Source organism: Vibrio sp. B172a (assembly GCF_030248355.1).
GTDB lineage: Bacteria > Pseudomonadota > Gammaproteobacteria > Enterobacterales > Vibrionaceae > Vibrio > Vibrio owensii.
Genome location: NZ_JAHGAC010000008.1, coordinates 1 through 56436, shown reverse-complemented (window position 1 = coordinate 56436; position 56436 = coordinate 1). Strand labels below are relative to the sequence as shown.

Annotated in this window: 59 protein-coding genes, 1 pseudogene and 1 riboswitch (1 of these 61 only partly in view); of the genes and pseudogenes, 24 read left to right on the top strand and 36 right to left on the bottom strand. The window is 46.7% G+C overall.

Going from position 1 to position 56436, the window contains the following annotated elements:
* A protein-coding gene (locus KIT90_RS10140; RefSeq protein ID WP_005434843.1) for an MDR family MFS transporter crosses the window boundary here: on the top strand, window positions 1-78 show its 3' end. Its footprint begins 1410 nt before the window's first position; the window shows 78 of its 1488 coding nt (coding positions 1411-1488); its start codon lies beyond the left edge, outside the window; its stop codon occupies window positions 76-78.
* 86 nt (window positions 79-164) lie between these two features.
* Here the strand turns inward: KIT90_RS10140 and KIT90_RS10135 are convergent, their stop codons facing one another.
* Complete coding sequence (locus KIT90_RS10135) at window positions 165-410, bottom strand: Rho-binding antiterminator (protein WP_005434844.1); 246 nt, start codon at window positions 408-410, stop codon at window positions 165-167.
* A gap of 157 nt (window positions 411-567) precedes the next feature.
* Between KIT90_RS10135 and KIT90_RS10130 the strand changes: the two genes are divergently transcribed.
* From KIT90_RS10130 to KIT90_RS10115, 4 genes are all read left to right on the top strand, one after another.
* Window positions 568-1701 (top strand): MBL fold metallo-hydrolase, encoded by a 1134-nt coding sequence (locus KIT90_RS10130; protein ID WP_285376538.1) that lies wholly within the window; start codon window positions 568-570, stop codon window positions 1699-1701.
* Between the two features lie 456 nt (window positions 1702-2157).
* Window positions 2158-2925 (top strand): transcriptional regulator, encoded by a 768-nt coding sequence (locus KIT90_RS10125; protein WP_032802841.1) that lies wholly within the window; start codon window positions 2158-2160, stop codon window positions 2923-2925.
* A 260-nt stretch (window positions 2926-3185) separates the two neighbouring features.
* Complete coding sequence (ygjK, locus tag KIT90_RS10120; RefSeq protein WP_182052963.1) at window positions 3186-5876, top strand: alpha-glucosidase; 2691 nt, start codon at window positions 3186-3188, stop codon at window positions 5874-5876.
* A 520-nt stretch (window positions 5877-6396) separates the two neighbouring features.
* The gene (locus KIT90_RS10115) at window positions 6397-7116 is read left to right on the top strand and encodes a hypothetical protein (RefSeq protein ID WP_009706801.1); all 720 of its coding nucleotides are present in this window, start codon (window positions 6397-6399) and stop codon (window positions 7114-7116) included.
* 37 nt (window positions 7117-7153) lie between these two features.
* Here the strand turns inward: KIT90_RS10115 and KIT90_RS10110 are convergent, their stop codons facing one another.
* The 4 genes from KIT90_RS10110 to KIT90_RS10095 all read right to left on the bottom strand — a co-directional run bounded on the left by KIT90_RS10110 (window position 7154) and on the right by KIT90_RS10095 (window position 10052).
* Window positions 7154-7405, bottom strand: a complete 252-nt coding sequence (locus KIT90_RS10110) for a TIGR03643 family protein (RefSeq protein WP_005428362.1) — start codon at window positions 7403-7405, stop codon at window positions 7154-7156.
* Window positions 7406-7534: 129 nt separating this feature from the next.
* Window positions 7535-7954: a VOC family protein gene (locus KIT90_RS10105; protein WP_285376536.1), complete on the bottom strand. Its 420-nt coding sequence runs from the start codon at window positions 7952-7954 to the stop codon at window positions 7535-7537.
* Window positions 7955-7993: 39 nt separating this feature from the next.
* A complete protein-coding gene (locus KIT90_RS10100; protein WP_005434851.1) occupies window positions 7994-8590 on the bottom strand; it encodes a LysE/ArgO family amino acid transporter in 597 nt (198 codons plus the stop codon).
* 154 nt (window positions 8591-8744) lie between these two features.
* Window positions 8745-10052, bottom strand: a complete 1308-nt coding sequence (locus KIT90_RS10095; RefSeq protein WP_285376535.1) for a DUF1254 domain-containing protein — start codon at window positions 10050-10052, stop codon at window positions 8745-8747.
* Between the two features lie 139 nt (window positions 10053-10191).
* On the opposite strand from KIT90_RS10095, the gene KIT90_RS10090 reads away from it, so the two are divergent.
* The 3 genes from KIT90_RS10090 (at window position 10192) to KIT90_RS10080 (ending at window position 11988) form a co-directional block, all read left to right on the top strand.
* Window positions 10192-11109, top strand: coding sequence for a LysR family transcriptional regulator (locus KIT90_RS10090; protein WP_041059541.1), 918 nt, complete (start codon window positions 10192-10194; stop codon window positions 11107-11109).
* A gap of 112 nt (window positions 11110-11221) precedes the next feature.
* A complete protein-coding gene (locus KIT90_RS10085) occupies window positions 11222-11683 on the top strand; it encodes an ecotin family protein (protein ID WP_038880282.1) in 462 nt (153 codons plus the stop codon).
* Window positions 11680-11988 carry an MliC family protein gene (locus KIT90_RS10080; protein ID WP_041059544.1) on the top strand — a complete coding sequence of 103 codons (309 nt, stop codon included), beginning with the start codon at window positions 11680-11682 and terminating at the stop codon, window positions 11986-11988. Before KIT90_RS10085 ends, KIT90_RS10080 begins: the two co-directional genes overlap by 4 nt.
* A gap of 414 nt (window positions 11989-12402) precedes the next feature.
* On the opposite strand, the gene KIT90_RS10075 is transcribed toward KIT90_RS10080, so the two are convergent.
* The gene (locus KIT90_RS10075) at window positions 12403-12894 is read right to left on the bottom strand and encodes a VOC family protein (protein WP_285376532.1); all 492 of its coding nucleotides are present in this window, start codon (window positions 12892-12894) and stop codon (window positions 12403-12405) included.
* Between the two features lie 363 nt (window positions 12895-13257).
* On the opposite strand from KIT90_RS10075, the gene KIT90_RS10070 reads away from it, so the two are divergent.
* Window positions 13258-13704 carry a hypothetical protein gene (locus KIT90_RS10070; RefSeq protein WP_033005077.1) on the top strand — a complete coding sequence of 149 codons (447 nt, stop codon included), beginning with the start codon at window positions 13258-13260 and terminating at the stop codon, window positions 13702-13704.
* 35 nt (window positions 13705-13739) lie between these two features.
* On the opposite strand, the gene KIT90_RS10065 is transcribed toward KIT90_RS10070, so the two are convergent.
* The 8 genes from KIT90_RS10065 to KIT90_RS10030 form a co-directional block, all read right to left on the bottom strand.
* Window positions 13740-14678 carry a LysR family transcriptional regulator gene (locus KIT90_RS10065; RefSeq protein ID WP_020195128.1) on the bottom strand — a complete coding sequence of 313 codons (939 nt, stop codon included), beginning with the start codon at window positions 14676-14678 and terminating at the stop codon, window positions 13740-13742.
* A gap of 94 nt (window positions 14679-14772) precedes the next feature.
* On the bottom strand, window positions 14773-16023 hold the full coding sequence (locus KIT90_RS10060; protein WP_285376529.1) for a hypothetical protein: 1251 nt from the start codon (window positions 16021-16023) through the stop codon (window positions 14773-14775).
* Between the two features lie 152 nt (window positions 16024-16175).
* Window positions 16176-17384 (bottom strand): NupC/NupG family nucleoside CNT transporter, encoded by a 1209-nt coding sequence (locus tag KIT90_RS10055; protein ID WP_285376527.1) that lies wholly within the window; start codon window positions 17382-17384, stop codon window positions 16176-16178.
* A gap of 314 nt (window positions 17385-17698) precedes the next feature.
* Entirely contained in the window at window positions 17699-18016 is a 318-nt protein-coding gene (locus tag KIT90_RS10050) for a DUF4144 family protein (protein ID WP_009706812.1), read from the bottom strand.
* Between the two features lie 171 nt (window positions 18017-18187).
* Window positions 18188-18898 carry an HAD family hydrolase gene (locus tag KIT90_RS10045; RefSeq protein WP_285376525.1) on the bottom strand — a complete coding sequence of 237 codons (711 nt, stop codon included), beginning with the start codon at window positions 18896-18898 and terminating at the stop codon, window positions 18188-18190.
* 213 nt (window positions 18899-19111) lie between these two features.
* The gene (locus tag KIT90_RS10040; RefSeq protein ID WP_005435368.1) at window positions 19112-19402 is read right to left on the bottom strand and encodes a putative quinol monooxygenase; all 291 of its coding nucleotides are present in this window, start codon (window positions 19400-19402) and stop codon (window positions 19112-19114) included.
* Window positions 19403-19545: 143 nt separating this feature from the next.
* Window positions 19546-20082 carry a DUF924 family protein gene (locus tag KIT90_RS10035; RefSeq protein ID WP_105067614.1) on the bottom strand — a complete coding sequence of 179 codons (537 nt, stop codon included), beginning with the start codon at window positions 20080-20082 and terminating at the stop codon, window positions 19546-19548.
* A 62-nt stretch (window positions 20083-20144) separates the two neighbouring features.
* Complete coding sequence (locus KIT90_RS10030) at window positions 20145-21992, bottom strand: M3 family metallopeptidase (protein WP_285376523.1); 1848 nt, start codon at window positions 21990-21992, stop codon at window positions 20145-20147.
* A gap of 242 nt (window positions 21993-22234) precedes the next feature.
* Between KIT90_RS10030 and KIT90_RS10025 the strand changes: the two genes are divergently transcribed.
* Window positions 22235-22606: a hypothetical protein gene (locus tag KIT90_RS10025; protein ID WP_033005074.1), complete on the top strand. Its 372-nt coding sequence runs from the start codon at window positions 22235-22237 to the stop codon at window positions 22604-22606.
* Between the two features lie 10 nt (window positions 22607-22616).
* On the opposite strand, the gene KIT90_RS10020 is transcribed toward KIT90_RS10025, so the two are convergent.
* Window positions 22617-22751 carry a hypothetical protein gene (locus KIT90_RS10020; RefSeq protein ID WP_258070912.1) on the bottom strand — a complete coding sequence of 45 codons (135 nt, stop codon included), beginning with the start codon at window positions 22749-22751 and terminating at the stop codon, window positions 22617-22619.
* 130 nt (window positions 22752-22881) lie between these two features.
* Between KIT90_RS10020 and KIT90_RS10015 the strand changes: the two genes are divergently transcribed.
* Window positions 22882-24570, top strand: a complete 1689-nt coding sequence (locus KIT90_RS10015; protein WP_285376522.1) for an amidohydrolase — start codon at window positions 22882-22884, stop codon at window positions 24568-24570.
* Window positions 24571-24628: 58 nt separating this feature from the next.
* On the opposite strand, the gene KIT90_RS10010 is transcribed toward KIT90_RS10015, so the two are convergent.
* On the bottom strand, window positions 24629-24802 hold the full coding sequence (locus KIT90_RS10010; protein WP_009706819.1) for a hypothetical protein: 174 nt from the start codon (window positions 24800-24802) through the stop codon (window positions 24629-24631).
* Window positions 24803-25039: 237 nt separating this feature from the next.
* On the opposite strand from KIT90_RS10010, the gene KIT90_RS10005 reads away from it, so the two are divergent.
* Window positions 25040-26170: a sugar diacid recognition domain-containing protein gene (locus KIT90_RS10005; RefSeq protein ID WP_285376520.1), complete on the top strand. Its 1131-nt coding sequence runs from the start codon at window positions 25040-25042 to the stop codon at window positions 26168-26170.
* Window positions 26171-26318: 148 nt separating this feature from the next.
* Window positions 26319-27452 carry a glycerate kinase gene (locus KIT90_RS10000; RefSeq protein WP_285376519.1) on the top strand — a complete coding sequence of 378 codons (1134 nt, stop codon included), beginning with the start codon at window positions 26319-26321 and terminating at the stop codon, window positions 27450-27452.
* A gap of 126 nt (window positions 27453-27578) precedes the next feature.
* Here KIT90_RS10000 and KIT90_RS09995 read toward each other — a convergent pair whose 3' ends face one another.
* Window positions 27579-29015 carry a PLP-dependent aminotransferase family protein gene (locus KIT90_RS09995; protein WP_285376517.1) on the bottom strand — a complete coding sequence of 479 codons (1437 nt, stop codon included), beginning with the start codon at window positions 29013-29015 and terminating at the stop codon, window positions 27579-27581.
* 109 nt (window positions 29016-29124) lie between these two features.
* On the opposite strand from KIT90_RS09995, the gene KIT90_RS09990 reads away from it, so the two are divergent.
* The 4 genes from KIT90_RS09990 to KIT90_RS09975 all read left to right on the top strand — a co-directional run bounded on the left by KIT90_RS09990 (window position 29125) and on the right by KIT90_RS09975 (window position 31637).
* Window positions 29125-30042: a DMT family transporter gene (locus KIT90_RS09990; protein ID WP_285376516.1), complete on the top strand. Its 918-nt coding sequence runs from the start codon at window positions 29125-29127 to the stop codon at window positions 30040-30042.
* Window positions 30043-30104: 62 nt separating this feature from the next.
* Entirely contained in the window at window positions 30105-30392 is a 288-nt protein-coding gene (locus KIT90_RS09985) for a hypothetical protein (RefSeq protein ID WP_009706824.1), read from the top strand.
* Window positions 30393-30459: 67 nt separating this feature from the next.
* Window positions 30460-30831, top strand: coding sequence for a cytochrome c (locus tag KIT90_RS09980; protein ID WP_285376514.1), 372 nt, complete (start codon window positions 30460-30462; stop codon window positions 30829-30831).
* 278 nt (window positions 30832-31109) lie between these two features.
* On the top strand, window positions 31110-31637 hold the full coding sequence (locus tag KIT90_RS09975) for a hypothetical protein (RefSeq protein ID WP_306310033.1): 528 nt from the start codon (window positions 31110-31112) through the stop codon (window positions 31635-31637).
* 96 nt (window positions 31638-31733) lie between these two features.
* Here KIT90_RS09975 and KIT90_RS09970 read toward each other — a convergent pair whose 3' ends face one another.
* Both KIT90_RS09970 and KIT90_RS09965 read right to left on the bottom strand, forming a co-directional pair.
* Window positions 31734-32162 carry a MarR family winged helix-turn-helix transcriptional regulator gene (locus KIT90_RS09970; RefSeq protein WP_005435347.1) on the bottom strand — a complete coding sequence of 143 codons (429 nt, stop codon included), beginning with the start codon at window positions 32160-32162 and terminating at the stop codon, window positions 31734-31736.
* Window positions 32163-32172: 10 nt separating this feature from the next.
* Window positions 32173-32814, bottom strand: coding sequence for a cytochrome b/b6 domain-containing protein (locus KIT90_RS09965; protein ID WP_285376511.1), 642 nt, complete (start codon window positions 32812-32814; stop codon window positions 32173-32175).
* A gap of 132 nt (window positions 32815-32946) precedes the next feature.
* Here KIT90_RS09965 and KIT90_RS09960 point away from each other — a divergent pair, with 132 nt between their 5' ends.
* Window positions 32947-33390 carry a cytochrome c gene (locus KIT90_RS09960; RefSeq protein ID WP_285376509.1) on the top strand — a complete coding sequence of 148 codons (444 nt, stop codon included), beginning with the start codon at window positions 32947-32949 and terminating at the stop codon, window positions 33388-33390.
* 68 nt (window positions 33391-33458) lie between these two features.
* Window positions 33459-34118 (top strand): hypothetical protein, encoded by a 660-nt coding sequence (locus tag KIT90_RS09955; protein WP_285376508.1) that lies wholly within the window; start codon window positions 33459-33461, stop codon window positions 34116-34118.
* Window positions 34119-34132: 14 nt separating this feature from the next.
* Here the strand turns inward: KIT90_RS09955 and KIT90_RS09950 are convergent, their stop codons facing one another.
* The 6 genes from KIT90_RS09950 to KIT90_RS09925 form a co-directional block, all read right to left on the bottom strand.
* Window positions 34133-34582: a GNAT family N-acetyltransferase gene (locus KIT90_RS09950; protein WP_032802845.1), complete on the bottom strand. Its 450-nt coding sequence runs from the start codon at window positions 34580-34582 to the stop codon at window positions 34133-34135.
* Window positions 34583-34656: 74 nt separating this feature from the next.
* On the bottom strand, window positions 34657-35157 hold the full coding sequence (locus KIT90_RS09945) for a GNAT family N-acetyltransferase (protein WP_038883601.1): 501 nt from the start codon (window positions 35155-35157) through the stop codon (window positions 34657-34659).
* A 60-nt stretch (window positions 35158-35217) separates the two neighbouring features.
* Complete coding sequence (locus KIT90_RS09940; protein ID WP_285376506.1) at window positions 35218-35688, bottom strand: HAD family hydrolase; 471 nt, start codon at window positions 35686-35688, stop codon at window positions 35218-35220.
* A gap of 169 nt (window positions 35689-35857) precedes the next feature.
* On the bottom strand, window positions 35858-36322 hold the full coding sequence (locus tag KIT90_RS09935) for a GNAT family N-acetyltransferase (RefSeq protein WP_045484694.1): 465 nt from the start codon (window positions 36320-36322) through the stop codon (window positions 35858-35860).
* Between the two features lie 9 nt (window positions 36323-36331).
* Window positions 36332-37063, bottom strand: a complete 732-nt coding sequence (locus KIT90_RS09930; RefSeq protein WP_285376503.1) for an SDR family oxidoreductase — start codon at window positions 37061-37063, stop codon at window positions 36332-36334.
* 28 nt (window positions 37064-37091) lie between these two features.
* Window positions 37092-37643, bottom strand: a complete 552-nt coding sequence (locus KIT90_RS09925; protein ID WP_285376502.1) for a GNAT family N-acetyltransferase — start codon at window positions 37641-37643, stop codon at window positions 37092-37094.
* 231 nt (window positions 37644-37874) lie between these two features.
* Between KIT90_RS09925 and KIT90_RS09920 the strand changes: the two genes are divergently transcribed.
* Both KIT90_RS09920 and KIT90_RS09915 read left to right on the top strand, forming a co-directional pair.
* Window positions 37875-38969: a NapC/NirT family cytochrome c gene (locus KIT90_RS09920; RefSeq protein ID WP_009706835.1), complete on the top strand. Its 1095-nt coding sequence runs from the start codon at window positions 37875-37877 to the stop codon at window positions 38967-38969.
* A gap of 23 nt (window positions 38970-38992) precedes the next feature.
* Complete coding sequence (locus KIT90_RS09915; RefSeq protein WP_005435330.1) at window positions 38993-41440, top strand: molybdopterin guanine dinucleotide-containing S/N-oxide reductase; 2448 nt, start codon at window positions 38993-38995, stop codon at window positions 41438-41440.
* 77 nt (window positions 41441-41517) lie between these two features.
* Here the strand turns inward: KIT90_RS09915 and KIT90_RS09910 are convergent, their stop codons facing one another.
* The 10 genes and pseudogenes from KIT90_RS09910 to thiD all read right to left on the bottom strand — a co-directional run bounded on the left by KIT90_RS09910 (window position 41518) and on the right by thiD (window position 51417).
* Window positions 41518-42243, bottom strand: a complete 726-nt coding sequence (locus KIT90_RS09910) for a phosphatase PAP2 family protein (RefSeq protein ID WP_285376500.1) — start codon at window positions 42241-42243, stop codon at window positions 41518-41520.
* A gap of 62 nt (window positions 42244-42305) precedes the next feature.
* Complete coding sequence (locus KIT90_RS09905; RefSeq protein WP_285376498.1) at window positions 42306-43334, bottom strand: AraC family transcriptional regulator; 1029 nt, start codon at window positions 43332-43334, stop codon at window positions 42306-42308.
* 69 nt (window positions 43335-43403) lie between these two features.
* Window positions 43404-45542: a glycoside hydrolase family 3 N-terminal domain-containing protein gene (locus KIT90_RS09900; protein WP_285376496.1), complete on the bottom strand. Its 2139-nt coding sequence runs from the start codon at window positions 45540-45542 to the stop codon at window positions 43404-43406.
* Between the two features lie 260 nt (window positions 45543-45802).
* Window positions 45803-46417 (bottom strand): thiamine phosphate synthase, encoded by a 615-nt coding sequence (thiE, locus tag KIT90_RS09895; RefSeq protein WP_256893241.1) that lies wholly within the window; start codon window positions 46415-46417, stop codon window positions 45803-45805.
* A 64-nt stretch (window positions 46418-46481) separates the two neighbouring features.
* Complete coding sequence (thiM, locus tag KIT90_RS09890) at window positions 46482-47273, bottom strand: hydroxyethylthiazole kinase (protein ID WP_074051845.1); 792 nt, start codon at window positions 47271-47273, stop codon at window positions 46482-46484.
* A gap of 12 nt (window positions 47274-47285) precedes the next feature.
* Window positions 47286-47954, bottom strand: coding sequence for a thiaminase II (gene tenA / locus KIT90_RS09885; RefSeq protein ID WP_050923889.1), 669 nt, complete (start codon window positions 47952-47954; stop codon window positions 47286-47288).
* Between the two features lie 54 nt (window positions 47955-48008).
* Complete coding sequence (locus KIT90_RS09880; RefSeq protein ID WP_020195161.1) at window positions 48009-48959, bottom strand: ABC transporter substrate-binding protein; 951 nt, start codon at window positions 48957-48959, stop codon at window positions 48009-48011.
* A gap of 47 nt (window positions 48960-49006) precedes the next feature.
* A pseudogene (locus KIT90_RS09875) lies at window positions 49007-49741 on the bottom strand (ABC transporter permease); the annotation flags it as partial.
* A 58-nt stretch (window positions 49742-49799) separates the two neighbouring features.
* Window positions 49800-50555 (bottom strand): ABC transporter ATP-binding protein, encoded by a 756-nt coding sequence (locus tag KIT90_RS09870; protein WP_285376494.1) that lies wholly within the window; start codon window positions 50553-50555, stop codon window positions 49800-49802.
* Entirely contained in the window at window positions 50545-51417 is an 873-nt protein-coding gene (thiD, locus tag KIT90_RS09865) for a bifunctional hydroxymethylpyrimidine kinase/phosphomethylpyrimidine kinase (RefSeq protein ID WP_285376493.1), read from the bottom strand. The genes KIT90_RS09870 and thiD overlap by 11 nt, the downstream gene beginning before the upstream one ends.
* 104 nt (window positions 51418-51521) lie before the next feature.
* Window positions 51522-51632, bottom strand: a riboswitch (TPP riboswitch).
* A 356-nt stretch (window positions 51633-51988) separates the two neighbouring features.
* On the opposite strand from thiD, the gene KIT90_RS09860 reads away from it, so the two are divergent.
* Both KIT90_RS09860 and KIT90_RS09855 read left to right on the top strand, forming a co-directional pair.
* Window positions 51989-53374, top strand: a complete 1386-nt coding sequence (locus KIT90_RS09860; RefSeq protein ID WP_045485735.1) for a TldD/PmbA family protein — start codon at window positions 51989-51991, stop codon at window positions 53372-53374.
* Window positions 53374-54717, top strand: a complete 1344-nt coding sequence (locus tag KIT90_RS09855; RefSeq protein WP_285376490.1) for a TldD/PmbA family protein — start codon at window positions 53374-53376, stop codon at window positions 54715-54717. The genes KIT90_RS09860 and KIT90_RS09855 overlap by 1 nt, the downstream gene beginning before the upstream one ends.
* Window positions 54718-54794: 77 nt before the next feature.
* Here the strand turns inward: KIT90_RS09855 and trmY are convergent, their stop codons facing one another.
* Window positions 54795-55394, bottom strand: a complete 600-nt coding sequence (gene trmY, locus KIT90_RS09850; RefSeq protein WP_005374282.1) for a tRNA (pseudouridine(54)-N(1))-methyltransferase TrmY — start codon at window positions 55392-55394, stop codon at window positions 54795-54797.
* A 158-nt stretch (window positions 55395-55552) separates the two neighbouring features.
* Here trmY and KIT90_RS09845 point away from each other — a divergent pair, with 158 nt between their 5' ends.
* Entirely contained in the window at window positions 55553-56077 is a 525-nt protein-coding gene (locus KIT90_RS09845; RefSeq protein WP_285376489.1) for a DUF3087 domain-containing protein, read from the top strand.
* Window positions 56078-56436 lie beyond the last annotated feature (359 nt).

Genomic DNA, 56436 nt, shown 5'->3' with positions numbered 1-56436 from the left:
TTTGTGCACACCTTCCAGTTGGTCGGGGTGATGTTCGTTATCATGATGCCGATGTTGATATTTATCCGCTCAAGGTAAACCTCGAAAGCCAAACAAAAGCGCCCTTAACTCAGCCAGTTAAGGGCGCTTTTTTGTCTCTGACGTTTCTATCGGTTCTCGAGCAATTAACCGAAGGTCACTTCACTGAAATGCGGGTTGTCTTTGAGTGCTCTCATCGCAATCAATTGTTCGGTTGGGAACGAAATGTGCTCGCCATCGATATCCAAAAATAAGCACTCTTGCCGTTCAATATCGTAGCCTGTATCAAATGCGCTGCCTTGATGTTTCTCACCGTTTTTGAGGGTGATCTCCACGGGCAGATTAAACATACAGGCGATTTCAATAAAATCGTATTGGCTGCAGGTCACCATAACTTTTCTCCTTCTCTCTTCCTTATCAAGACCGATAAAGGACAGAAATACTTCTCTGAAACCTAATCTTCATCTTACGCCCTATTTTGGTCATGAAAAAGACATACAAGCAGGCTTAACTAAAACCATAGTTTAGTGAACAAGACGTAGATAGGACATGTCTGAAACGACACTTAAAAACACGTACTTGGCTCGTGAGCGCGCAACGCAATCACTGATTACTCCTCACACTTACTACGCGCAGTTGGCGCATCGCATTAACCACTCTCCTCAATTTGAACATGGACGCGTCAAAGACAAGATGCCAAATGTGCCAAGCCCTCAGTCTTTTTGGCAAGTGTGTTGGGCCTACATGGGCGGACGTTCGCCGCTCAGTCCCGATAATCAGTTGCCTTATTCATTGATAGAGCCGACGCGGTTTAAACAGCGACAACAAGCGATGCGAGTCACTTGGCTCGGGCATTCCACTTTGATGATTGAGGCCGACGGCGTGCGCATCCTGACTGACCCTGTATTCGACTACGCGTCGCCGTTGATTGCTAAGGCATGGTTTGAGCGCAATATCCCCAATACAGCCGTACGGGATAGCTTGCCGATTCCGGATGTTATCGTGATCTCTCATGATCATTACGATCACCTCGAAGCTTCGACCATACGTTACTATTCTGATAAATCCGTAACATTTTACGTGCCACTCGGTGTCGGTAAGCATCTGATTCGTTGGGGCGTTAAACCTGATAACGTGGTGGAATTTGATTGGTGGGAGAGTGTTTATTACGCCAACGTTGAGCTGATTTGCACGCCAGCTAATCACAACTCAGGGCGCACTTATCTGGATAAGAATTCGACCTTATGGGCATCTTGGGTGGTTAAAGGGCAACAAGAGACCCTCTATTTCAGCGGTGACAGTGCATACGATAGTCACTTTGCACAAATCGCTCAGCGTTGCGGTCCGATTGATATCGCTTGTTTGGAAGTCGCGGCAGATGTGAAAGGCAACCAAGGTTATCCGGTTGAGAACTGGGGACACATGCAAGCGCATCACACCGTACGCGCATTCAAAGACCTGCAAGCGAAGAAGTTGCTACCTGTGCACTGGGCAACGTATGAGCTGTTTACGCACAAATGGGATGAGCCCATTGAGGACTTGATTGAACATTGCCAAGCTGATCACATTGAGCTGATAACTCCGATGGCGGGAGAGAGTTTTTACGTGGCAAAAGAATATAAAAATAAGCCTTGGTGGCAAGCCAATAAATTATGTGAGCAAGCTAGAAAAATACGGGTATAATATGACGGCGCTTCAATAATACCTCGGTTAATTTAACCAACTTTCTTGCTCCTTATAACAAGATTTTTACTGGTCATCGAATCGATAAATTACCAGTGAGTCACTATTTTTCTGTGATCCCTCACGATAATAAATCTCGGAGTACAACTTTTTGATACTTCTCACCTAATAAAATAACCTTCTGAGAGAAAACTTTTACTAAAAATCTTTGTGAACTTAATTTTACGCATCAAAACAATTATACTCGTCGCCATACTGATAAGGCTTAAAATAGCTGGTCAAAGTGTGAACGCAATGAGTAAAACTTGATCAGTTAACAACAAGTAAAAGTCTCATCATTGAAACCGATTTAATTGATAAAGAGTGCTGGGAATAATTGGAACCAGCATCACAAGAGTAGGATTCTCTTGAATATATCATCAGGGATGCTGAAGAAATTAAAACAGGCATTGTTAGATGAATAATTCTGCAACGTATTTACTTGCTGCTTTACGAGAAAAAATTAAAGAGAAAGGGATTTGTTATTCCGATCTCTCTGCTGGAATGGGGATTCCTCTATCAACTATTAAGAGACAGTTACACAACACGTCTTTAGGGTTGGACAAAATACTCTCGTATGCCACTCATTTAGATACTGACTTAGTCGAATTGTCCATGCGTGGTAAACAGCTGCAACAAGAAAACGAGCAATTTATCACCGACATTAACAGTGAAATATTTCACCAGTATCCGTACCTGTTTGATTTCTTGTATTTATTACGTCGGAAGGAATGGTCTCCGCAAGATATTGCGAGTAAATACCAATTGACCCATACCTCGATAACCCTTTATTTCCGCGCATTGGAAATGATGGATTACATCGAGCTAAAAGGTGATGACCAATACCGCTTTAAAGACCAAGGTCGCTTTATCTTCGAAGAAGGCTCGAAGCTCGATACTTTGTTTGCTAAGCGCTTTCGAGATGAAGTGTTTAGCCATGATGTGCGACCACCGATTTGTATGGGACGCATTGCTATCACTGAAGAGCAGGAAGAGAAACTGGCGAATGAGGTGTACAACAAACTGATAGAGTTTGATGTGCAAAACAAGAGCGGAGAAGGCAGTAAGCGACTGAGAAACGTCTTGATGACTTACACGCCGGGCAATCAGATATTCCTTTCGGATACGATTCCGAATATTGACGGTGAATTATTAAAAGCCATCTCGATGGCGAATGAAAAATAGTGACTATTTAATCACAAAATAAAGAATTTATATTAAGTGGGTGTGTTTGATAATGAATGCATCAAAGACCCACTATTATCCAAAATTAATGACCTGTTATTTAAATAGGTCAAACGAAGAAGAGGCAAATTAACCGATCTCTTCTCAAATCCAAAAGTGAAATAAATAAGGCTGAATCTTCATCATCGAAACTCGGCAGGGCACGTCTCGACCTTTTTTCGCCTGATCAGGACCAAAAGCCAATAAATGAGGGATATAACATGCACTTTAAGACTTCTTTATGTGCGATTGCTGTCGGGGTTGCTCTAACACTTAGCGGATGCAACAGTAGTGATAATGACTCGAATGTGGAAGCGCCACTGAAAGCGGCTGAATTCCACAACACCATTGACCGTGCAGGTGTGCCAGTGGCACTGCGTGATCTACATGGTGGTCACCTTCGCTACATTCCTATGTTCGATAACGGTTCTTGGCATGGTCACACGCTAGATACTCAAGGTGGTGAAATCACCCTAGGTGGTACAGCGTTGCTAACGGAAGAATACGTGTCATTCATGGCTGCACGTTTCGACCGTCTAACACTGATGGTTGACGGTGAAGCGATGCCGCTTGAGCTAACAGACGCTTACTCGCAGCCAGGCGCACTGATTCAAGAGTACACAGGCGATAACGGCATCACTGCCGAACTTGAAATGCGCTTTGTGACCGACCGTACGTCTCTTGTTAAAACCACCATCAAGAACCCGAACAAACTGGCTATTCAAGGCGAATGGGACGGTGAGTTGATGCAAGATTACCGCGCTGACGATGGTGAATTATACAAAAACAGCGACAGCACAGTGCGCAGTGTTGAAGATGCGTACCCTACTTACTCACGTGAAATCGCAGCGACAGAAAACGGCGTAGAAGTGTCTTTTGGTGCGGTTCGCGACTCTTGGTCTCTGCTGACTTCAGGCGACTCTAAGTTTGAAGTAACACGCTCTATCAAGCCAGAAACGTCGACCATCGACGATGATAAGAAAGGCTTTGTCCAAACGGCAGAGCTAGGTAATGGCGAAGAAATCACGCTATACACGGCTTACACGCACGTGCAAAACACTGAAGAGCAAGCGTCTGAGTTTGCCAAGTTAGATGACGTGATGGCCGATCCAAAAGGCTACATGCACGATTCAGCAATGCGTTGGGAAGAGTACCTAGAAAACGGTCTAACCAACGATGCCGCTTCAAAAGAGCATGAATTCGTTGCTGTAAAAGCGATGGAAACACTGAGCGCAAACTGGCGTGGTGCTGCAGGTGCCATTGACCACGACACAGTAACGCCATCGGTAACCGCGCCTTACTTCTCTGGCAACATGACTTGGCCGTGGGATACATGGAAACAAGCGTACGCAATGGCTCACTTCAACCCAGATGTGGCGATGGAAAACATTCGTACTGTATTCCAATATCAAGTTCAGTCTGACGATCCTGTTCGCCCATGGGACGAAGGTTACTTGCTTGACGTAGTCACTTACAACTTACCAGCTGAACGTTGGGAAGGCATGTCTGCGGAATACAAAAAAGTATTCCCACTGGCAACAGACGGTTTGAATTGGAACGAACGCAACACCAAACCATCTCTAGCTGCATGGGCAGTATGGGAAGTGTACACCGCACTGAAAGACGAACATAACCGTCCGGAAGAAGCGAAGCAGTGGCTAGAAGAGATGTATCCGAAGTTGGTGGCATTCCACGATTGGTGGCTACGTGCTCGCGATACAAACAAAAACGGCATCCCTGAATACGGTGCAGCAAAAGACCCAATTCATACTGTGTTTGAAGATGATGTGAATGATGGTTCTTGGGGATCGGATGCGTCTGTAGACGACATGAAGTTCCAGTACAAAGACGAAGCGAATGGCGACAAGTGGATCAAAGAGACGGGCATCGAGAAATACAACCAGTTGCTAACGTCCGGTGATTACACCGCGATGAGCATCCCTGCAAAAGTAGCTGCGGGTTGGGAATCTGGCCGTGATAACGCGGGTGTATTTGGCTTTATCGACACCATCGACAACCTACAAGGTATGTCTGAACTGCCGACACAAGACGAAGCTAAAGTGATCGACCAAATGGGTCGCTATGCACACGATACCAACGGATTCGACAACACCTACGACATGGTTATGGGTGAAGACGGCTCAGTGGTGACTTACCGTGATGATTCGCCAGAGAACATGGACAAACTGGCTCTAGCGAAGAAAGACTGGGAAGTGAAGTTCAACGAGAACACCAACGACGCGAACAAGTTGTCTGGCTACTCGCTGATGCAAGAATCGGTAGACCAAGCGTCTTACTGGTACTCAGATAACCTGTTCCTATCGCAAATTGCAGAAGTACTGGGCAAAGCAGATAAAGCGGCTGAGTTTAAAGAGAAAGCGGAAGACACCAAAGAGTACATCAACCGCTGTATGTTCGATGAATCAACCGGTTTCTACTACGACATTGAAGTGGTACCTGGTGGCTTGAGCAACCAATGTGCTGGTCCAATGTTGGTGAAACGCGGCATGGGTCCAGAAGGTTGGTCTCCACTATTCAACAACGCGGCAACGCAAGAGCACGCGGATAAAGTAGTGAAGAACATGCTTGATACCAGCAAGTTTAACTCACCAATGATCCCACTTGGCACGGCGTCGATGGATAACCCGGCTTACGGCCCAGACATTTACTGGCGTGGTCGTGTGTGGCTCGATCAGTTCTACTTCGGTGTACGTGGTATGGACAACTACGGTTACGGTGTGGAAGCGCGTCAGATGGTGGATAAGCTATTCAAGAACGCACAAGGCTTAACAGAAACAACGCCAATTCAGGAAAACTACAACCCTGAAACGGGTGCAGTGCAGGGCGCAAACAACTTCTCTTGGAGTGCTGCGCACCTATACATGTTGTACAACGGCTTTGTGGGCAAGTAAGGCTCATTCGTCACTAACAACGAGAAGATTTGGGCGTTGCAGATGACCCCCCTAGCATCTGCAACCGCTTCATCCTCTTCAAATTAGGCTCAATAAGATCAAACCGGACGGTGATCTCCGTCCGGTTTTTATAGAGTTAAAACACTATTTTTCGGCACTTTTCTAAAACTTGTAGGCGAGAAAAATTGCGCTACAAAGCCACTTTCCTTTAAAAACCAATAGTTAACCACCCCGCATTTCGTTCTGTCTATTTTCGATACATAACATTTATAAAATGATCGTTTAACTGTTTTGTAACAAAATATATCCTTCATAAATCAATGAGGTCATTAATATTCATTCGAAAGCATTAAGAGTTGTCCTAACCTCGCCGCTGGCCAGCCGCTCCGAGCCGAAATCATTCCCAAACTCTACTCTTCCGCTTGAATCTACCTCATTCTAAGGAGCGTATTGATAAATACCTCACTTTCTTAGTAGTCAGCATGACGTGTTGCGATGCAGCACCATCAAGGAAGGTGACATGAACTGTTTACAGACCAGCCTTTATAACTTGCTAGAAGACAATAACTTTGTGCCGTCTAAAGAGTACAAAGCCTCTATTGCAAGCTATCTACATTCCGATTCCTCACTCACACCTCAAGCGATGGGTAAGCTCACTGGAGAAATATTCCAGAGCAAACAAACCATGGCGTATTACTTGCTGCACAATGCCATCAACGAAGAAGAGGGCGCAGAGCGACTCAAAATGATTGCCAATCGTTATGCGCAAGGGGAAATGAAGCAGCAAATCATGCATCACTGCCAAAACGACAGAAACCACTCAGCCATGTACGCCAGTTTGATCCCATTAACGGGTTACCAAACCGAGGTATATCAAGAAGAAAAGTCGAGTGATTTCAGCAATGTGAGCAACTTTTACGACGACATTAAAATCCATCTTTTCCGAGCTCACTCCGTCGAACTTCGTTCTTGGTGTCTATTGGTTTCTCAATTGAGTTTTATCGACCAATCGGATATCCCGTATCTGAAAGAGATGCGACCGACCATTCAGCAGATTTTAGATGATGAGGTGAGGCAGGTTTCCTACACGGCGCAACACGTTAGCCAGTGGTTGGAAGAAGATCCGTCACTGTGCCAAGCCTTCACGCAATGCATGAGCCACACCTACCGAGAAACGTGGGACTATCTTGCCTCTATGGCGGAGTTCATGCGAGACAGTGCGCCTTACTTTATGGTTTAGGCACATAGCGTTTGAAATTTAAGGCTCTATGAGGGGCTTAACGCTGTTTGTACTGTGTTGGGCAATAGCCTCTGTTCACGTCTGGTGAGCGCAGTTTTAAGTGTTTGGTGTTGCGTCCAGAGACGCGTTGTCGCCAAAGCTTGAAACTGCGGGGTTTGAGGTGGCGACGCATCAGGCTGATAACGCCATTCTCGTTCAGGCCGAACTGATGCTCAATGGCTTCAAACGGGGTTCGGTCTTCCCATGCCATTTCTATGATTCTGGATAGTGCGTCGTCGCTGAGTGTCATGGTGTGTTCCTAATCAGAGTTGCCTATTTAAGCTTAGGAACACACATACGTAATCCACGGCGGAACGGTTTAATTGGAAGTCGTTTTTTGCCGATAAGGTAAGGAAATAAAGTTAAGAATAGCAACGAGTTATTTCTGTGGTTTAAGCTCGACCACATTGCCTTCTGGATCTTCTAAATACACAGAGCGACCAAAACCCTGAGCACCATATCGTTCGGCAAACTCTTCAACGTGGACGTTATGTTGATGGAGATATTCAAGCAACTCAGACTCTCCAAAAGGCGCAATTTGCAGGCAGAAATGGTCGAGGTTTCGTCCATCTTGGCTTGGCGACTTACCGCCTAACTTGCCGAGTTCACTCTTAACCGTCACCAAATCAATGATGGCAGTGCCAGCACGTAACTGCGTCAGTCCTAAGTCGGGCAACTCCCGCTCGATAGGACACCCCAATAGATCTCGATAGAAACGGAGCATCGCATCGAGATTATCCGTTCTTAATACCACATGGTCGAGGGCTTTGATTTCAATGGGGTTGCGCTGGTTTGCCATGACGTGTTCCTTTTTCGAGCATTGAGAAAAGTATACGCACTAAACCAGCAAGCTGATCGCCAGAGCCAGCATGACAAAGCCAATAATGAACTCAAGAACCTGCCAAGAGCGAGCATGCTTAAAGATGGGGATCAGCAATTTAGCGCCATAGCCAAGGCTGAAAAAGAATACGAAGGAAGCCGATACCGCACCCACGGCAAACTGCCATTTGTGTGGTTCATACTGGGTCGAAATCGATCCTAATAGCACAACGGTATCAAGGTAAACATGCGGGTTTAACCAAGTGAATGCCAAGCAGATAAGAGCGGTTTGCCATGCACTTTTGGAGGCATCACCTTCAGGATTCATCACGTGTTTTTGGGTCAATGCCGAGCGTAAACTGCTGAGACCATACCAAGTTAGGAACGCAGCACCAGCGTATCGCGCGATGGTTTCAATCAAGGGAAACTGCTTCACCAAGTAGCCAAATCCCGCCACTCCAAGGGAAATCAAAATCGCATCGGACAATGCACAAATAAAGCACACCAGAAACACATGATGCTGTTTGATGCCTTGTTTCAGCACAAAGGCGTTTTGCGCTCCGATAGCAAGAATCAGTGATATGCCGAGCGTAAAGCCAGCAAGGTAGGTGGTCATTCTCTCTTCCTTGAACGTCGACCAAATAAGGCTTCAAACCATAACCTTGTCATTGGTTTGGAGCAAGTGGCACGTAATGATGTGCTCGAGAAACATGAAACGCTACTCCAAAGAGTAACGTTTCAATCTTTGCTTCACGGATTAATTGCAGAGCTTATTCGACTGGGGCGATCTCCGGCATCTGATATTCGCCACTTTGAATCGCTTCGTCCGCACCGTAGAAGCGCATGATGGCGTAAAACGGTTTCTCTGGTACTGGTAAGTAATTCGGGTCATCCGCATTGCTTTTCGTGTCAGAGCTCATGTGAATGGTATAGTAACCATCCGCGTCTGGCTTCATGCTGCGATCCCCACGGCTGTGTCGATTTAAAGCGTTCTTCGCCATCAAACGGTTATCACTGCCGTAAATGGTTACCGACCAAAACTCGCTGACATTTGGGGCTTTAAAGCGCATCACGTAGTCATGCTTAGAGCCATCCAGCTTTTCCCCTTTGGTATCAAAATCCGTCTTGCGGTAAGACGCTTCAATAGGTGGTAAGCCCCATTGGCCTAGGTACGTGCCCTCAGCAAAGACTTCGCGCGGGGTATCGCCAAGGGTGTCGCGTGTCCCCAGTATCTGGCGGGCATCTGTGACTTTCGGTGCTAGTTCGATAATACGCTGCATGCCTTGTGTTTCTGCTGCTTTGGCGAGCTTCAATTGCTCAGGCGTGAAGTCGGTTTTGCAAGCTTCGACACCGATAGGTTGGTATTTTTCTAACCACTGTTTATCAGCATCCCCCATTGTGCCATCGCAAAGGACGAAGTTAACACGCTCCAGCCAAGTCGAATGTTTTGGATCTGGGTAGGTGCGCTGCACGGGTTTCGGTCCGTTTTGACCTAGGTATTCCGACAAGGTGCGGATAGTCCATTGGTCCATGTAATCGAGCGCGATTTTCGTGTCTTCGCCACCCAGCGCCATGATGCGTCCCATCAGTTTCACTAAGTTACTGTCGACGCGAATTACTTCATCTACGGAATCCGGAACCTCACCTTGCCAATCGTTGGCCGCAAACATGAATTGGCCGCCTTCTGTGCCACGCGTTCGTGAGCTGAATGCCGCGTTGGTGTAGTGCCCCATGTCCATGGTGTGCAGTATCCAGTAGCGTCCTTCATCCATATCTGGAACGCTGACGATAACGGGTTCAGCAGCAACGTCTAACCAACCCATCAAGTGGAGTGTGTCGTTGTTGATGGTCGGGTGCGCGGTATAAGTGTCATCGGCCAAGCCGCGAATGTTTTGAAAGCGATTGAGTGGGTAATCATTTTCTACCGCAGTGTGGTAGAAGAATTTGTACGCCTCATCAATCGAGTATCCATAAATGTATGCATCTTTAGCCAGTTCGCTATTGGCCGTATTGGCAAAGGCAGGTTGAGCGCCAAGTGCAGACAAGCCCAACAAGGTGACGAGAAGTTTCTTTTTCATAGCTGACATCATCCAAATAGTGTGTGGTGAATGCAATCACTATAAATTTTGTCCGAGCTATGACAGAAATGAATTGGTGGTATTTAGCTCATACCATTATTGTTATAGAGTCAGTCAAAACGCAGAAAAGGTGCTGAGCGTGATTGGATTTGATTACAACTTGTTGAAGGTACTGTCGGTCATTCTCGAAACGCAAAATACCACCGTCGCGGCAGAGCGGCTCTGTACTAGCCAACCCGCCGTGAGCCGAAATTTAAGAAAGATTCGTGAATTATTCAACGATGATATTTTGGTGAGAAAGGGAGCGGTGATGGAGCTCACCCCAAAAGCAGAAGAGCTTAAAACTCAGCTCTCTGGCCTCATCCATGACATCGAAGCGTTGGTCAATACAGAAGAGCGCTTCGACCCAAGCACCGAAAAAGCCAACCTGCGCATTGCGATAAATGCTTCTATCGCTCAGTGGTTTTCTGCCCCTTTGACTCAGTTTCTTGCCAAGGAAGCTCCACTAATGAACTTGGTGATTGAGGATTGGACAGAAGCGACGCCCGAGAAAATTGATGCTGGAGAGATTGCCTTTGGCATTAACTATTTCCCGATGGATTTACCTAAATTCCTAGTGCAGAAGAAGGGCGGCAAAGACCATTTCGCTCTGGCTGGCCGCATCGGGCATCCATTGGAGGGAAGGCGGGTTCAACTGGATGATCTAAAGGCGGCGTCGTTTGCTGTACACATCATTCCCCATTGGAACGAAAAAGAAGTGCACATCTCCCGTTTACTTCACCCCTTGTCTGTAGTGCCTAGGATTCAGCTTAGAACGAGCCATATCAATACGATTCTTAATCTCGTATCTGAAAGCGACATTCTTTTCCCATGTTCCAAATACCTTATTGAGCAATTGGATGCGCGGTTTGTTGGTCTCGATTTTGCGCAGGAGTTACCAACATTAGAAGGCAATTTTGGCTATGTTTACAGCACCAAGAGAAGAAATGAACCGATGACACAATGGCTGAATCAATCCATTGAATCTTTGATGTCTGAGTTAGGCATTCGAGCCTGATTCCGCATTGACGTCGTAATTGTGAGAGTAGACCTCAATTTAAACCGTACTTTCACAATAAGTTGGCGTTCCCCATTACAATATGCCCATCCATATGAAAAAGGAAAAAACGATGAAAGCAGTTTGGTTGGCCGCAGGTGCATTGGCACTGAGCGGATGTTCGACAATGAACTCAGCAAATGATGTATCTCGCCCATCGGCAGAGATGTTCCCAGAGATGGAGAACATGACGAAGCACGTTTTCTATGTAGACCCAGCAAGCAACGAAGCAGATAAGCGCGTTGAGCTTGTGGTAGGCAAAATGATGGAAACAGACTGTAACCGCGTTTCTCTGGGCGGCAGTGTGAGCGAGCATTCGCTAGAAGGTTGGGGTTACACTTACTACCAAGTTGACGCTTCTCCAGCAGGCGGCATCTCGACACTAATGGCTTGTCCTGAAGACATGGAAAAGGTAGAGACTTTCGTTCAAATGCCAACACGCGACCTTTACCGTTACAACAGCAAGCTTCCTGTTGTGGTTTACGCGCCAGCGGATTTGGACGTGAACATTCGTGTTTGGGCACCTGAAGAATGATCGCTAAGCAGGCAAAAATCGCACTGACATTAGGTGGTTTGCTTGCGCTTGGTGGCTGTGCCTCGACCGCGCCAGAGTATCAATACCAGTGTGACGACGGCCATCAGTTCGCTGCTAGCTTTGATCAGGAAATAGCGCTGATCACCGTTGATGACGGGAGAGAGATTGAACTCAAACAAGTTCGCTCTGCATCTGGCGCAAAATATATGTCTGATGACCAAATGTTAGTTCTGCACACCAAAGGTGACGAAGCGATTTTGATCGTCAACGAGATATCCCAAAGTGCATGTCGCGTGACGAAGTAATCGTTAAATTCAAAAGGCTTGGTTGATACCAAGCCTTTTTTGTATGCGCAGTCTAAAGAGGGGGCCGGTTTTATTGAGCTAAGTTTGCCGTTCTGTGTTAACAACCCCCTCCAACTCCCCCTTGTATTGACATGGTTTGCGCGGCATTGAAGTTTCGCTTCTAAGGGGGAGGGTATTTCTCTGAAATGGTGGGTTCAATCATTCCAATTTGTCTCATCATTCCGAGGAGCCTAAGCGACATCAGGAATCTCGCTTTAACACGCTCCGACAGTTCCTCCCCTTTACCAGAATGACTTTTGTAGTCTCCGAAGTTACAGCCAAGGGGAGGTTAGGAGGGGTTGTTTCATCAACACTAACCAAAACAAAAAAAAGGGTTGGCACTAGGCCAACCCTTTCTGGTTCTTAAGCATTCAATTATTCGTAATCAGACGCGTAAGTGTCTTCGTAAGAGTGTGAGTAGAACTCAAATAGGTTGCCAAACGGGTCTTCTAGGTAAACCATTTGTGCTTGCTTTAGCTCGTCTTCTGGGTGGTAGCGCATGATATCCATACGTACTTTACCGCCGAATTCTTCTACACGCTCGATTGCTGAAGCAAACTGCTCTTTTGGTAGTTGTAGACAGAAATGGAAGATTCCTAGGCGAGAGAAGTCTACTTCGTGACGCTCTTGACGCTCTTTCATTTCAAACAGCTCAACACCGATACCGTCAGATGTTACTAGGTGAGCGATGTTGAAGCCTTTGAAGCCTTCACCGAATACAGCGATACACATACGACCGATTGCCGATTCGCGCTCTTCGATAACTTTTGTGTTGTTCATTACGATGCGAAGACCAAGCGCTTTAGTGTAGAACTCTACTGCTTTGTCCATATCACCAACCATGATGCCTACGTGATTCATTTTCATAATTCTGCTCCAAAAAACTGTGATGTTTAATTCGTGTTTCGTTTCGATGGAGGTGAGTATATGGAGAAATTTTAATTACATGAAATTATCAATAATTTTTAAGATGATAATTTTTTGTTATTAAATGGCGGAGAGAAGGGTAAGCAAGCGTATCCTGCATGCTTATCAAATAGTTATCTTATAAATTTCTTTGTGTTTTGAGTTGTTTTATATCGATCGTGAATGGTTTGGTGAGGTAAACTTCTGGCCGAAGTTGCTGCTAGTCATCTGTTTTTATTGATATTAACTAGTTGTGTTTGAACGTTGGTAGTTAGGGTTTTAGGCGAGCCTTTAATCTGAGCTCACATAAAAAGGAATAATAATTTGTACATTTGGAAAACATCAAAGCTGTCTGAGGAACTAAAAGACAACAAAGTGCCAGACAGTGATTGGATTAAATACGCTTTAATATTCTTAATCTTTTATACGGTGACACCGTACTTGATGTTCTTGGCGCCGTATGTAAGCAATGAAGTTATGATAACCGAGGCTATTGGTATCTTAGTCGTGTCAATTTTAGGTGTAGTAGTCACGTATAGAACGAATAATAGAGATGGTAAAACCTACATTCTTCGCTCTATCGCTTTATCTATCCCTTTGTCGTTTAGATTTGTCGCTTTATCTGTGCTTGTTGGGATGGCTATCGTCTCTTTTGACTTTGGCGCTCAACATTATTTTATTGTTGAATTACTTTCGACATTCTCTGTTATCGCTTTGCAAGCACTCTACTTTTGGCGCTTGAATGTTCATTTAAAGTACATCAACTCATAGCTTTGTACTTTCTACTTTGGTTACAGGCTTTGTGATTAGGCATAAGACTGACTGACGATGAGCTCTCTTAGCCATTTGTGGCTTGGGTCATTGTCGAGTTGTTTATTCCAAAGTAGAAAGAACCCACCTGGTTCCATTTTTATTGGGAGCGGTTTGATCACAATGTCCGATTTACCTTCGAACTCGCGGATGCTTTTGTAAGGGTAAGTCAGTATCAAGTCGCTCTTCTCACACAGTTTCACCGCGCTGGAAATGTCAGACATGTTGACGGCGTTGTCGATGCGCAGGCGTTGCGTGTCGAGCACCTCATGTAATAGCCAGCTAGACACACCGCCAGTGATGACTTGGATATGGCGGTACTTAAGGAACGCGTCGAGATTCCATTCTTCCTCTAATGCTGGGTGTCCTTTTCGCAAGATGCACGCCGAGGTGTCACGCATCAGTTCCGCGTAATTTAGAGTGTCAGGGATGGTATCGACATGGGTTTTAGAGCGATCATCAAACTCAAAGATACCCACACCGAAATCGATCTCTCTTCTTTGTAATCGAGTAATGCTGCTGTTACTCCAATCTGCACTTTTGATGGTTATCTTTGGCGCACTAGACAACGCTTGAGGCAGAAAGCGTGGGTAAATCGTGGAGTAGGCGGTTTCAATAAGATCGATACTGAAAATGCGAGTCGAGCGCTCTGGGTCAAACTCTTCTGGTTCACGAAGCTGATCAATTTGCATCAGGATTTGTTGCAGCTTGCTTTCTAATGCCAGTGCTTTCGGGGTCGGCAACAAACCTTTAGACTCTCGCTCGAATAAAGGGTCATCAAACTCTTGGCGTAATTTAGTAAGCTGTTTACTGACGGCCGATTGAGATAAGAACAGTTTCTCTGCGGTTCTGCTCACGCTGCGTTCTTGCAGTAAGACGTACAGACAAATCAGCAGGTTCATATCATTTTTGATTAAGTGGGATAGATTTATCATGATATTCCTATCATTCAACTTACAAATTGAAGGGTATGAATAGAAACTATATCACTTAATTGAATTGAGCCAGAAATACTGACTCGCTGCCTACTTAAACAATCAAACTGTTGAGGTATCGGCTAAGCTCTGCCCGAATCTCTAGCTCTGCTTCTGACAGGCATTTGGGTGTGTGTGCCTCAACCTCGGTAATGTTTTGTTCGCGAACTTGATGGGTATCGCCGATGGCGTCAAACACGCTGCGCAGCAAGTTCATAGAGTGAGACATCAAAGCTTCGCTCTCTTGTTGTGAGAGTAAAGGCTCTGCGTCAAAACCAAGTGCGCAGAGAATGTCGTTAAAGTGCATCGCATAGCCTGAGCCAGAGACATCAAATGTGGTGCTCTTGATGCTATCGGGGTTTCTCTCCCACAGATACGGTGGATGCTTGAGTGTGCCAAAACCAATTGCGATGACGTGGTCTGGATAGTGCAGTTCCAACCTTCTGTCCCAAATATCCCCCGCTTTTCCTGCCTCAATCACTACTTCAATATTGCCCTCGGTCGCCGTGAGTTCGCCTTCGACATAGAGATGAGTTTCAGCGCCTTGTGTGTACTCCAATTGCGATTCGTTAATACGTTCGGCACGGACTTGTCTTAGTTCGACCTGTGAGTCTTCTATGCCGGATTTATGCAGGTAGCGCACTAGTCCCGCAATCGCATGAATGCCCATATCAAAGCCATAACCTCCGCCGCCGCTGGTGGCTAAGTTAAGTAGCTTTCTGGCGTTGAGTAACGCAATTCGGTTTTCAAAACGGAAGTCTTGGATCGCTTCATGACTGTCGATGGGGTTGTCGGCTGCAATCGCGATAATTTTGCGCGGCGCAGAGTCAGGTAGTGTGATGGGTGAATCAGCAAAGAGCGCTTCCAACGAAGTAGAAACCAAAGCGGTATCAATAAAGTAAAACTGTGCTCCGCGACGTTTAAGCTCCGGGATGATTTGGTTAAATCCTCTGTCGATTTCAGCCAAGGAGAAGGATGGTTTCTCAACTACAAACAACAGGTTTTGAATGTCGAGTGCGTTACTCACTTGTTCAATGATGGAGAGGTGTGTACCAACTGGTGTTAGAACGAAGGCGGCAGCAACATCAGTGTGTGAGTGAGCCTGTAAAAACGCATCAAGATCGGCGTAGCAAGCGAAGTAAGGGAATTGGAACTGCGATGCACAGGACTTGGGATGTTGAACTGCGGGGTCAATGGCGATGACATCAAAGCGAGAACTTAAGGTATGTAGAAGGTTCTCATACAAACCCACCACAGATGATTTAGCGTTCCCCAATCCACCAAATACCAATACGACTTTGTTCATCACTTGCCCTTATTCCAATAGCACTCACCAACAGGCTAGCAAAAATATGCTCAGGAATAATGGGATAAACTCGGAATTTTAAGTTCTGTATTCGGTGAGCCATACAAAAAAAGCCCACGCGATGGTGGGCTTCAATTGGAATGAGAGAGTGATTACAGGGCGATAAACAACCCTGCTAGTGCTGCACTCATCATGTTGGCAAGGGTCGCAGCAATCACGGCACGGAAGCCAAGTTTTGCCACTTCTTGGCGTCGCTCAGGTGCCATTGCGTTAATCGAACCCAACTGAATCGCGATAGAGCCGATGTTAGCAAAACCACACAGTGCGAAAGTGATGATGATTTGGCTATGTGCTGAAAGGGTTTCTTTCACGTTGACGAAATCAAGGAAGGCCACGAACTCATTCAGAATCGTCTTCTGACCGATCAGCGAACCTGCAGTTAGGATTTCATTCATCGGGATGCCAGCAAAAAACGCCAGTGGTGCGAACAGGTAGCCAAAGATCAATTGCAGCGTTACGTCTTCGTAGCCAAACCAGTTGCCCACGGTTTCAAAACCTGCGTTGACCATCGCGATGACGCTGACAAAAGCAATCAGCATAGTACCCACTGCAACTGCTACTTTCACGCCATTCATCGCACCAGAAGCTAAGGCATCAACGATGTTGGAATCTTCGCTTTTCTCTAGCTGAATCGCGCCTTGATGCGCCGATACTTCACGTTCTGGCACTAAGATCTTCGCCATCAACAAGCCACCTGGTGCTGCCATAAAGCTCGCTGCGATAAGGTATTTCAGTTCAACACCCAGTGCCGCGTATCCGCCTAGTACGGAACCTGCCACAGATGCCATACCACCAACCATTACTGCGAACAGTTCAGAGCGAGTCATGTTGGCCAAGAACGGACGAACCACCAAAGAGGCTTCACACATGGATAGGAAGATGTTGCTGGTTGCAGCAAGAGATTCGACTTGGGAAGTACCCAGTAGGCGATGGATAGCACCACCGATGACTTTGATAAGAGCTTGCATCACGCCCAAGTAGTAGAGCATTGAGATGATAGCGGAGAGGAAAATGATAAGAGGGAGTACGCGAATTGCGAAGATGAAATTGCCCGTTGCGAGTTCGCCAAAAACAAACCCGATGCCTTCGTCTGCGAATGAGAGGAGCCCGGATACGCCGTTGCTGATGGAGCCTAACATGGATTGCCCGAGAGGGAAGTAGAGCACCAGTGCCGCAAAACCGGCTTGAAGAGAGAATGCGCCGATTACGGTGCGCCAGTTGATGTCGCGACGACTATCAGAAAGTGCGTAAGCACACGCCAACAAGGCCAATACGCCGGCCAAGCTGAAGATGATTTGCATTATGTTACCTTGCTATGTATCTGTATTTGAGCGAGCCGTGAAAAAGACGCACGCGTGCAGAGGCAACATTGCGGAGAGTGCAAAATGTTGTCTTTACCCGAAGTCGAATTCAAAGCCCGTAAACGCTAACAGTTACGCTGGGCCCTGTTCCTTGGGGCAAGTTTCCATTTTGCAGCCGATTGAAAGCTGGTTCGGTTCCATTTCATCGTGAAAGGAGAACCTATCTAACCGGGCGCGGAGTATACGCACGGTTTTCGGTGCTGACAATGGTTATTGAGGGGATTTTTCGTTGTACGAAAGCAAGGGCGCAATTGTTAATCAGCTAAGGCCTCAATCGCCTGTTGTACGGAAGTAAAATGGATTTTGATGATGCAGCGCTGTGCTTGAGCAAACTCGTGTTTTTGAATCAGCTCTGTCACTTGCTGCACGTTCAATGTTTGTGGCAACAGACCCAATTCCACCGTGTTATTGCTACCCGTTTTTAATGCAAAGCAGTGACCTTGTGTATCAATCACAATATCATCCTGACCCCAAATCAAAGCTTGGCATTCTGCGTTTAACTGCTCTGGCGAAGCCAAATACACCAGTTCGTCGTCGCCATCGAGTTTGAGTAAACAAGGCCATGTGATCATTGCGTTACCTTAATATTGGAGTACGTCATTTGAAGTCGTCTACGCGCTAAATAAGCGACGTAAGGCAAGTACGATACACAAAGCCTTAAGAGAGCAAAAGGCTTTGTGTCTTGCTGTGTATTTAAGAGCTTTAGCTGTGCGTTTCTTTAGCTTTGCGTTTATTGAGAGAGGCTAAGCGTACTTGCCAATGATGTCGATTAAGTCGTCTACTTGATGTGCCACATAATCGGGCTGGGCGCTCCAGTGCTCTGGTTGAGCGCCACTGTACGCCGCTGCTACGGCGATCACTTTGCAGCTGCCACCTAACTGATGCTCGATATTCCGTGCAAACTGCGTGTCTGCCTCGTGGTCACCAATGTACATCAGCAGTTGTTTATCGGAGTGTCCAAAGATGGACTCGATGCATTTAATGCCGCCAAAAGGGTCCGGTTTTTGATGCCCATTAGATACATCATCGTAGCCCACGATAGCTTTAAACGGTGCATTGATTTGGTTGGCGCTGAGTACGTTACGAATGTTGGATTGCGAGTTCTGAGAGCAGACTCCGTGTGGCAGGTGTTCGAATGCGTTCACGACATCGGTAATGCCACTGAACAGATTCACTGGTGTTTGGTTTTGCTCTTGGTGCTTTGCCCACATGGTGCCGGCTATGAGCATCTCATCATGGGACAGACCATAGTAGTTTACGTACAGATCTTGCCAGTTTTTCGCTGCGTGATTGGCATGATGGTAATCCGCTTCACTGCGTAGGTATTTCGGTAAGTTATCCCCAGTCAGGCGCGGTGCTACAACGGACAATATCGCTTTGGTGATGTCGATATTTTTCGGAACAGAATTTACTAGGGTGCCATCGTAATCCCACAATACGGCGTCTAACTTCATGCAAAACCTTTTGATACAGCGAAGGGTGAGTAGCTTTAAATCTTGCCAGTCTTAGTGGGGAGATAATCAGATCTTGCTCATGTTTTCATAAGCTTGCTTTGAATCGCTCGGAAGAGAGGGAAGAGAGGGAAGAGAGAACAAGCGAGAGAATAACAAAAAGCCAGCAAGGTGATGGTTGCTGGCTTTCTAGTGCATGCTGCGTTGTACAAGGCGTTAAGCGATGTGCGACATCTCGTTTAGAGTGAAGGTGTCTACCGCGCCTTCAGTTGCTTTCATGTATTGCGCTAGGTGCTCGTTGTCCATGTGCGTGCGCCATAGTTCGCGTGATTCCCAGTTTTCGTAGAAAGTGAAATGCGCTGGGTTTTCGTTATCTTGGTGAAGGTCGTAGTTGATGCAACCTTCTTCTGCACGAGTGACATCAATCAGTTTAAGTAGCTCGGCTTTTACCAATTCTACTTGGTCTGCTTTGGCGATGATGTTAGCGACGATAGTCAATTTAGCCATGATGGAAATCCTCTGTTGATCGTGATGTATCGTGTTGACGAGGTAAAGATTAGTCGCGAATCACCAAATGATAAACAGCACAATGATTGATTTATTATCAAATATAAATTGATAATCGAACTTCAATCTTGTGCTAGCTGTATTTAAAAACTGGACCCCGGCTGTTGTAAGAATTCCACTTCTTCTGCGGTGCTATCACGGCCTAAAATCGCATTGCGGTGTGGGTAGCGACCAAAGCGATCGATGATCACTTTATGCTTTAGTTCGAACTCGTAGTTCGATTCTCGCCCCAGTGCTTTGAATAACTTCTCTGCCTCTTCATGAATCCGCTTAGATTCACTGTGCATAAATGGCATGTACAAAAAGCTGCGTTCAACGTCGGTCAACTCTTGGTCTAAGCCTAGACGAATTGCCTCTTGTGCCAAGGCAAGTGCGAGGGCATCTTGAGCGAACGCTTTTGGCGTATTGCGGTAAACGTTGCGAGAGAATTGGTCGAGTACGATGATCTCTGCCAGACGGCCTTGCGCTGTGTCTCGCCAGTCATACAATTCAGATTGAGCGGCTTGTTCTAAGGTGGTGAGAAAGCGTGATTCGATTTGTTTATCGACGTCTGCATTACTCACAAACCAGTCTTTTGGTTCCAGTTCTTCAAACCAGAAAGTCAGGATATCTTGGTACATGGTTGCTTCCCTGATAGAAAAAGAGCTAGGGGTATATAATACCCCCCAGCTCTTGGTTTGGCTTATCGACCGTAAGTCTCTTCGATGTAGTGCTCAAACTGCTCGCACATCTGCTCGTCTGAGATCGAGTTGCTTGCAAGCTCTTTGCTGCCATCCACCACTTTGATGCTGGCATTTAAAGACGCTACCGGAGCACGTTCACGAGTTTGCAGCGAAGCAATCTTCTGCTGCTGAACTTCCCATGCTTGTTCTGGCGATAGGTTACACACGTCTGCCAGATATTTAGCGTTAAAGCCTTCACCCGTTAGGCTAACGATAGTCTCGTTGTGCGATAGGTGGTTACCCGCATGCCAGTAATGTTTCGCCAGTAGCGGCCCAATCTCTGGGTTGTCTGTCAGGTAGCCAAACTTGTCGAGGAAGTAAGCGCGAGTCTGGTAAACCGCCATGTGTGCTAGCAAGTAACCGTGGTAGGCACACGCTGCTTCATCAGACAGAAGATGTGGAATCGCCATCAATGGGCGTGGGCTGCATTCCAAACCAAGAATTTGCTTTTCACAATCGCGTGCCAGCTTAGTGATGCGTTCTGGCGTCAGCTCTTCATCGCTTAATTGGTAAAGCGCACGTTCAAAATACGGCACAACCAAAATGCTACGTTCTTCGTACGCTTTGAATGGCTGACGGCTGTTGATCATCGCTTGAATTATCTCATCCGGTACTGGGTTACCTTCTGCGTCCAACGCATATTGTTTTAGCCAATCGGCATCGGTCAACAGGCTGTCACAGAACATGGATTGTGTTTCTGCGTATGCCATGGAAGTTGGTGCGAACTCTTGAGAGAAACACGGCGCGTTCATCTTCACGTTAGCGAAGTGCGCAGCGTGGCCGCCTTCGTGGAACAGAGTATTGATACCATCGTAGCCGCTGCCAACTTGGTCTGGCTTCGCGTTACTGGTGAAGTTCACCTGCGCGGCAACCCATTCGCCTTGGTTGTAGAACGATGGGATAGGACCATGACAGAAACCGTTCGGGTATTTGCCCTTGCGATCAAGCAGGTCTAGCGTCAGCTCTGCGCCTGAGTATTCGATGTTAAGACGACCGAACGATTCCACCCAGCGACGTAGCGACTTTGAGAACGGTACGTACGGGTCAAGATCACGCATGACGTCACCCGCGAACGAGTACACAAAGTTGTAGCCAGTCAGTGCGCTTTGACCTTTCTGCTCAGCAAGGTTTGCCAAGCTGCTTAGGTGAGCATCGCGCGTGCGCTGTTCAAAGTCATCCAAGATGCTGAACAGTTGCTCTGAGCTCATCTTTTCTGTCTTCTTCACTGAGTAATCAAAGAAGGTTTCGTAGCCCAAAGAACGTGCGAATTGGTTACGCAGTTTGATCAGCTCAATAAAGCCGTTTTGCAGCAACCATTGCTCAAGGTCGAGCAGGGTTTGGTGCGCGGATTGACGCACTTCTTCGTGATTATTGGCGCGAATGGTCGACGACAATACTGGCAAAGAGCCCTCGATTTGTTCACCGTTTTCATTGGTAAACGTCAGAACGTGGTTTTGCTTTTTCTCGAACAACTCGGCTTCAAATGCAATCAGAGCATTCTTTTGGGCTTGAGCTTGTTCGCCTTCAATTGCATGCGATTCAAACGTTGCCAACCAGCCTTGCAGACCAATTTGCGTTTGCTGCTTCTCTTGTGGATTTGTGATTGTTTCAGCCGCTTCAAGTTGTGCTTTGATAGCAGAGATTTGTTCGGCGTTGCTTAAGAAATTGGTCCAAGCGGTTTGTGCTTTTGTCGAACCATCGTGGTCGTCGCTGATGCCCATATACGTCTCCCAAAAGAAATCTTCTTTGGTGCGATGGATAGCGAGGTAACGTTGGTTGAGGTCGTTTAGGTATTCCGTTGCAGTCATTTTGATCCTTCAAATGTTTGCTTTATTGAGGTTTTTATCGTCATTGATTATGGCACGCATAAGCAGCAGAAAGGAATGCGAAATTCATTTGCCATGTTTATGGCTTGTAAACAGGAATTTACCGCACTTTTTACATGTGCAGACGTCAGCCACAAAATTTTTCCGTTTTTGATTAGTAATGGCCGTTCTCTATTTATAAAATTCGGTCTTTCGCAGTGGTGCTGAAAGTAAGGAAAACAATAATGAAAACAAGAATCGCAGCTCTAACAATGGGGTTAACCTTGGTGGGATGTTCAGCAACAACACCAACCAATGACCAAGTTTTTAATATCGAGGAAAACTGCGCCGTCATTATGAGTGAAGGAGTGACGCCAGAAGAACGTTGGAGCGCCTACAACAAGCTTATCGAAAGTTATGGCGACCATTATGTATCTGATAAGAACCGCTTGGAATTGGCTCGATGGAACTCATTTCGCCAAAAACTGATTCGCGATGAGAGTCATCAATTACTCAAAGAATTTATTGAAGTGAGTGACTGGGGCTGCGCAAATGGCAATTACCTTGAAGAGATGTATTTATTTGTGAAGGAAACACAAGCGAGCAAATCAGAGTAAGACCTGCGCCTTACTCGTCTTCATCCGATTCTTGATGTTGATTGATCTCTTTACCACACCCTAAACATTGGTTTGAGAGGTCGGTTGGCATCATGATGATCAAACCACAATGAGGGCATAAATCGCCTTGGTCGTATCGTCGCATTGTTCATCTTCCCATTATACGGTCTATTATTCTGTAATTTTAAACCAACCCCACAGAAATTGCGACATCAACAGCAAACTAAACCAATTTGCATATACTCAATGTGTTAGCGAATACAACGGAAGGTGTCATGTTAACTCCTCATAGACTGATTCTTGGTGCTGCGTTGCTGCCTGTATTTAGCGCGTGGGCGAATGCTGCTGAGCAAACCGCAGACGTGGTGTACATCAACGCTGGTATTTATGGTCACCCAAAAGCAGACGCTGTTGCCGTGCATGATGGACGGATTGCTTTTGTTGGTGATAAAGCCAAGGCACAAATGTGGGTTGGTGAAGGCACGGAAGTGGTGGATTTGACTGATACCTACTTGTTGCCGGGTTTTGTCGATAACCATAATCATGTGTTTGAGGCGGCTTCCGAAGCAGGCGGTACGTGCTTGTTGCAAGCTGGCACCTTGTTGGATGAGCAAATCCCACAACTGCAAGACTGTAAAGAGTTTGTCCAAGATGGCGAATGGTTGATGGGGTACGGTTTTACGCTTGATGCGACCTTGTCAGAAGAAAACCAGCGCACGCCTTTGGAAGTGATCGATGAAGTCTTTCCTGAGACGCCGGTGGTGTTAATGGAGCAAACCTCTCACTCGATGTGGGTGAACTCGGCAGCGCTGAAAGCGGCGAACATTGATAAAAACACGCCCGATCCGCAAGGCGGTCGCATTCTCAAAGATCCTGATACTGGTGAGTTGAATGGCATCTTGCTCGATAATGCTGGTGATTTAGTGATGGAACTGGCTTGGAACAGCATGAGTGCGCAATTTGCGGTGAGCTACCAAGGTTTGTTGACTGGATTAGAAGAAGCTGCGCTCTACGGCATTACCACAATTGGTGATGGGCGAATGTACTGGAAGCGAGGTTGGTATGAAGTATGGAAAGAGAGCGAAAAACGAGGCGATTTGACCGCTCGTGTCTCTTTACGACCATGGATCTATCCGACTGACAGCATGGACTCTCAGCTGTCGTATTTGAAGGGCATTCAGTCCGACGATACTTCTCGCTTATTGCTGGTGAACCAAGTCAAAATGTACAGTGATGGCATCTTCATCAATGGTACAGCCAAAACCCTTGCGCCTTATCTTGATACTTACCTGCCAGATTCTCCCTATGGGCTGAATTACATTTCGCCACAAGCGATGCCTGAATGGCTAAGCAAGCTCGATAAGCTGGGTTATAGCGCTCATATTCATGCTATCGGTGACGGTGGTATTCGTGAATCACTCGATGCGATTGAGAAGGTGCGCAGTCAGGGCAATCAGAGACGTTACACTTTGACGCATGTGGAATTGGTGAACAGCAAAGACGTGCCAAGGTTTGCCAAGTTAGGTGTCACGGCAGACTTTCAAGTCGGTTCCGATTATGTTGCTTATCATGATCACCAGTGGGCAGAAGCCTTTTTAGGCGCTAAGCGAGCCAGAGCCTTGATGAACCTGCGCGCGCTTTATAATGCCGAAGCTAACGTGACGTTAAGCAGCGATTGGAATGTGCATGATTTGAACCCATTGGTTGGTATCTCCAATAGTTTGGTGATGGGTGAAACCGGATTGCCAAATGTCTCAGCTGCGATCGATGCCTACACAATTTATTCGGCTTACAGCTTGGGTTTAGAAAAGGAAATTGGCTCAATCGATATCGGGAAATCGGCAGACTTTGCTGTATTGGATCAAGACATCACCCAGTTGAAAGCGGAAGAGATAGCCCAAGCTCGTGTCCTTATGACTATATTGAGAGGGGAAGTGGTCTACGAGCAATTGGATGACGAATAAGCCGAGCGATGACTCACTCGGCTGAAAGGTTGTTGTGTTTTAGAAGCGTATTTAGAGACTATTGCTCAGGGTATTCGCCCATACCTTGCGTTTGCCCTTCTGCTTTCCAATGCTCGCCTGGGTCAAAGGCTTCATCGCATAGATCAACGGTGTAGCCCATTTCGGTAATTTCTTTCAGAGTGAGGTTGTCAGCAATTTTGGCAATGTCGCCCGCCTTGTTCCGCAGTTCCATGGTTTCCCTCCGGTCACTATTTGGTTGTCGGTTCAAGTCGCGCCAAGCATAAAAACTTGGGTGGCTCGGTTATAAGTATAAGCAGTGATGAAGGACTTTTTGGGTTAATAGCCATAATTTGTTTAAGGTTAATTGGTCGGTATAACACTTTGGCGTCGATACCGGTTCAATATCATGGCGATAGAAGACAAAGTGTGATTTATTGACGCCTCAATCGTGGAGATTTTAGGAACGGAAATGGTGATTCTCGACCACACACTCGCGCAGCAAATCATCGATCGCACCATGTCGATCATTGGTCATAACATCAATGTGATGAACGCGGCAGGCACCATTATTGGCAGCGGCGATGCTGAGCGTATTGGTCAAAAGCACGATGGTGCAGTGTTGGCGCTTAATCATGGTGACTCGTTAGAGTTGGATGAGCAAAGTTGCCAATCATTGCAAGGCGTGAAACCGGGCATCAATATGCTGCTGCACTTTAAAGGTGAAGTTGTGGGCGTGGTGGGTGTCACTGGTAACCCTGAGCAAATCCGAGCGTTCGCTCAGCTAGTTAAGATGACAGCGGAACTGACGATTGAACAAGCTTCGCTGGTGGAGCAATTGCAATGGGATCGACGCCATCAAGAAGAGTTTGTCTCAGCATGGTTGAACCAACAACTTAGTGATTCCGAGTTGCACGATTGGGCGCAGCGCCTTTCCATCGATTTAGCAACGTCACGAGTCGCTGTCGTGATCGAGCTTAAAGCAGAGAATGCGCCTGTTAGTTTGAACAGCGTACGCGGCGTTGTTGACGTGTTGTATCGCTCTGAAGATAAGCCTTTGGTGGCGATCATGTCGATGAATGAAATTGTCGTTCTCAAGTCTTTACGTTCTTCTTCGAATAGCGACCAAAGTGTGCTCGAGAGCATTCAACGCCGCTTAACGACCAATCAAATTGATGATGTCCGTCTCGCGATTGGGCAACGTTTTGATGGCGCACAACAGCTTCCTCTCTCCTACCAAAGTGCCAAGCAGGTGCTTGCTGTCGGTCGTCGCTCTCATCCAGAACAAACCATGCTTAGCTTCTCTGAATATCGCTTACCTGTGCTACTCGCCCCTTTAGCCGATTCTTGGCAAGGCGAACAACTCGCTCAAGCGATGGCGACTTTGGTTTCGGCAGACAAATCTGGACAGTTGGTAAAAACTTTAGAGGCGTATTTTCAATCCAATGGTAATGCTAATGATTGTGCTAAGGCTCTGTATATTCATAGAAATACCCTGAGGTATCGTCTGGATAGAATCAGTGAGGTGACGAGCATTTCGACGCAAGATTTTACGGGATTGACCGAGCTGTATATCGCAAGCCAGTTAAGAAAGCTAAATTAGCTAGTTGTGCAAATGCACAAAATAATTCAAGCATAGTCAGTATTGTTTGGATGTTTGACTAAAGAATATGCCAAGTTTTTAAGTGAGAATAGCCACATTGATGACCTGCGACTTGTCGCTCGCAGCGTGCTGTTTTCAGGAGAATGAAATGAAAGTTGTGATTGCCCCAGATTCGTTTAAAGAGAGCTTGACCGCCAAACAAGTGAGTGACGCGATCAAGACGGGTTTGTCTCGTGTTTGGCACGATGCAGAATTCGTCACGGTACCTGTTGCTGACGGCGGTGAAGGGACCGTTCAATCTTTGATTGATGCGACTGAGGGCGAGCAGGTTTTCGTTACCGTAAAAGGCCCACTTGGCAATGATGTTGAGGCGTTTTACGGCATTCTAGGTGACGGTGAAACCGCAGTGATCGAAATGGCAGAGGCTAGTGGTTTGCACCTTGTGCCAAGTGAGCAACGTGACCCAAAAAACACCAGCAGCTTTGGTACCGGTCAGTTGATTCTGAATGCGCTTGATCGCGGTATTCAACGCTTGATTATTGGCTTGGGTGGCAGCGCAACCAATGACGGCGGTACGGGTATGTTGGCGGCGTTGGGTGTTAAGTTTCTGGATAGCGCTGGTCAGCCAATTACACCCAACGGTGGCGGTTTAGTTGAGCTAGCAAGCATTGATGTTTCTGGGCTTGACGCTCGCTTAGCGAACTGCGAAGTGCTGGTGGCATGTGATGTGGACAACCCATTGTGTGGCGAGAAAGGTGCGTCAGCGATTTTTGGTCCACAGAAGGGCGCGACGCCAGCTGATGTGGAGCTGTTAGATTCTGCTCTAAGCAAATACGGTGAACTGACAGAGCAAGTGACAGGCAAGCATGTGCTGACTCAAAAAGGCGCGGGCGCCGCCGGTGGTATGGGCGCGGCGTTGCTTGGTTACCTACCTGCACGACTGAAGCCGGGTATCGAGATTGTGCTAGAAACCGTAAAGCTCGCAGAGCACGTAGCAGACGCTGATATTGTCTTTACTGGCGAAGGCCGTATTGATCACCAAACCGTGCATGGCAAGACACCAATGGGTGTGGCGAAAGTCGCGAAAGAGTATGGTTTGCCTGTCATTGCCCTAGCAGGCTGCACAGGTGATAACTTCCAAGCAGTCTACGAGTGTGGCATTGACGCAGTATTTGTATGTGTACCACGCGCGATGAGTTTGCCAGAAGCTTTGGAAGAGGCGGAGGTGAACCTTACGAACTTGGCTGAAAACGTAGCCAGATTGTGGCAATTACCTCGCTAACACTCTGTGTTTGGTTGAGTAGATAGCTCAAAGAACACATAAAAAAGCCTCCCAATTGCGGAGGCTTTGTTGTTTCTGGTGCTGAATGCTTGGAATGGAATGCTTGAAACGGGATGTCTGGAGCGATTACTTGGCGTGTTGAGCAATCAGTGTTGCTAGCGTTTCCATTGCAGGGAGCCAGTTTTTCTCCGCTCCAAAGTTCGCTACGCTGAGACGAATGCAGTTTTGATACTGTCCCTGAGTGCCAAATACCGAGCCGGGCAGAATACTGATTTTGTGTTCGTTACAGGCTTGATAAAGCGCATAGCTGTCAGTTTTGGGTGGCAAGCGTAACCAAAGCAAGAATGAGCCTTGTACAGCATTGATTTGGTAGCGGTTTTTTAGCTCAAAGTGTGCATCCAAGCATTGATTGAGCATCTGCAAATATCGTCTCACGTTGGCTTGGTAAACACGGCACATACGCGCAGTGTGAGTGCGGTACTTACCTGAGGTTAGGAAAGTGCCCACCGCCGATTGCATCAAGTTCAAACTGCCCATGTTTTCACATAACAGGTATTGCTCGACTTGAGCGCGATAACGTCCCGCTAGCATCCAACCAATACGAAGGCGTGAATCGAGCGTTTTCGACAAGGAGTTGACGTAAATCACCCGTTGTTTCTCGTCCAATTTGCGCAAGCTTGGCAAGGGTTCGTCGTAGCTCAACGCGCCAAACACGTCATCTTCAATGATTGGAATATCTCCAGAAACCTTAAGCAGTCGCTCACGTCTTTCAAGAGGCATCATTGAGCCTGTTGGGTTGGTGAAGTTTGGCGTGACAATAATGACTTTGATCTCCCACGTCGCCATGGCCTTTTCTAGCGCGTCTGGATCCATACCATCACGAGGGCAACTAGGGATCTCGACCACTTGTAAACCGAGAGATTCGAGCATCAACAAGTTGCCGAAATAGCAGGGCGATTCCACCGCCACAATATCTCCAGTCTGTGTTGTTGCTCTGAGGGCAAGACTGATCGCTTGCTGTGCACCATGGGTGACCAAAAGATCATCCACGTTTGCCGGCGTTCCCAGATCTTGGGTGATCTTCGCCAGTTGTTTGACCAATAAGTCATCACCCGGTGGCAGTTGATAGTGGCTGGAAATATGGCTTTGTTGGCGACTCTGGCGGCCAATCTCGGCATACAGGCTTTTGATGGCTGGCGCGTCAATATTTGGGTGTGCTGAGCCAGTAGGAAGCAGCTCTTGATACTCGGGGTAGGTAAGGATTTGTTTGCACACCGAGAGCAAATCCACGCGCGTAGGCTTAGCGATATTGGCTTCATGTCGCTCGGTTGGCTTTACTCGATAACCGGATTTTGGCACCGAATAAACCATGCTTTGCGCTTCTAGTTCCTGATAAGCGCGGATCACTGTGTTCTTGCTTACCTTGAGTTCAGTGCTCAATTGACGGATGGAGGGCAACTTGTCGTCTGGCTGATAAACCCCATTACTGATCGCTTGTTTGAGATGCTTCTCGACGATCAAATACTTATTGGCATCAAGTGTACTTGCTAAATCTGTACCCATAAAAACACTTCCATCTGTCACTTTTTGAAAACACTGTACCTAACTACATTAGCAACATTCGAGATTAAAAACATTCAAGATTTAAAAGTAAGTAGAGTGAGGGTGAATCATGTTAATCAGAGCCATTCCTTTTGTGTTCGTGATCCTTTGGGCTTCTGGATTTGTTGGTGCGCGATTTGGTTTGCAATATGCCGAGCCTGCGACCTTGTTGTCGATTCGCATGGCGTTTAATGTCCTGCTGTTTCTGGTGATTGTTGCCTTTCTGCGCCGTCGTATTCCAACGGGAAAAGACTTTTGGCACAGCTGCGTTGTCGGAATATTGATTCACGGCTTTTACCTAGGCGGGACGTACTTCGCCATCAGTTTGGGAATGCCGGCGGGCTTAAGTTCGCTATTAGTCGGGATACAACCTATTTTAACGGCCGTATTGCTGGTGGCGTTTGCTTCTGAGCAGTTCAAACCATCACAGTGGATTGGTTTGTCCTTGGGGTTTGTCGGTATTGCTATGGTGCTCATGGGTAAGATGGAGTGGCAATCCGATTTGCACAAAACCTTAGCGATTGGTGTGTGCCTGTCGTCGTTGTTTGGTATTACGCTTGGCACTTTGTATCAAAAGAAATATTGTCAACAAGTGGATATGGTAGGCGGCGCGACCGTGCAGTATTTCGCGGCATTGGCCATGTTCCTACCAATCGCGATGCAATTTGAAACTATGCAGGTGCAATGGACGACGGAATTCATTCTTACTTTAGTCTGGCTCGTGGTTGTGCTGTCCTGTGTGGCGATTCTGTTGCTGCTGTACATGGTGAAGAATGGCGCGGCATCGAGTGTTGCTTCGGTGTTCTACCTTGTGCCTCCGACCACGGCGCTTCAAGCTTGGTTTGCCTTCGGTGAGTCGTTTGATTGGACGGGCATTATTGGCTTTGTATTAGCGGCGACGGCGGTCTACTTAGTGGTGAAAAAGCCTGAGCTACCAATGTTTAAATCAAAGGTTGCAAAGCAGAAGCGTAAAATATACCTAAATTAGGTAGGGACATTTGCGTGCCAGAGAGTACAATCCGGCTCCTTACATGTTTGTGGAGTCGGATGATGACCGTCAAGCCAGATCGAATGAGCGCGATGCGCAATATCATTGAACAAGTGAAAGCAGAATTGCCGATTTATGAATCGGAGACCTTTGTTTGCGGCCCTGAGGGTAAATGCATTGGTTGCCCTAAGAAACTGTTGGAAATGGTCGATTCTGAACTGAGCTATTGGGAATCTGCAATGGATCGCGGTATCACGCCTCAGTTTGATGAAATCCGCCGATTCGGCAAAATGTGCACCAGCGTACGCCGAGGTTTAATCCGTAATAACGTGCCGTTGCTCAACGCCTAATCAACACTTTTTCGACACCTCCCTCGTTACCTTGTCTTCATTGATTAAACGAAGACAAGGGGCTCTCATGCGCAAATTCTTTTTCTCTGCTGTTTTGTTATTACTGGCTTCCAGTTCTGGTTTTGCGGGTTTCAAATGGTTGACTGACAACCAATATGGCGAAGCGGATCTTGCTGCGGGTCAGCAGAACTTTCAATCTTACTGTGTCTCTTGTCATGGTGATAAAGGGCATGGATATGGATTGGTGGCTATGGCGACGAATATCAAGCCCGATAATATTTTTGATGAACTGACCAATCCATTCGGAACAAAAGTGGAGTTGATAGGGACGGTATTGGAAGGGGAGAATGGTCAAAGTGGTGCAATGCCACCATTCAAATCCGTGCTGAGTGAAAAGCAAGTAAATGACATTTTTGAATACATCAAAAGTATTAACTGAGCTGAATTCTTATTTTAGAAACAGACACTTATTGGCTTTTGGTGTGCTTCAAGGTTTTGAATTCAGTCGAATTTCTACGTTACTTTAGCCGCTTGTTTCAAGGTAATTTGGCGGTCACTCTCAAGTTCTCGATTCCCTCGTTTTTTCTTATCATTTGCGCGTTTCTCTGCGTAATTTCAGCGATATATTGGCTCGGTTCTCACATGGATGTGGGAGCGAACCCCTATCATCTGTCTGTATGCTGAGAGTCGAAAGTGAAAACAAAAGGATTTACGTTGATGGAAATCACCATCGTCTTAGCAACCTTGGGTTCCATCGCTCTCGCTGCCTTGCCAATTCTGCTCGATATTCACCGTCAAGCTTACGTTTCTATGCTGCACAGTTCGCAGTCTTCTCTGGGGACGTCTCTTAAGTTCTTCCATGCCAAAGTGGTGATTGATGATGCGCAGGAACGCAGACAAATGACGTACATTGATCATCAAGTGAACATGCTCAGTGGGATGCCAGAAGCAAGTGCAAATAGCATACGAGCGTTACTAGAGATTGGTCTGCCTGCCAAAGGCAATTCACCCATTGATAAGCCGTGTAAAGGCAGCGACTTTTGCATCATGGGGAATCAGTTCCCAAACAGTGCCTATTTTGTCGCGATTCCGGGGTATCAGTTCGCTGATCATTCTGGTTTAGATCGTGTGGTGTATATTTGGCCGCAAGGGTACACCTTGGAACGTGAAGCCTGCTATTTCTATTACGTTAATCAAGCGTCGACGCGCTCGGTGGTTAGAGGGCATGTTACAGAAGGTTGCTAGACATCAAGCAAACTGACGTGAGCAGAAAAGTACAAAGCCCTAAGTGCAGAACTTAGGGCTTTGTTTATTCTTGTTTTGGAAAAACTTAGCGAAGCGCTAAATCTCTGCGACCAACTTTTTTAGCAAGCGAAGCATCTCTTTTTGCTCTGCTGGCTCTAGCGGGCTCATCAACTCTTTATTAACAGCCAGTGGAATTGGCACCAAGGTTTCTTTGAGGCTTCGTCCCTCTTCCGTTAGATAAATACGGAACGAGCGGCGGCTGTTTGGATCGGGATGGCGCTCTACCAAACCTAACTTCTCCAACTTGTCTAAGGTACGAGTCGTGGTTGAGTTTTCTACCTTAGATTTCGCTGCGATATCGCGCTGCGTCACGCCTTCTTCTTCCCACAAACACATCATGGTCGGCCAAAGTGCAACGGTAAGTCCGTGCTTTTTGAGCTCGGCTTCAAATCGCTTCGCTGCATCGTGTGCAACGACATTGATCATCCAGCCAAAGCTGTCTTGTCTGTCAAACTGTTCGCTCATTTTCTTACTCTTATGATAAAGCAACGATTGCCATGGTAACCAATGTTGCAGCAACTAGCACCCCTAAAGCACGGCTTTGCGGCGCGAGATAGACAATTTTCTGTTCCGTGATGAGCGCTTGCTTGTTCATTTGGGTTTGTTTACCTGTGATCATCGCTTTCAACAAGGGTTTACCTCTTAGTTTATAGAAAAGGATCGCACCAACATGTAAGGCGATCAGTAAAGGCAAAAGATCGGCCAAGGTCAGGTGTAACCACTCAAGCCCTGCAAACACGTTGTCGTTAAGCCAAACATCGGAATACGGCCATGTATCGAATAAGCCGCCAAGCGCCATTCCCGAGATGCATTGAAGCAGCAATGTCGTCAGCAGTGCCGCCACCATCCAGCCGCCTGCAGGATTATGACCCACAGTCGCCGCCGATTTACCTTTTAAGTAAGTAATGACACCTTTCGGCGAGCGGAGAAACTGGCGAAACAAACTGGTTTCGCTGCCGATAACTCCCCAAGTCAATCGCCATAGCAACAAAGTGAATAACGCTAGCCCCAATTGAACATGGGGCCCATTGCTAGACAATCCAGATGCCATCAAGGCTATAAACAGTAGGGCTTGAGCCCAGTGATAAAGTCGCGTTGCTAAATCCCAAATTTTCATAATTACCTCGATCTTTTCTCGGTGTGATGATCTTCTTTACGGTAATTTACATAACAATAGTTGCGTGCGCAATGATTGTTGTGTAAATTTATTTGCAACCACACAGCAAGAACGAAAAACCAGGAGAACGAAATGAAAAAGACATTGGCACTGATTGCACTTTTACCGACCATCTTTGTATCAACAACAGTGTTTGCCCAAGACTTCAGCGCTCAAATTGAATCGCGTCAGAATGCATTTGAGCAAATAGAGTCCCTGTCGAAACAAGCCGGCAAGACATTGAAAGGCAGCAATACCGATTGGCACGCGCTAGAGCAGATTGGTGTTGAGCTCACTCGCCACAGCGCACAACTGCAACAAGCGTTTCCAGAGGGAAGCCAAGCTGAGAGCAAAGCGAAGAAAGAAGTGTGGAGCAAACCAGATAACTTCAATCGCTTGATGCTGCAAATGGATGAAGGGTTTGCACAGTTGTATCAAGCTGCGCAGAACCAACAAGTTTCATCGGCTGAGGCAGGACTTAAGCAAGCTCAGAGTACTTGCCGAAGCTGTCATCGTGCATACCGCAGTCGTTGGTAATCAAGCGATCCACAACATTGAATTTATATTGAAGCAAAAAAGAAAATCGTTAAGTGAAAGGTAACCTTATGAAAAAAATCATTCTATTAAGCACGCTTACTGTGGCTTCTTTCTCTAGCTTGGCTGCTGATTACGGCGTGGAACTGGCTTGGAACACCAATGATTCGGAGCAGGTTCTCAAAACATTGCCAGAACAGAAAGCGGCCTTTAGCCAACTGATCCAACAAGGTGATGTGAAAGACATGTTTGTTTTACCAAGCAGTATCGATGGTAAGCCAATACAGATTCTGCGTTTCGTGTTGTCGGCTGATAACGAGGCGGAAGTTGCCACTAAATTGCAGGACTTACCTATGTACCAGCAAGACTTGGTGAAGATCGCGAGCATTCAACCACTAGGCGCCAAATGGTTAGATAACACGCCAGAAAGTGATAACTACAGTGTGACGTTACGTTGGAAAGAGGGCATTGAAGCGTTAGAAATGGACCGTGTATTGGGTGTCGACTTGCAGCGAGTGATCAGCTTGAACAACTCTGGCTTAGTCACGTCGTCTTACATCAATACCCAAGTTTTGGAGAATGGTGTTGAGCGTCCAATTTACTCCGTCGCCGTATTGGCGAAAGATGCCCAGCAGGCGCAAAACCTGATGTACTCTTTTGAAGCGGTACAGCTTGGGTATGCGACTTTTGAAATTGAATACTTGGGTAAAAAGTTGGATATGAAAAGCTAACTAAGCCTTTATGTTTAAAGGTCTAGATACAGACGCAGCATGTCTTTGTGCTGGATACCGTTCTCCCAAATTGGTTCTGGGTAGTGGAGTAAGAAGTGATCTTTATCCACGCTCTCTACCCTGAAACCCAAGCGTTGATAGTAAGTCAGTTGGTAACCAAACGTCCCCGTTCCTAATATCAACTTTTGAAAAGATTCGCCTTTTAACTCTTCAATGGCAAATCGCAATAAATCTGAGCCAATACCACGTTGTTGATGCGTAGGTGCGACTGAGACGTTCATGATTTCAGCCTGCGTTTCTGAAAGCGGAAGCACCACGCATGCTCCGACGATCTGGTTCTCTTCCACCGCAACAAAACTCAATGAGTTTGCAAGATAGCGATTAACGTTGTCTTGGTCTGGATCGGCTTCTAATAGCAAAGCCATCGGGATTTGATTTGGCGATAAGGGTTTATATTCAATCATCACAAGTACGCGGTAAATATTGGGTTCCGATCAGTATATCGCAAAGGCAATGTGGTCTTGCTACTAGAATCAACTTACGGATGCTTTAAGACCATTTTCTGACTCATCAGATATTTGCCGTTAGGCAGCAGCACTTCACCTAACTCGCCACAATGCTCGAAGCCAAACTTCTCATACAAGGCAATCGCAGGATGGTTGGTCTTGTAGACATTCAAAGCAATAGTGTCATAGCCATATTGCCAACCGCTTTGAATGGCGGTGGTGAGTAGCTTTTTTCCTAACCCTTGGTTTCGATAGTGGCGGTCAATATGAATGCCGAGAATGCCCGTTTTAGCGAACTCACCTCCTTCGTAGCCACACATTTCGGCCGGGAAGATTTCGATACTGCCGACTAGGCGTTTTCCATCAAAGGCCACAAATTGGGGAATGGATTCTTTTTCTACACGAGTGATTACCTCACTCAGCATCGCTTTGTCTGGCGCCGGCGAGCGCAAGTATTCTCCTTCCTCATAAACGCGATTCCAGAGCGAAATAAAGTGGTCAATGTCGTTGACGGTAATCGGTCTAATCTGCATTCATCTTCCTTGACTGGTGCATAAAGTTTAGTGGCTCAAGTGTATTTGTGCGTATGTCGGTCAGGTGCTTAGCAACTCGGACAAACAACGTATTTGATTTGGGATGGGTTTGCTTGGCGCAGGGAGATCATGAGGATTGAACCAAACAACGTTTAACCCTGCGTCCATTGCTGGGTAAATGTCTTTTTCTGGTAAGTCGCCAACCATGGTGAGTTGGCTCGGCTCAACGTTTAACTGTTTTGCTACCGCAAGATAAAAATCAGGCTGATTCTTGGCAATACCAAGGTTGGCAAAGCAAAAGTAGCCAGAAAGGTATTGGCCGAGCCCGACTCGTTGAAAGGCTTTTTGCACATCTTCCATCGCGGAATCTGATGCGCTAGTCGCGATATAAACTTGGTGATGCTGTGTGAGTTGAGCCAGAGTCTCTTTGGCTTGAGGAACGGTTTCAACGTGTTCCCAATCGCACATTTTTCCTTGTGCGTGAGGAAAATCGACCATCAAGGTGTTTCCCCAATCGAAAAGATAAATCATGTTCGAATCTCCTTTATACCCAAGTCAACTCGCTCTGAATCCTGCATCTTGAAGTCACTTGGGGATATCCGTACATCATATCGTCTTTTCGAAAAGGGAAGGAAAGCGCGAAAGATAAATGCGATTCACGTTAGCTTTAACGCTGAAATTCGCTTAAATGCCGTGATCGTTACAAACATTTCATCATAAGACGGGAGTTGGGAACAAAGCCCAGTTTGTCGTAAAACTGCTGCGCATTGTGGTTAAACTCCATGACTTCCAAGCGGACTTGAGTTGCACCTGACTCGCGTGCCCATTGTTCAACGGCCGTCATTAAGGCTCGGCCAACGCCTTTTGACTTCTGGTTTTCATCGACAACGATGGTGCCAATGCGGCAAATCGGGTCTTTGATTAAAAAGCTGATGGTTTCATTTTGGGTAATGGTCGCAGTGATAAAGCCAAGTGCTTGTTGACCTTCTTCGGCTATGAGCACCAATCGGGCATCATCGGCCAGCGCATCTGCTAGAAAGGTTCTGTCTTCTTCAGAAGGTGGAACAAAAGTTTGTGGCGCATGACGAAAGTGAAGTTCGCTAATTTGCGTGTTTAATACAAACAGCGCATTGAGATCGTCGGGTGTCGCTGATCTGATTTTCATTACTGTTCCTTAATTTCCGCCAGCTAGATCGATAAACGAACCTGTGACATAAGACGCTTCATCACCGAGTAGCCACGCGATGGCATTGGCCACTTCATCTACCGTGCCTCCTCGCTTAAGAGGGATTTTTTCACTGAGCCTGTCGACTCGATTCGGCTCGCCGCCATCGGCATGGATATCGGTATAAATGCAGCCGGGGCGAACCCCGTTTACGCGGATGTTTTGCTCCGCCAACTCTAACGATAATCCCTTGGTGAGCGAGTCCATTGCGCCTTTCGAGGCTGCGTAATCAACGTACTCAAACGGCGCACCAGAGCGGGATGCGGCAGAAGAAACATTAACAATTGCATTGCCAGGTTCAAATCGTTTTGCTGCTTCTCGGCAACAGAGAAAACAGCTCGTCACATTAGCGTTCATCACAGCTTGGAATCGCTCAAGGCTCATGTCCGCAAGACGAGACTGGGTGAATAAGATGCCCACGTTGTTGACGAGATGAGTGACTTTTCCCAGTGCTTGTTCGGTTTGTTCAAACAATGAGAGTACCTGCTGCTCATCGGAAACATCCGCTTTGATGGCGATGGCTTTACCGCCAACCTCCTCAATCTCACGAACAACTTGCGCGGCAGCCTCGGCTTGCGCGCGATAGTTAACGCATACGGCATAGCCTTGTTTGGCGAGTAATTTAGCGGTTGCGGCTCCGATGCCTCGGCTTGCGCCTGTGATGATGACTACTTTCTGCAAAACACGTCCTTATTGTTTGTCGTGAATATTATTTTTGTAATGAATAGAGCTTATCTGCGTGCTTTTTCCCGCCTATTTCATAGGCTTCGGGGATGGTCTCGGTGAGTTTGAAGCCACATTTTTCCAGCACTCGTTCAGAGCCAATATTGCCCTCTGTGACCGTGGCGGAAAACTGAGATATCTTGTGCTGCTCAAACGCCCACTCAATCACACCGGTAAGAGATTCCGTACCAAACTGTTGGCTATAAAACTCTGGCAGCAATAAATACCCGACTTCAGCAATGCCATCTTGCAATACAAAGCCTGTGATGCCGATTGGTTGTGCGCTTTGTTTTTCATAAATCACCAAACATAACCAATGCTCGCTTTGCGGTGTCCATGCCGGTAACCGTGATTCGAACTTTTGGCGCATTTCGTCTTCGGTCGGCGGGTCAAAACAAAGCGCGATGATTTGTGGTTCGCTACTCAAGCGGCGATACAGATCCCAATCACTTTTTGTTAGCGGCTTAAGCTCAGTTCTTGGGGTGGAAATGGGTAGAGATAACACGTTTGAATCGCCTCCATGTGATCGAGTTTTCATATCTCACACAAACATATCAAAAGTGCTTTGATAAACAACATCTATCGTTATGACGAATAGGTTCGGTCAAGAAAGATTTTTCAGAAAAATGGAATATGCTAAGAAGCCTCTCAATAACGAAAAATAAGTCACCACCTAGGGTATACGTATGACTCAGATCAATTACCAGATACTACTAAAGAGGTAAATATGCGACAAAGCATGTGAATTTGTGAGTATTTATTTCTAATTATGTCAATTAAAAAACGTTATATCGCCGCAATGGTGGCAGTGGGTATTGGTGTGGGCTGGCTAACTTTAGGTGGCACCGCAGCAGTGATGCATTACACATCCGACACTGAGTTCTGTCTCTCTTGTCACTCTATGGAAATCCCTTACAAAGAGTATCAAGGCTCAGTGCACTTCAGTAACGCCAAAGGTATTCGCGCAGAATGTTCGGACTGTCACATTCCGAAAGAGCCAATGGATTACTTAGTCACTAAGATCCGCGCTTCAAAAGACATCTACCATGAGTTTGTAACAGGTAAGATCGACACGCCAGAGAAGTACGAAGCACACCGTACTGAACTTGCAGAGATGGTTTGGGAGCAGTTCCGTGAAAACGATTCGGCAACCTGTCGCTCTTGTCATGACTTCGATGCAATGGAAGAGTTCGAACAATCACGTGATGCGGCGAAGATGCACGCATACGGCAAAGCGAATGACCAAACGTGTATCGACTGTCACAAAGGCGTAGCGCACTTCGCTCCAGAAGCGGAGCTTGATAGCAAGGCGTTTGAAACACTGATGAGCTTCACTACCAAAACAGCAGCAGACGCGAAAGTGGTTTACCCAGTGACGTCTATCAGCATGGGTGACTTTGGTACGGTGAATCCAACAACCAAACTGAACGTTGTAAAAGCGGAAGGTGACAACCGCACCGTTAAGATCAATGCATTCCAAATGAAAGGCGCTGAGCAAGTGCTTTACATGGGTGAAGGTCAACGCGCGATTGTTGCAACACTATCTGAACAAGGCCAACAAGCAGTTGAAGCTGGCGAGTTCAAAGCAGACGTATACGGCAACGAGTGGCGTCCTGTTTCTCTAACGGCAACGATCGATTCTCCAGTGGTTGATACGCTAGAGCCGGTTTGGTCATACGCAGAAGAGTTGGACAACGTTTACTGTGCAACTTGTCACGCGAAAATTCCTTCAAATCACTTTACTGTGAACGCATGGGGTCCTGTAGCGAAGAGTATGGGTGATCGCACTGATATTTCAGCAGAAAACCTAGAAATTTTGACTAAGTTCTTCCAGCACCACGCGAAAGATGTGGTTGGTCACTAATAGAGAAATAGAAGGATAAGATTATGACTAATTTAACTCGTCGCGGATTTCTAAAAGGCACTGGTCTAACTGCTGGTGCTCTGGCTTTCACTTCATTGACGCCAATGAGCGCACTAGCGTCTGATAAGCGTGGTTCAGGTGTACTTACAGCGGGTCGCATGGGCCCAATGCTGTGTGAAGTAAAAGACGGCAAGCTGGTTTCAACCACAAACGCATTGCCACAAACGGTACCAAACAGCCTTCAAACTACGGGCCCTGACCAAGTTCATACGAAAGCTCGTGTTAAGTACCCAATGGTACGTAAAGGCTACTTGGCAAACCCATCAGCGCCAGAAGGCGTGCGTGGTAGTGATGAATTCGTTCGCGTGTCTTGGGATGAAGTTTACAAACTGATTCACGAGCAACACATGCGCATTCGTAAAGAGCACGGTGCTGAATCTGTCTTTGCTGGTTCTTACGGTTGGCGTTCAAGTGGTGTGTTGCACAAAGCACAAACGCTTCTACAACGTTACATGAGCATGGCGGGCGGTTACTCAGGTCACCTTGGTGACTACTCTACAGGTGCAGCACAGGTGATCATGCCGCACGTGGTAGGCTCTATTGAAGTTTACGAACAGCAAACGACTTACCCTGTGGTTCTTGAGCACAGTGACGTTGTGGTGCTTTGGGGTCTTAACCCAATCAACACACTGAAAATCGCTTGGAGCTCAACAGACTGTGCGGGCCTTGAGTTCTTCCATCAGCTGAAGAAGTCAGGTAAGACGGTTATCGCTATCGACCCAATGCGTTCAGAAACCATCGAGTTCTTTGGTGACAACGCACAGTGGATTGCTCCGCACCCTATGACGGACGTGGCGATGATGATGGGTATCGCGCATACGCTTGTGAAACAAGGTAAGCACGATAAAGAATTCCTAGCGAAATACACCACAGGTTACGACGTATTCGAAGCTTACCTAATGGGTAAAGAAGACGGCGTTGAGAAATCAGCAGAGTGGGCATCTAAGATTTGTGGCGTGCCAGTTAAGCAACTTGAGCTGCTTGCAGACATCTTCAGCAAAAACCGCACAATGCTAATGGCGGGCTGGGGTATGCAGCGTCAGCAATACGGTGAGCAACGTCACTGGATGCTGGTAACGCTAGCAACTATGCTGGGCCAAGTTGGTCTACCGGGTGGTGGTTTTGGTTTCTCTTACCACTACTCAAACGGCGGCAACCCTTCACGTGATGCGGGTGTACTTCCTGCGATTTCTGCGTCTCTAGGCGGCGGTTCTTCTGCAGGTAACGACTGGGCAGTTTCTGGTTCTGTTAACGCGTTCCCAGTGGCACGTATTGTTGAAGCACTAGAAAACCCAGGTATGAGCTACCACCACAATGGTCATGAGTTAACGTTCCCTGAGATCAAGATGATTTGGTGGGCAGGCGGTGCGAACTTTACTCACCACCAAGACACTAACCGTCTGATCAAAGCGTGGCAAAAGCCAGAGCTTATCGTTATCTCTGAACCATACTGGACAGCGGCAGCGAAGCACGCGGATATTGTTCTACCTATCACTACATCGTTCGAGCGTAACGATATGACCATGACAGGTGACTACAGTAACCAACACCTAGTGCCGATGAAGCAAGTGGTTGAGCCTCAAGGTGAAGCTCGTAACGACTTTGATGTATTCGCGGACATGGCAGAACTACTTGCTCCGGGCGGACGTGATGTTTACACCGAAGGCAAGACTGAAATGGAATGGCTATACGGCTTCTATAAAGCGGCGCAGCAAGGCGGCCGTGGTCAACGTATCGCAATGCCAAACTTCAGCAAGTTCTGGGAAGATAACCAGTTGATCGAAATGAAGTGGAACGAGAAGAACGCGCAGTTCGTTCGTTACGCAGAATTCCGTGAAAACCCAATCATGAGCCCACTAGGTACGCCAAGTGGTAAATTCGAGATCTTCTCTAAGACGATTGAAGGCTACCAGCTTGAAGACTGTCCTCCACACCCAACATGGATGGAGCCAACAGAGTACACGGGTAATGCAACGGATGGTGAACTCCAGCTAATGACAGCGCACGCGGCGCATCGTTTACACAGCCAGTTCAACTACGCGAAGATTCGTGAAGAGTACGCGATTGCTGACCGTGAGCCGATTTCTATCCACCCAGAGGACGCGAAAGCGCGTGGTATTAAGACCGGCGATCTTGTTCGCGCCTTCAACGGCCGCGGTCAAGTTCTGGTTGGTGCATTGGTGACTGATGGCATCAAGCAAGGCTCAGTATGTATCCACGAAGGTGGTTGGCCAGATCTAGACCCGAAAACAGGCATCTGCAAAAACGGTGGTTGTAACGTTCTAACGCTCGATATTCCAACCTCTCGCCTTGCGAACGGTTGTGCGGCGAACTCTGCATTGGTTCGTATCGAGAAGTACGAAGGTCCAGTGCTAGAGCTAACGGCATTCACACCGCCTAAGAACGGTTAAGCTCAGTCAGAACCTAAGATACAAAACTAAAGAAGCCAGCAACTTGCTGGCTTCTCTTTTATCTATTTTTCAGCTCTTTACTTGGTCGTTAAGGCAACGAAAGGCGCTTTTTTAGTAATTTGAAATGCAGGCAGCAAAGTAAACACGATGGCGACAAATACCACTGAACCAATCAGATCCTCAATTCTGTGCATGCCGAGCCACAAACGGCTGTACGCCACGCCCATTGCCCACACCCATAAGGTAGCAGCAGAGAAATAGCATTTGTTCTGCAAAAATAACCCACCAAAGAAGGCTAAACAGATAGAAACGAAAATTGTATGACCAGATGGGAAGGAATAGTCTTTTTCACCTTGCCAGTGACGAGTGCGCCATTCACTGACTTTTTCGGAGATCTCTCCGATCACACTCGCTTGTTGTTCAGTCTCCAACTGATAAAACGCTTCTGGGTGTTCAATTAATTGCTCTGCGGCAAGCAGTTCTGTGTAGGGACGCGGGCTTTCTGTCATAAGCTTCAAGCCTGTTTTGCTGGCAAAACCAATCACCAGTAACAATCCCAGCATGGACAGTTTTTGCATCCAGTCAGATAGGCTCGGCTTGAAGCGGTAAAGCGATAACACCAACAGCGTGAGGGTGATCAAAAAGCCTTTACTGCCCGCAGAATCGGTTAGCAGAGTAAAGAGAATGCCAGTGCCGTCAGAAACATGAGAAGTAAGATCGTGATACGAGGCAAACAGCGAAAGTGGGATGATGCCAAGAATGAACAAGGCGAGCATCATCAAACCGTATTTTTTAGTTTTCATGAAAAGTCATACAGCAGTCGAAAATAGGCGGCTATCTTACGACAATCGATGTGAAAAACTTATCAACGCTCTGTCAATTCGGTCTTGTTTATTTTGCTCCGAATCTCCATTGGAGAAAGCCCAAAAGTGCGAACAGTAAAACGATTGAGTGAGGACTGAGATTGAAAGCCTAAACGTTCTGACAATGCGACAAGAGGAATCGATGTGTATGACAACACTTCGTAGCATTTCTTTTGTTTAAATTGATTGAGCAATTGATCAAAGGTTTGCCCCTCTTGTTTAAGCTTTCGGGCTAGCGTCCAGCGAGAGTATCCCATTTGATTTAGGATTTTGCTTGAAGCATGCATGAGCGAATCATGATGGTATAAGCGTTCTAAAGTCAGCATCACTAACTCAGTGGTATTTAGATCATTTAAGGACTCTAACTGGGCCAGTGAAGTTAACAAGCGCTGATTAAGGTGCTGGTCTAGAAGAGGATTATTCGTTTCAAGCCGATGCTGTGCATAAGGGGCTTTTAGAATAAGTTGGTTTTGCTCTCCAGCTTCAATAATGACACCGCTCGTTTGCTCAAAATCTTTGATATTCGGAATAAATTTATTGGACTGAATTCGCATTGAATCAGGCGGAAGAGATAAGGTAGTGAGTGCTTTAGCAACAAAACACAAGTTAAGTATAGGGCCATAAATATCGACAACCCCTTCATCTTGTACGTAATGGACAACAACATCACCTTGCGGTGCTATCCGATAATACAAGCGGTCACGTGAGCCCATAATCGGCTTGAACTGAACGTGACGGTGAATGGCTTCTGTCGCATTTGGTGCATTTAGTACGTAGGCAAATTCTGGATAAGTTTCCAATAATTCGGACGTGGAAATATCGTGCGCAGGTAAAGGGATCTCGTATTTTGCAACGATATAACAAAGCTCTTGAAAGTGCTTTTCTGAGACGTGTGCGACCTTATCTAAGCGATGGTTTAACTTAGATAGCTCTTCGCTTAACCCCTTTATGTTACGGTGTTGTGCGAGGTAGGTGTAAAGCCGTGTATAAACGTGCTGGTGGATATATTTCATCGAAGTTTTATTCAGCATGGTTTGGTAGCCAATCGGAGTCCAAACCATGCTGATTTATTGAATTGCTAACTAGCGTAGCTAGGTTTGTTAATAGCTGAGACCATATCCAAATGGGTATAGCGTGATTGACGGATCTTCCTCATAAGAAGGAACATCTTCTTTACCTTTGGCAACCACCTCATCGGTCGACTTCGGAAGGCCGAAAGGTAACTTACCCTCTGGTTTCACTTTACCGGTGATGACATCAAAAAAGACAGAGTCCGATGTACCGAAGTTCGCCAAGATGATTGGCAGCTGATCGTTGATATTACCTAGGGCTGCTGGACGAATCATGAATACATCAAAAATTACTCGCTTACCTGAGTTGATGGCCTGATTAATGACACTATAGACATTGCCACTATTGTAAATACAAGCTCCTAGGTTATCGGTCAAACCCTCATAACAAAGTTGTGCAGATTCTCCCGGTTCACGGTCAGGTTGCGTTTCGTAAGGACGCAATTGGAAGTCTTCCTGTGCCACAAAACCAAGCTCGCCAGACGGCATTGCGACCCCAAATGGGAACCATGCCGTGGCGAGAGTGGCGGGGGTTTGCGTACGAATGATTATGGTGTCAGCATCTGCCATATTTTCTGCGACGTTTAAGCCATATTGTTGTGCGTTGTCGACAATGCTTGGTTGCTCTGTACCGCCATAGTTGGCGTAGACATACACTTTACCTAACTCCTCTACTGATAAAGGCAATGCGTTGTTGTCGTTTTTCAACAAGGTAACGGAGCGTCCTTGAGATTCAATACCCAGCTCTTGGAACTCTGTTTTACCGACCACATCATTGACCTTGGCGACATCAACAAACGGGTCTTCAAACAAACCTTGTTTGAACTTATTCGTCAGGATTCGATTTACCGATAAGTCGATGCGCTCTTGGGTAAGACGCCCGCTCTCAATATTCGCAAGCAATAAAGCAGGGTCATCGATACCCCCAAATTGGTCAATACCCGCATCGACAGAAGCAGCGAAACGCTCTGTTGAATCTTCGTCTTCTTTACCCCAAGGCATACCTAAGTAAGTGAACGGATTCTTCTCTGCATCTTCATGTGTGATGATCCCAGTTCGACATGTATCGACACAATCGTTAGCGACTAACCAATCTGATAGCAACACGCCATCGAAGTTTTCTTCGCCTCGAAGAATATCTGTCATGATGTATTTGCTGTAACCAAAGCCAACATTACCTTCACTTTCCGGTAGTTGCTCATAAGGAATTCCGTAATAAGGCATCACGCCCGCAACGCCAGCTTCAAAAGCGCCTTTAAATGGAATGCGGTGATAGTCAAAGTTGTTGCCCGGATAAACTTGATAGCGCCCAGCGAAGTAGTGTGCATCCGCGCCATTTTCTTGCGGACCACCACCAGCAAAATGTTTTACAACCGCCCAGACTCCATCTTTCGTCAGCTCGGTATTGTTGTGTTGTAAACCTTGGACATAGGCTTTGGTCATTTCTCGTGATAACTCAGCGTTTTCACCGAATGTACTGTTCACTCGCCCCCACCTTGGTTCGGTAGCGAGGTCAGCAGTTGGGTGGAGTGCTTGGTTGATGCCGACGGCTAGGTACTCTTGACGAATGACATCGGCGAAGGTTTTAGTGAACTCAGCATCGCCGATCGCGGCTAGGCCGAGTGTTTCCGACCATTGTGAAAAATCGCCGGAAGAGACTGAAGTTCCTAATGCGGCATTAAAGTGGTTGCGTGGGTCGGTTGAAATAGAAACAGGAATCCCTAAGCGAGTGTGTTCCGCCAATTCTTGAGCATGATTATTATCTTCTGCCATCAGAGTGGCGTCGCCTTCTTGGCGAGTTATAAAGGTATTGAGGAAACGTTCTTGAATTAGTGTGGTGTTGGTTATGCCATCGCCTTTAAAAACGAGTCTTGAGCTATCGCTGCTGAGCACGAATGTACCGTGCATCATCAAGCCTGCCTTTTCGGCGTTGTTCATTTGTTGAGTAAGATTCTCTGCGCGTTGTTTTGGGCTCAGTCGCCAATCCTCATAAGCGTCTAATTCGCCATTCTTATTATGATCCTTAAAGGTTAGCCCATTGACCGTGAGAAGATTGAGCGTTTTGGTTTCCAATGTTGGTATGGTGAGTTGTTCTGAATCTGATCCACAACCGCTAATGAGTAGGGTAGGCAGCGCAAAGACTAAGAGGTTTTTTCCAGAGGTTTTCATCGTTATTGCCTTTTATTTTGTTGTTTGGCGCAGTATGACTCTGGAGGTGAAGGAAAGTATTTTCTTTAGGGAGCAAGGTTTTGGCGTTCAGGTGCAGAATAGGGAAAGTGTGAGATTCTGTCAGAATGATTAGTGTGATGAATATCTCGGTGCAAGAGAAGAGTCTACTTCTTCTTTGGTTTTCAATCGGTCTTTTAGAGTAGCGAAATACAGAGATGAACGCGCTCATCCATAAGCGCTTTGCTCTGGAGTGAGCAAGGTTAGCTCATCAAACCCAATAGGTACTCCGATGCGGCTTTTGGATCTTCAGCGTGGCAAATTGCCGAAACCAAAGCCAAGCCATGAACACCAGTGGCGCTAAGCTGCGGAATGTTACTTTCGTTAATGCCGCCAATGGCAACAATCGGCAGTGAAGTGGTCTCTAACGCCATCTTCAAGCCATCAATACCCCAGAACTTCTTGGTGTTGGTTTTGGTTGGCGTCGCGAAGATAGCGCTCAAACCGATGTAATCAATCGGCAGAGAGTCGGCTTCTGCAAGCTGCTCTTCATTTTCGATAGATAAACCGAGAATTTTGTTTGGTCCAATCAATTCACGAGCAATGATTGCTGGCATGTCTGATTGCCCAAGGTGGACCCCATCAGCATCGACAGCCAGTGCGACATCTACGCGGTCATTGATGATCAAAGGCACATCGGTATCTTTAAGGATGTCTTTCACGGCTTGAGCTCGTTCGATAAACGCACGTACATCACCGTGTTTTTCGCGGACTTGTACCATAGTCACGCCACCTTCCACCGCTTTTCTCACAACACGCTTTAGTGTGGCTAAATCTTGTTGGTCATCGGTGACCAAATATAAACGATAGGCGTTCATTGGGTTTCCTTTAAGCCTCTCATTGAAAGAGGATTGAGAGGCTAGTGTTAAAAGAGATAAAAGCTTATTGCACGTGCAGTTTGAGGCGCTTCGCCAATGTTTCTTCATCCAACTGGTAAAGCTCATCCAACAGGTTCATTTGCAGGCTACCTGGACCACGAGCTTGTTCCGCTGCAATCTCGCCAACAACACCTAATACCGCTGCTGCTGCGAGACCAGTGTCATCACCAACGGCAGCAAAAGCGCCCGTTAGTGCCGTGAGCGTACAGCCCATTCCTGTTACGTATGGCATCATCTCGTGACCATTGTTTAGTTGCACGGTTTGCCCTTTCGTGACGATGTAATCGGTCTCGCCAGAAATCACCACGCTTGCATCATACTCTGTGACTAAGAAGTTGGCTGCACCAAGTGCCGCGTCGCTGCTGTCTAACGCATCGACGCCTTTGCTTTGTGCTTGCTCACCAGCGAGAGCGATGATTTCTGAGGCGTTACCACGAATGATCAACTTGTCTGCAAGGCGTGCGATTTCACGTGATGTCTCTGTACGTAGTGAGCTTGCTCCGCAACCGACTGGGTCGAGTATAACGATTTTACCATTGGCATTGGCTTGCTCTACGGCATAGCTCATACGAGGTGTCCAAACGCTGTCTAGGGTTCCAATGTTGATAACCAATGCGCCAGCGAACGACATCATCTCTGCCATTTCCTGCTTGGAGTGCGCCATGATTGGAGAAGCGCCGATGGCCAATAGGGCGTTTGCCGTGTTGTTCATCACCACGTAGTTAGTGATGTTGACGACTAATGGCTTTTGCTGGCGCACTGCGGTTAATGCTTGGGTGATTTGTTCAATTAACATGAGACTCTCCGATTAATCTTGCTGAGCGTTCAGACCTTGTTGCCAGAATGCCACTTCCATACGTGTTGCGGTTTTGAATACCTGAATCAGGTTTTGACCACGCTGGCTATTGATGTCGATTTCCGCCAATAACTGGTTAAAGTGTTCTGCACCTTTTGCGACACCAGATTGGAACTCTTCACCACCGTAGAGATTGATCCAACTTGCGTATGGATTGCCTTCGATTACTGTCTTTTCATCTTCAATCAGCATCTTACCGATAACGGCATAACCGATAGAGCATGGCGCTAGTGCCGCGTATAGATCAACAAGATCGCCCGTCATGCCAGCATCCAATACGTAGCGGGTGTAAGCCACAGTGCCGAAATCTTCTGGCTCGTTTTCTAGATCGGATTCCGTCAGTCCCCATTGCTCACAGTAAGTCACGTGGTGGGCGATTTCAGAATCGAGCAATGCATGTACGCTTGGGAGAGCACGGCGCATGTCATCCAAAGTACGCGCTTTGTAGATCGCTAATGCGTAAGCTCGTGCGTACTGCTTTAGGAACAGAAAATCCTGCTTTAGATAGTGCAGAAAACAAGGTTGAGCCAGAGTGCCTTGCGCCAATTGCAGCACGAAAGCATGCTCAGTGTATTCTTGCCAATCTTGGTGGCAAGCGTCGATCAAGTCTTGGTATTTCATTATGGATATCTCGTTATCAAAAGACCTTAGGCTTTGAGCCTAAGGTCAGTAGAATTAGTCAAAGCTCGGTACGTAATCTTTCGCTTTTGGCAGTGTCTCGATGATTTTTTGTGAATACATGAATTCGGCATAATCATCGTAGCGTTTCAGATCTACTGCAGATGGACGAAGAGCGAAACGAGTTAGCGTGTCATTCCAAGCGCGTTGGTTAAGCTCGTTGTTGAGGGTGTCTGGTGAATAAGCCACAAACTCTTTCCAAGATTCTTTTGGATGGTTAACGATGTAAGTGGTCGCTTGCTCAAGTGCTTTGTTGAATGCCTTGATGGCTTCTTTGTCGTAGGTTTTCGCATTGGCTACGAAGACTAACTCGTCATACGCTGGCACGCCGTGTTCTTCAGGGAAGAAGGCTTTAGCTTTATAACCTTCTAGTGCAAGTTGGTTGGTTTCGAAGTTACGTAGACCGCCCCAAATCGCATCCACTTTGCCAGACGCAAGAGACGAAGACAGTGCCCAACCTACGTTGATGATTTGTACGTCAGAAAACTTCACGTTCTCTTGAGCTAACATAGTGCCGATTGTTGCTTCTTCGTTGCCTGCGATCGCAATACCGATCTTCTTGCCTTTCAAGTCGCCAAGGTTTTCATTCTTACCGTTATCCAACACCATCAGAGTGTTGAGTGGCGTAGCAATCAAAGTCGCAGAGCGGATTAGTGGCAAACCAGCTGCGACATCGATAGTTAGGCTCGGTTGGTATGAAATCGCCATGTCGACCTTGCCAGCAGCGACCAACTTAGGTGGTGTACTTGGATCTGCAGGCTCTTGAATGTTGACCTTCAAACCTTGTTCTTTGAAGTAACCGCGCTCTTTGGCAATCACGATAGGACCATGGTTTGGATTGACGAACCAATCCAACATCAGTGTCATCTCTTTTTCAGCGGCAAGGACGTTGGTTGATACCACTGAAGCGAGTAGAGCAGCAGCGCTCATAAGTTTGTTTTTATTCACGGGGTTCTTCCTTTTCTTTCCCAATTTCCTTTGGTTATTTTCGGCAATTACTTGCTTTCCCAAGGGATGGCTTTTTTCAATAATTTATCGGTGATGAAGTAGAGTGAGATAGACAGCACAGCGAGGATAAACAGCGCTGCAAACATCTCATCAATGATCATGCGAGCGTTGGCTTGGAGCATCAGATAACCCAAGCCTTCACTTGAACCTACCCACTCACCGACCACTGCTCCAATTGGCGCAATAACGACGGCAACACGAATACCTGAGGCTAAAGTTGGTAGTGCGGCTGGCAATTGAATATGACGAAGTAGCTGCCATTTAGACGCACCCATAGTCTTGGCAAGATCTAGGTAACCTGTTGGTGTATTGCGCAAACCGTCGTAGCAACATGTCGTGACGGGGAAAAAGATGATGATCGCCGCCATGACTACTTTCGATGCAATGCCGTAACCCAGCCAAAGCATGAGTACTGGCGCGATGGCGAATACAGGGATCGCTTGGCTAGCAATCAGAATGGGCAGTAACCAGCGCTTGAGCGGCTCGAACATCAGCATTTGCAATGCGAATAGCAAACCCATCGATAATCCAAGCGCCAAGCCAAGTAAAATCTCTTGCGCGGTAACCCAAGTATGTTTGAGCAGGACATCGTAACGAGTGACCAATCTATCCAGCACTTCAATTGGTGAAGGTAAGATGAAGCTTGGCATATCGAATATCACCACGACCAACTGCCACAATCCCAAGATCACCGCAGTGCTGATGACCAAACGCAGAGCTGGATGGGTCACGCTTTCTTTTTTACCAATACGTGCCGAAACGGAGTTGTACTGAGTCATATCACTCATAGTCTTTCTCCAATTGGTCCAAAATCGCTTGTTGTAGCGCCGCGCATTCTCCATCGAGAACTCGTGGAGGCGTAGAACCCGGAACAACCAAGTGCTGAGCTTGCGCAGGCGTACCTTGCAGTACATAGAGTTGGTGAGCTAATCGCACCGCTTCTTGTGGGTCGTGGGTAATCAGAACAACCGTCTTATCTTTCAGTAATTCGGCAGACAAGGTTTGCAACTTATGACGAGTAACCGCGTCCAGTGCAGAGAAAGGCTCATCCATCAGAACTAGAGGCTTGTCTTGCATCAGAGTGCGAGCAAGGGCAACACGTTGTCTCATGCCGCCAGAGAGCTGAGCTGGCTTAGTATCCGCGTAATCGGCGAGTCCCACTTGGTTGAGTAAAATCAGTGCACGTTGTTTATTTTGCTCTGGTGATTGGTCTTGAGAAAATCGAGAACTGAGGCAGACGTTGTCTAACACATTTAACCACGGCAACAACAAGTCTTGTTGTGCCATGTAGGCGATACGTTCTTGTAGGGCGATGCCATCCGTCGTAGTTAATTCACCATGCCATTCGACTTTGTCGTCTAACAACCCGGCTAGATAACGAAGGATCGTCGTTTTTCCGCAACCACTGCGACCAAGTAACACAGTCCATCGATTGGCAGGGATGGTCATACTCAACCCTGCTAATGTTGGTGTTTGGCTGTCTTTGTATTGCAGACTTGCCTCGTTAAGCTGAATGCCGAGTGCATTAGCGCACATGCGTGTGACCTGCAAAAAAGTGGTTCACAGGGCCGTGACCTTTACCGACATCTAATTCGTCAGCGTGCGCGATAGCTTGGCTAATGTACTGCTTACCAAGGTGCGCCGCTTTGTGCAGGTTGTTGCCTTGGCCAAGGTAGGACGCTATAGCAGAAGACAGCGTGCAGCCTGTGCCATGGGTGTTTTTGGTTGGAAAGCGTTTAGCGCTGATTAACTCGGCGCTGTCTTGCATGATCAGCAGATCGTTGCTGTTTTCGTCTTTTTCTAAGTGGCCGCCTTTTAACAGCACCGCTTTTGCACCTAGCGCGCGTAAATCAGCAATCATATCGTTCATTTCAGATTCTGATTGAGGTACTGGCTTACCCGTCAATGCTGCGCCTTCGGGTAGGTTAGGGGTAATGATGTCTGCAAGCGGAATCAATTCTTCTTTTAAAGTGCTGATTGCTGACTGTTCCAGTAATAGATCGCCGCTGGTGGCCACCATTACAGGGTCAATCACGAGGTGTTTTGGTTGGTATTGTTTAATTTTGTTGGCAACGACTTTGATGATGTTGGAATCGGCCAGCATGCCTACTTTTACTGCAACGATGTTGAGGTCGGTAAATACCGCATCGAGTTGGCTCTCTACATGGTCGAGAGGAATGGGAAAAATCGCAGAAACGCCTTGGGTATTTTGCGAAGTAATCGCCGTGATTACCGAGCAAGCAAAACTGCCGGTTGCGGACATCGCTTTGATGTCGGCTTGAATGCCCGCGCCGCCGCCACTATCAGAACCTGCAATCGTCAACACAATCGGTGTGTCTGTTGAAGTTGCTGCTTGTGGCTGTGTTGATGGTTTTTCTTGGCTTGACTGCTGCGCCATGGTCGCTCCTATTACAGACGTAAAGGAACTTACTTGGCCATTGAAGATCGGTGTATGGATCCGTTGAGGCTAGCTGCGTCGGTACAGACTTGAAGCAGGCTAGTGGCAAAGTGATGATAGTTCCCTACGTCAGTGCTAACTGAATCAGGTTCAACGGGTCTCGAATTTCGATCTCAGCCGACGCATTCACTGCATGGGCCCCCCGACTATTTCGTCAAGATAATAGCAGTTCACTCAGTTACGGTGCACGTGTTTTTTCCGGCCAAGAGGGGGCAATCGATTAAATATGAGACTTGAGAGCAGTAACGAGAGAACAGAAATTAGTGTAAATAACGTGCTGCATTGAAACTGGCAGTTCAAGACACTATCTAATAGTGAGATGTCGACATAATACGTAACGAATCGTTCTTTGATTTAGCAAGGATTAGCATAAAACAAGGTTAAAAAAGTGTTAATATTTAACGCGTTGCCAATATACTTTTGAGTCATCCAATTTAGGTTGTGACTGTTATAAACAGAGTCTAACTCAAAGGTGGGGAAGGCTAGGACGATCAACGAGCAAGGAGATTTCATGCTTAATTCTGTAACAGCGAAAGCGGTGATCGATCATGCCCTCTTTTTAGGGGCTGATTTCGCTGAGCTATTCGTTGAACACCATCAAACCAACACTGTCCAGATCGCATCTGGTGAGGTGGATAAGGTGAACTCGGGTATCGATTTTGGTATCGGTATTCGTCTCTTCTTCGGTCATAAAGTGCTTTACGGTTACACCAACAGTACAGATGAAACCGAACTTAAACGCGTCACCTCACTGCTTGCTGCAAAAGACAAGCGTGAGCAAATCGCGTCAGCAGGTTCTCTCAATCTGAACCGCTACCCAATTCAACATGGTTGTCGTATGCCACTTGGCAAAGACGCTAACCTAGATTCTAAAATTGCTTTCCTGTTGCAAGTTGACCAAGCCGCACGTGCAGAGAGTGAACATATCAGCCAGTTCATCGGCAGCGTGCTTCAGCGCGAACAACAAGTGTCTATCTTCAATTCAGAAGGTCTGCACGTTGACGATACTCGTCACTACATCCGAGTTGCTGGTAATACTGTCGCTCAAAAAGGTAATGAGCAGTCTTCTGGTATGGAAGGACCTGGCGCTCTTGCTGGCTGGGAGTTCAGTGAACAGCTTGATGCCAAAGAGCTAGGTCAAACTATCGCGCAGCAAGCGTTGGTCAAACTTGGCGCCGATGCTTGTCCATCGGGTGAAATGCCAGTAGTGATTGGTAACGGCTTTGGCGGAGTAATTTTCCATGAAGCTTGTGGCCACTTGCTAGAAACCACTTCAGTTGCGAAGAAAGCCTCAGTATTCCACGACAAGATGGGCGAAATGGTTGCTCACACCGCGGTGAATGCAGTCGATGATGGCACCATGACCAACGAATGGGGCTCGATTCATGTTGATGACGAAGGCATGAAGACTCAGCGCACTCAATTGATTAAAGACGGTAAGCTAACCAGCTTTATGGTCGATAAAATGGGTGGCATGAAGACAGGTTACGAACCTACGGGTTCTGGTCGCCGTCAAAACTACAAGTTCGCACCAACCTCGCGTATGCGTAACACCTTTATCGAAGAGGGCGAGCATTCACTTGATGACATGCTGGCAGGCATCGAGCGTGGTATCTATGCGAAGAAGATGGGCGGCGGCTCGGTTCAACCGGGTACGGGGGAGTTCAACTTTGCTGTTCGTGAAGCTTATCTCATTGAAAATGGCAAAATCACTAAACCTCTGAAAACAGCAACGCTGATCAGCACGGGTCCAAAAGTGTTGAAGGAAATCAGCATGGTCGGCAAAGACATGGCGCTTGCGCCGGGCATGTGTGGTTCCGTGAGTGGTTCAGTGCCAACAACAGTCGGTCAGCCAACGCTGAAAGTCGATAACATTCTGGTAGGAGGCGGTAACTAATGAGCCAAGAACAACAACTTCTTAATGCGGTTGATTACGTCCTATCAGAAGCAAAACGCCAAGGTGCAGAAGCGGACGTCATTGTAAACCGCAACAGCAGCTTTTCTCTGAAAGCGAACCAAGGAAAGCTGGATGAGTACAAAGTAAGCTCAAGCCAAGTTCTGGGTGTTCGTGTTGTGAAAGATGCGCGCGTTGCAACGAGCTACTCTGAGTCTTTAGAGCAACCAAGCTTAGATTTGATGCTGACCAACGCACTGCAAAGCGCTCGCTTTTCCAAGCAAGATGAACATCAGACTATTAGCTGCGTGAACAGCCACATCGCGACTGATGTTGCTGAGATTGCGCAAGAAGATACAACTTCTGTTGACGAAAAAATCGAACTGTCTCTCGCACTTGAGCAAGGTGTAGTAGCTCTGCCTCACGCCTCTAGCGCACCTTACAATGGTTACAGCGATGGCGAAACACAACTGATCATTGCCAATACTCAAGGCACATTGTGTCAACACTTCGAGCGCTCGTTCACTTGTTACGCGTATACCTTGTTTGAAAAAGACGGCAAACAGTCAATGGCGGGTAGAATGTCACTGGGTCGCCGTTTTGATGAGTTGAATCCAGCTTACTGTATCGAGGGTGGCTACAACCTTGCTCGCGATCTTCTTGAAGGCGCACCGGTTGCGACGGGTAACTACCCTGCTATTTTCCACATCAATGCGCTAGCAAGTTTATTCGGTGCTTTCGGCAGTGCTTTCTCTGGCGTAAGCGCGATGAAAGGCATTACGCCACTGGGTGACAAGCTTGGTCAACGTGTTGCGAGTGATTTGATTACCTTTACTGATACGGCTTACATGCCAAATGGTATGGCAATCGCGAGTTTTGATAGTGAAGGCTTCGCTACTCAAAACAATGTGATGATTGCTAATGGTGATTTGAAAACCTTGCTACACAACAGCCAGACCGCAAGTTACTTGGGCGCAGTCTCGACAGCAAGTGCCGCTCGCGGTGCAAAATCGAGCCTAGACGTATCAGCGAATCACAAAGTGATTGCGACAGGTAACAGCAGTGCGTCAGAAGTAAAAGCGGGTGAGTACCTAGAGTTAGTCGAACTTCAAGGTGTCCATTCTGGTGCGGATGCAGTGAGTGGTGATTTCTCATTTGGTGCGAGTGGCTTCTTGTGCCGTGATGGTGAGCGCGTTCAACCAGTGCGTGGTATCACTGTAGCGGGTAACTTCTACAAGATGCTGCAAGAAGTTGAGGCAGTGGGTGATACTCAGCTAATTAACGATAGCCGAACTTTCTTCTCGCCAGACGTTCGTTTTGCTCGTTTGAGCATTGGTGGTAAGTAAACTTAGCATTCCTATAGAAACAAAAAGAGGACTCAATGGAGTCCTCTTTCTTTTATCGAATGATTAACTCGCGAGAATTAAAATTCGCGAATGTCCAACTCATTGTGGATCAATACCACACACTGAGAAGCGAAAAGCATCTTAGGACCTAAGCTGATTTTCTCTGTGCCAAGGCGCTTCAAGCTGTTAAAAGACTTCTTCGGCATCGGAATATGGTCAGTTAGCAAGAAACATGGGTTTCCACCGATTTCTGCATCACGAACAAATTCGCCTTTTTTATCCAACATATATAGTTGGTGATCTTCTGCCAGTTCTTGCACTAGGCGTTCAAAGCTGACAGTACGAACGGTGATACCAGGTTCGACTTCACGAAGTTGCTCTTTGCCCATACCAACCGAAGCATCCAAAGCGCGAGCCACTGCTGCAATCAAGGTTGACTCATGGAAGCCACCAATGTTGGTGATGTCGTTGGAGCGAATAGTAATGGTGCGTGAGAAGTCTTTTGTGCTTTCTAAAACCAAGTGAACAACCACATCTTCACGGTGTGATTGAGCAACGAACATAGTGTTCATCATGGTATGAGCAAGAATCTCTGTATGCGCTTCATTACCAACACCTTCTAACAATGCTTTGCTGGTGGTTGGCGCCGCGCGAGCTCGTAAAACAAAAGAGCGCATGAATTTAGCCTCTATATAGGAAGAGTGAATGCGCGGAAGTATATACCCAAGCAGGGAAGGGATGCGAGTTTAATAGCAAATGTGAACTTACTTACAAAGCTTCGATTGTCGTGCGGAGTGTGCTGGTTAGAATAGAGGCAACCTGTTAGGAGCGGTATATGGAAATCAAAAAAATAAACAAACAAGTCTATAGAAAGAAGGTCAACCTAGTAATTGGTGGCTTTGTTGCTTTGCTTGCTATCTCTTCTCTTGCTTTTAGTACGCTATTAATTGTTTTGTTCGGTAATACAGATGTAGTACCTGAACAGTCGACGGGGAACTTTCATTGGAACTTAATTGGTGTTGTGCTTGCCTTAGCTACTTCACTGTCTTTGCTGAACCAATTCAAAACACGCCCTTATATGGAAGAAGTGTTGTATGTCTGGAAACTCAAGCAGTTGCACAACAAGATCTTTCGCAAACTGAAAAGCATTAAAGCCGCTTCTGCTGACCACGATGTAAAAGCGCTGACGATACTTAAGTTCTACTATACGACTCAAAGTCAGGTGTTTGAGTTAGACAACAACACATTAACGATGAGCAGTGTAAATAAAGAATTAGAGGCAATTGAGCAAATCGAAGCGGCGAAGTCACTGGATCTTGATATCACAAGCTTTGAAGAGTCTTGGGTTGACACATATTGATTGCCTATTTGCTACGTTAAGTTAACAACTAAGTGTTAAAAATAAGCGTTTGAGTGAGATTTCATCACTCGACGCTTTTTTTTAAAGTTTTTTCTAAAAAAGGGTTGCCAAGAAAAATCATCTCCCTATAATGCGCCTCCGTTGTCAGGGCAAAGCGGAAACGCAAAAGCAGTTGGCAATGAGGCGAAAGAAAAGCTTCTAAAAATTAATTTGAAAAAGTGTTTGACACTAAGAATTAATTCCTTAGAATACGCCTCCGCTTCGATAGCAAAGCTTACGAAGCAAGCTCTTTAACAATATAGACCTATCAATCTGTGTGGGCACTCGTTGATGATAATTCAATTAGAAGCTTCGGCTTC

Coding starts and splice junctions, on each gene's coding strand:
- KIT90_RS10135 (WP_005434844.1), bottom strand. CDS start 410: ATGGTGACCTGCAGCCAATACGATTTTATTGAAATCGCCTGTATGTTT.
- KIT90_RS10130 (WP_285376538.1), top strand. CDS start 568: ATGTCTGAAACGACACTTAAAAACACGTACTTGGCTCGTGAGCGCGCA.
- KIT90_RS10125 (WP_032802841.1), top strand. CDS start 2,158: ATGAATAATTCTGCAACGTATTTACTTGCTGCTTTACGAGAAAAAATT.
- ygjK (WP_182052963.1), top strand. CDS start 3,186: ATGCACTTTAAGACTTCTTTATGTGCGATTGCTGTCGGGGTTGCTCTA.
- KIT90_RS10115 (WP_009706801.1), top strand. CDS start 6,397: ATGAACTGTTTACAGACCAGCCTTTATAACTTGCTAGAAGACAATAAC.
- KIT90_RS10110 (WP_005428362.1), bottom strand. CDS start 7,405: ATGACACTCAGCGACGACGCACTATCCAGAATCATAGAAATGGCATGG.
- KIT90_RS10105 (WP_285376536.1), bottom strand. CDS start 7,954: ATGGCAAACCAGCGCAACCCCATTGAAATCAAAGCCCTCGACCATGTG.
- KIT90_RS10100 (WP_005434851.1), bottom strand. CDS start 8,590: ATGACCACCTACCTTGCTGGCTTTACGCTCGGCATATCACTGATTCTT.
- KIT90_RS10095 (WP_285376535.1), bottom strand. CDS start 10,052: ATGAAAAAGAAACTTCTCGTCACCTTGTTGGGCTTGTCTGCACTTGGC.
- KIT90_RS10085 (WP_038880282.1), top strand. CDS start 11,222: ATGAAAGCAGTTTGGTTGGCCGCAGGTGCATTGGCACTGAGCGGATGT.
- KIT90_RS10080 (WP_041059544.1), top strand. CDS start 11,680: ATGATCGCTAAGCAGGCAAAAATCGCACTGACATTAGGTGGTTTGCTT.
- KIT90_RS10075 (WP_285376532.1), bottom strand. CDS start 12,894: ATGAAAATGAATCACGTAGGCATCATGGTTGGTGATATGGACAAAGCA.
- KIT90_RS10065 (WP_020195128.1), bottom strand. CDS start 14,678: ATGATAAATCTATCCCACTTAATCAAAAATGATATGAACCTGCTGATT.
- KIT90_RS10060 (WP_285376529.1), bottom strand. CDS start 16,023: ATGAACAAAGTCGTATTGGTATTTGGTGGATTGGGGAACGCTAAATCA.
- KIT90_RS10055 (WP_285376527.1), bottom strand. CDS start 17,384: ATGCAAATCATCTTCAGCTTGGCCGGCGTATTGGCCTTGTTGGCGTGT.
- KIT90_RS10050 (WP_009706812.1), bottom strand. CDS start 18,016: ATGATCACATGGCCTTGTTTACTCAAACTCGATGGCGACGACGAACTG.
- KIT90_RS10045 (WP_285376525.1), bottom strand. CDS start 18,898: ATGAAGTTAGACGCCGTATTGTGGGATTACGATGGCACCCTAGTAAAT.
- KIT90_RS10040 (WP_005435368.1), bottom strand. CDS start 19,402: ATGGCTAAATTGACTATCGTCGCTAACATCATCGCCAAAGCAGACCAA.
- KIT90_RS10035 (WP_105067614.1), bottom strand. CDS start 20,082: ATGTACCAAGATATCCTGACTTTCTGGTTTGAAGAACTGGAACCAAAA.
- KIT90_RS10030 (WP_285376523.1), bottom strand. CDS start 21,992: ATGACTGCAACGGAATACCTAAACGACCTCAACCAACGTTACCTCGCT.
- KIT90_RS10025 (WP_033005074.1), top strand. CDS start 22,235: ATGAAAACAAGAATCGCAGCTCTAACAATGGGGTTAACCTTGGTGGGA.
- KIT90_RS10020 (WP_258070912.1), bottom strand. CDS start 22,751: ATGCGACGATACGACCAAGGCGATTTATGCCCTCATTGTGGTTTGATC.
- KIT90_RS10015 (WP_285376522.1), top strand. CDS start 22,882: ATGTTAACTCCTCATAGACTGATTCTTGGTGCTGCGTTGCTGCCTGTA.
- KIT90_RS10010 (WP_009706819.1), bottom strand. CDS start 24,802: ATGGAACTGCGGAACAAGGCGGGCGACATTGCCAAAATTGCTGACAAC.
- KIT90_RS10005 (WP_285376520.1), top strand. CDS start 25,040: ATGGTGATTCTCGACCACACACTCGCGCAGCAAATCATCGATCGCACC.
- KIT90_RS10000 (WP_285376519.1), top strand. CDS start 26,319: ATGAAAGTTGTGATTGCCCCAGATTCGTTTAAAGAGAGCTTGACCGCC.
- KIT90_RS09995 (WP_285376517.1), bottom strand. CDS start 29,015: ATGGGTACAGATTTAGCAAGTACACTTGATGCCAATAAGTATTTGATC.
- KIT90_RS09990 (WP_285376516.1), top strand. CDS start 29,125: ATGTTAATCAGAGCCATTCCTTTTGTGTTCGTGATCCTTTGGGCTTCT.
- KIT90_RS09985 (WP_009706824.1), top strand. CDS start 30,105: ATGACCGTCAAGCCAGATCGAATGAGCGCGATGCGCAATATCATTGAA.
- KIT90_RS09980 (WP_285376514.1), top strand. CDS start 30,460: ATGCGCAAATTCTTTTTCTCTGCTGTTTTGTTATTACTGGCTTCCAGT.
- KIT90_RS09975 (WP_306310033.1), top strand. CDS start 31,110: ATGGAAATCACCATCGTCTTAGCAACCTTGGGTTCCATCGCTCTCGCT.
- KIT90_RS09970 (WP_005435347.1), bottom strand. CDS start 32,162: ATGAGCGAACAGTTTGACAGACAAGACAGCTTTGGCTGGATGATCAAT.
- KIT90_RS09965 (WP_285376511.1), bottom strand. CDS start 32,814: ATGAAAATTTGGGATTTAGCAACGCGACTTTATCACTGGGCTCAAGCC.
- KIT90_RS09960 (WP_285376509.1), top strand. CDS start 32,947: ATGAAAAAGACATTGGCACTGATTGCACTTTTACCGACCATCTTTGTA.
- KIT90_RS09955 (WP_285376508.1), top strand. CDS start 33,459: ATGAAAAAAATCATTCTATTAAGCACGCTTACTGTGGCTTCTTTCTCT.
- KIT90_RS09950 (WP_032802845.1), bottom strand. CDS start 34,582: ATGATTGAATATAAACCCTTATCGCCAAATCAAATCCCGATGGCTTTG.
- KIT90_RS09945 (WP_038883601.1), bottom strand. CDS start 35,157: ATGCAGATTAGACCGATTACCGTCAACGACATTGACCACTTTATTTCG.
- KIT90_RS09940 (WP_285376506.1), bottom strand. CDS start 35,688: ATGATTTATCTTTTCGATTGGGGAAACACCTTGATGGTCGATTTTCCT.
- KIT90_RS09935 (WP_045484694.1), bottom strand. CDS start 36,322: ATGAAAATCAGATCAGCGACACCCGACGATCTCAATGCGCTGTTTGTA.
- KIT90_RS09925 (WP_285376502.1), bottom strand. CDS start 37,643: ATGAAAACTCGATCACATGGAGGCGATTCAAACGTGTTATCTCTACCC.
- KIT90_RS09920 (WP_009706835.1), top strand. CDS start 37,875: ATGTCAATTAAAAAACGTTATATCGCCGCAATGGTGGCAGTGGGTATT.
- KIT90_RS09915 (WP_005435330.1), top strand. CDS start 38,993: ATGACTAATTTAACTCGTCGCGGATTTCTAAAAGGCACTGGTCTAACT.
- KIT90_RS09910 (WP_285376500.1), bottom strand. CDS start 42,243: ATGAAAACTAAAAAATACGGTTTGATGATGCTCGCCTTGTTCATTCTT.
- KIT90_RS09905 (WP_285376498.1), bottom strand. CDS start 43,334: ATGCTGAATAAAACTTCGATGAAATATATCCACCAGCACGTTTATACA.
- KIT90_RS09900 (WP_285376496.1), bottom strand. CDS start 45,542: ATGAAAACCTCTGGAAAAAACCTCTTAGTCTTTGCGCTGCCTACCCTA.
- thiE (WP_256893241.1), bottom strand. CDS start 46,417: ATGAACGCCTATCGTTTATATTTGGTCACCGATGACCAACAAGATTTA.
- thiM (WP_074051845.1), bottom strand. CDS start 47,273: ATGTTAATTGAACAAATCACCCAAGCATTAACCGCAGTGCGCCAGCAA.
- tenA (WP_050923889.1), bottom strand. CDS start 47,954: ATGAAATACCAAGACTTGATCGACGCTTGCCACCAAGATTGGCAAGAA.
- KIT90_RS09870 (WP_285376494.1), bottom strand. CDS start 50,555: ATGTGCGCTAATGCACTCGGCATTCAGCTTAACGAGGCAAGTCTGCAA.
- thiD (WP_285376493.1), bottom strand. CDS start 51,417: ATGGCGCAGCAGTCAAGCCAAGAAAAACCATCAACACAGCCACAAGCA.
- KIT90_RS09860 (WP_045485735.1), top strand. CDS start 51,989: ATGCTTAATTCTGTAACAGCGAAAGCGGTGATCGATCATGCCCTCTTT.
- KIT90_RS09855 (WP_285376490.1), top strand. CDS start 53,374: ATGAGCCAAGAACAACAACTTCTTAATGCGGTTGATTACGTCCTATCA.
- trmY (WP_005374282.1), bottom strand. CDS start 55,394: ATGCGCTCTTTTGTTTTACGAGCTCGCGCGGCGCCAACCACCAGCAAA.
- KIT90_RS09845 (WP_285376489.1), top strand. CDS start 55,553: ATGGAAATCAAAAAAATAAACAAACAAGTCTATAGAAAGAAGGTCAAC.